At 67.0% G+C, this 55,731-nt stretch carries 53 protein-coding genes (2 of these 53 running past the window's edge); 29 read left to right on the top strand and 24 right to left on the bottom strand.

What is annotated here, in order from left to right:
* Positions 1-79: the end of a cytochrome c-550 PedF gene (pedF, locus tag ACZ5MJ_RS21680; protein WP_464225705.1), read on the top strand. The gene continues 401 nt to the left of window position 1, outside the view; only the last 79 of its 480 coding nucleotides appear in the window; its start codon lies off the left edge, out of view; it ends in the stop codon at positions 77-79.
* An 83-nt stretch (positions 80-162) separates the two neighbouring features.
* Complete coding sequence (locus ACZ5MJ_RS21675) at positions 163-1,071, top strand: substrate-binding periplasmic protein (protein WP_464225704.1); 909 nt, start codon at positions 163-165, stop codon at positions 1,069-1,071.
* Between the two features lie 51 nt (positions 1,072-1,122).
* On the opposite strand, the gene ACZ5MJ_RS21670 is transcribed toward ACZ5MJ_RS21675, so the two are convergent.
* A complete protein-coding gene (locus ACZ5MJ_RS21670; protein WP_464225702.1) occupies positions 1,123-1,995 on the bottom strand; it encodes a LysR substrate-binding domain-containing protein in 873 nt (290 codons plus the stop codon).
* Positions 1,996-2,251: 256 nt separating this feature from the next.
* On the opposite strand from ACZ5MJ_RS21670, the gene psrA reads away from it, so the two are divergent.
* The 3 genes from psrA (at position 2,252) to phnY (ending at position 6,256) form a co-directional block, all read left to right on the top strand.
* Positions 2,252-3,343 (top strand): iron-containing alcohol dehydrogenase PsrA, encoded by a 1,092-nt coding sequence (gene psrA, locus ACZ5MJ_RS21665; protein WP_464225701.1) that lies wholly within the window; start codon positions 2,252-2,254, stop codon positions 3,341-3,343.
* Between the two features lie 77 nt (positions 3,344-3,420).
* The gene (locus ACZ5MJ_RS21660) at positions 3,421-4,725 is read left to right on the top strand and encodes an MFS transporter (RefSeq protein WP_464225700.1); all 1,305 of its coding nucleotides are present in this window, start codon (positions 3,421-3,423) and stop codon (positions 4,723-4,725) included.
* Positions 4,726-4,810: 85 nt separating this feature from the next.
* Positions 4,811-6,256: a phosphonoacetaldehyde dehydrogenase gene (phnY, locus tag ACZ5MJ_RS21655; RefSeq protein WP_464225699.1), complete on the top strand. Its 1,446-nt coding sequence runs from the start codon at positions 4,811-4,813 to the stop codon at positions 6,254-6,256.
* Between the two features lie 275 nt (positions 6,257-6,531).
* On the opposite strand, the gene ACZ5MJ_RS21650 is transcribed toward phnY, so the two are convergent.
* Together ACZ5MJ_RS21650 and phnA are read right to left on the bottom strand one after the other, a co-directional pair.
* Entirely contained in the window at positions 6,532-8,223 is a 1,692-nt protein-coding gene (locus ACZ5MJ_RS21650) for a Na/Pi cotransporter family protein (protein ID WP_464225698.1), read from the bottom strand.
* A gap of 88 nt (positions 8,224-8,311) precedes the next feature.
* Entirely contained in the window at positions 8,312-9,532 is a 1,221-nt protein-coding gene (phnA, locus tag ACZ5MJ_RS21645; RefSeq protein WP_464225697.1) for a phosphonoacetate hydrolase, read from the bottom strand.
* Between the two features lie 112 nt (positions 9,533-9,644).
* On the opposite strand from phnA, the gene ACZ5MJ_RS21640 reads away from it, so the two are divergent.
* Positions 9,645-10,541, top strand: coding sequence for a LysR substrate-binding domain-containing protein (locus ACZ5MJ_RS21640; RefSeq protein ID WP_464225696.1), 897 nt, complete (start codon positions 9,645-9,647; stop codon positions 10,539-10,541).
* Between the two features lie 73 nt (positions 10,542-10,614).
* On the opposite strand, the gene ACZ5MJ_RS21635 is transcribed toward ACZ5MJ_RS21640, so the two are convergent.
* Positions 10,615-11,010, bottom strand: a complete 396-nt coding sequence (locus ACZ5MJ_RS21635) for a hypothetical protein (RefSeq protein WP_464225693.1) — start codon at positions 11,008-11,010, stop codon at positions 10,615-10,617.
* A gap of 157 nt (positions 11,011-11,167) precedes the next feature.
* Positions 11,168-11,839, bottom strand: coding sequence for a Crp/Fnr family transcriptional regulator (locus ACZ5MJ_RS21630; protein ID WP_464226567.1), 672 nt, complete (start codon positions 11,837-11,839; stop codon positions 11,168-11,170).
* A 142-nt stretch (positions 11,840-11,981) separates the two neighbouring features.
* Here ACZ5MJ_RS21630 and ACZ5MJ_RS21625 point away from each other — a divergent pair, with 142 nt between their 5' ends.
* The 3 genes from ACZ5MJ_RS21625 to ACZ5MJ_RS21615 all read left to right on the top strand — a co-directional run bounded on the left by ACZ5MJ_RS21625 (position 11,982) and on the right by ACZ5MJ_RS21615 (position 14,719).
* A complete protein-coding gene (locus ACZ5MJ_RS21625; protein ID WP_464225692.1) occupies positions 11,982-12,752 on the top strand; it encodes a class II aldolase/adducin family protein in 771 nt (256 codons plus the stop codon).
* Positions 12,753-12,754: 2 nt separating this feature from the next.
* Complete coding sequence (locus tag ACZ5MJ_RS21620) at positions 12,755-13,684, top strand: 2-hydroxyacid dehydrogenase (RefSeq protein ID WP_464225691.1); 930 nt, start codon at positions 12,755-12,757, stop codon at positions 13,682-13,684.
* Between the two features lie 144 nt (positions 13,685-13,828).
* Positions 13,829-14,719 carry a LysR substrate-binding domain-containing protein gene (locus tag ACZ5MJ_RS21615; protein ID WP_464225690.1) on the top strand — a complete coding sequence of 297 codons (891 nt, stop codon included), beginning with the start codon at positions 13,829-13,831 and terminating at the stop codon, positions 14,717-14,719.
* Between the two features lie 33 nt (positions 14,720-14,752).
* On the opposite strand, the gene ACZ5MJ_RS21610 is transcribed toward ACZ5MJ_RS21615, so the two are convergent.
* Positions 14,753-15,667: an aminotransferase class IV gene (locus tag ACZ5MJ_RS21610; RefSeq protein WP_464225689.1), complete on the bottom strand. Its 915-nt coding sequence runs from the start codon at positions 15,665-15,667 to the stop codon at positions 14,753-14,755.
* A gap of 221 nt (positions 15,668-15,888) precedes the next feature.
* On the opposite strand from ACZ5MJ_RS21610, the gene ACZ5MJ_RS21605 reads away from it, so the two are divergent.
* Positions 15,889-16,725 (top strand): universal stress protein, encoded by an 837-nt coding sequence (locus ACZ5MJ_RS21605; protein ID WP_464225688.1) that lies wholly within the window; start codon positions 15,889-15,891, stop codon positions 16,723-16,725.
* A gap of 56 nt (positions 16,726-16,781) precedes the next feature.
* On the opposite strand, the gene ACZ5MJ_RS21600 is transcribed toward ACZ5MJ_RS21605, so the two are convergent.
* From ACZ5MJ_RS21600 to ACZ5MJ_RS21590, 3 genes are all read right to left on the bottom strand, one after another.
* Positions 16,782-17,804 carry a Bug family tripartite tricarboxylate transporter substrate binding protein gene (locus ACZ5MJ_RS21600; protein ID WP_464225687.1) on the bottom strand — a complete coding sequence of 341 codons (1,023 nt, stop codon included), beginning with the start codon at positions 17,802-17,804 and terminating at the stop codon, positions 16,782-16,784.
* Between the two features lie 13 nt (positions 17,805-17,817).
* Positions 17,818-19,071: an alkyl sulfatase dimerization domain-containing protein gene (locus tag ACZ5MJ_RS21595; protein ID WP_464225686.1), complete on the bottom strand. Its 1,254-nt coding sequence runs from the start codon at positions 19,069-19,071 to the stop codon at positions 17,818-17,820.
* A gap of 221 nt (positions 19,072-19,292) precedes the next feature.
* Positions 19,293-20,225, bottom strand: coding sequence for a LysR family transcriptional regulator (locus tag ACZ5MJ_RS21590; RefSeq protein ID WP_464225685.1), 933 nt, complete (start codon positions 20,223-20,225; stop codon positions 19,293-19,295).
* Positions 20,226-20,420: 195 nt separating this feature from the next.
* Between ACZ5MJ_RS21590 and ACZ5MJ_RS21585 the strand changes: the two genes are divergently transcribed.
* The 5 genes from ACZ5MJ_RS21585 to ACZ5MJ_RS21565 all read left to right on the top strand — a co-directional run bounded on the left by ACZ5MJ_RS21585 (position 20,421) and on the right by ACZ5MJ_RS21565 (position 25,878).
* Positions 20,421-21,653, top strand: coding sequence for a CaiB/BaiF CoA transferase family protein (locus tag ACZ5MJ_RS21585; protein ID WP_464225683.1), 1,233 nt, complete (start codon positions 20,421-20,423; stop codon positions 21,651-21,653).
* A complete protein-coding gene (locus tag ACZ5MJ_RS21580) occupies positions 21,650-22,339 on the top strand; it encodes an enoyl-CoA hydratase/isomerase family protein (protein ID WP_464225682.1) in 690 nt (229 codons plus the stop codon). The genes ACZ5MJ_RS21585 and ACZ5MJ_RS21580 overlap by 4 nt, the downstream gene beginning before the upstream one ends.
* A 13-nt stretch (positions 22,340-22,352) precedes the next feature.
* On the top strand, positions 22,353-23,576 hold the full coding sequence (locus ACZ5MJ_RS21575) for an acyl-CoA dehydrogenase family protein (protein ID WP_464225681.1): 1,224 nt from the start codon (positions 22,353-22,355) through the stop codon (positions 23,574-23,576).
* A 43-nt stretch (positions 23,577-23,619) separates the two neighbouring features.
* Positions 23,620-24,765, top strand: a complete 1,146-nt coding sequence (locus ACZ5MJ_RS21570) for an acyl-CoA dehydrogenase family protein (protein WP_464225680.1) — start codon at positions 23,620-23,622, stop codon at positions 24,763-24,765.
* A 105-nt stretch (positions 24,766-24,870) separates the two neighbouring features.
* Positions 24,871-25,878, top strand: coding sequence for a Bug family tripartite tricarboxylate transporter substrate binding protein (locus ACZ5MJ_RS21565; protein WP_464225679.1), 1,008 nt, complete (start codon positions 24,871-24,873; stop codon positions 25,876-25,878).
* A gap of 88 nt (positions 25,879-25,966) precedes the next feature.
* On the opposite strand, the gene ACZ5MJ_RS21560 is transcribed toward ACZ5MJ_RS21565, so the two are convergent.
* The 4 genes from ACZ5MJ_RS21560 to sorA all read right to left on the bottom strand — a co-directional run bounded on the left by ACZ5MJ_RS21560 (position 25,967) and on the right by sorA (position 28,856).
* Positions 25,967-26,452 (bottom strand): SRPBCC family protein, encoded by a 486-nt coding sequence (locus ACZ5MJ_RS21560; protein ID WP_464225678.1) that lies wholly within the window; start codon positions 26,450-26,452, stop codon positions 25,967-25,969.
* Complete coding sequence (locus tag ACZ5MJ_RS21555) at positions 26,442-26,828, bottom strand: ArsR/SmtB family transcription factor (RefSeq protein WP_013952497.1); 387 nt, start codon at positions 26,826-26,828, stop codon at positions 26,442-26,444. The genes ACZ5MJ_RS21560 and ACZ5MJ_RS21555 overlap by 11 nt, the downstream gene beginning before the upstream one ends.
* A 101-nt stretch (positions 26,829-26,929) precedes the next feature.
* Complete coding sequence (gene sorB / locus ACZ5MJ_RS21550; RefSeq protein ID WP_464225676.1) at positions 26,930-27,583, bottom strand: SorB family sulfite dehydrogenase c-type cytochrome subunit; 654 nt, start codon at positions 27,581-27,583, stop codon at positions 26,930-26,932.
* A gap of 10 nt (positions 27,584-27,593) precedes the next feature.
* Entirely contained in the window at positions 27,594-28,856 is a 1,263-nt protein-coding gene (gene sorA, locus ACZ5MJ_RS21545; RefSeq protein WP_464225675.1) for a SorA family sulfite dehydrogenase catalytic subunit, read from the bottom strand.
* A 297-nt stretch (positions 28,857-29,153) separates the two neighbouring features.
* Between sorA and ACZ5MJ_RS21540 the strand changes: the two genes are divergently transcribed.
* From ACZ5MJ_RS21540 to ACZ5MJ_RS21530, 3 genes are read left to right on the top strand one after another with little or no spacing between them, the layout of a single operon-like run.
* The gene (locus ACZ5MJ_RS21540; RefSeq protein ID WP_464225674.1) at positions 29,154-30,503 is read left to right on the top strand and encodes a uracil-xanthine permease family protein; all 1,350 of its coding nucleotides are present in this window, start codon (positions 29,154-29,156) and stop codon (positions 30,501-30,503) included.
* A gap of 19 nt (positions 30,504-30,522) precedes the next feature.
* On the top strand, positions 30,523-31,980 hold the full coding sequence (locus ACZ5MJ_RS21535; RefSeq protein WP_464225673.1) for an amidohydrolase family protein: 1,458 nt from the start codon (positions 30,523-30,525) through the stop codon (positions 31,978-31,980).
* Between the two features lie 2 nt (positions 31,981-31,982).
* Positions 31,983-32,690 carry a sulfite exporter TauE/SafE family protein gene (locus tag ACZ5MJ_RS21530; protein ID WP_464225672.1) on the top strand — a complete coding sequence of 236 codons (708 nt, stop codon included), beginning with the start codon at positions 31,983-31,985 and terminating at the stop codon, positions 32,688-32,690.
* Here ACZ5MJ_RS21530 and ACZ5MJ_RS21525 read toward each other — a convergent pair.
* Positions 32,687-33,724: a LacI family DNA-binding transcriptional regulator gene (locus ACZ5MJ_RS21525; RefSeq protein WP_464225671.1), complete on the bottom strand. Its 1,038-nt coding sequence runs from the start codon at positions 33,722-33,724 to the stop codon at positions 32,687-32,689. The two genes, ACZ5MJ_RS21530 and ACZ5MJ_RS21525, sit on opposite strands and share 4 nt — an antisense overlap.
* A gap of 59 nt (positions 33,725-33,783) precedes the next feature.
* A complete protein-coding gene (locus tag ACZ5MJ_RS21520) occupies positions 33,784-34,719 on the bottom strand; it encodes a LysR family transcriptional regulator (RefSeq protein ID WP_464225670.1) in 936 nt (311 codons plus the stop codon).
* A 145-nt stretch (positions 34,720-34,864) separates the two neighbouring features.
* Here ACZ5MJ_RS21520 and ACZ5MJ_RS21515 point away from each other — a divergent pair, with 145 nt between their 5' ends.
* The 4 genes from ACZ5MJ_RS21515 to ACZ5MJ_RS21500 are packed head-to-tail and all read left to right on the top strand — an operon-like array spanning position 34,865 to position 39,092.
* Entirely contained in the window at positions 34,865-35,071 is a 207-nt protein-coding gene (locus ACZ5MJ_RS21515) for a DUF3311 domain-containing protein (protein WP_115013493.1), read from the top strand.
* Positions 35,072-35,085: 14 nt separating this feature from the next.
* Positions 35,086-36,468, top strand: a complete 1,383-nt coding sequence (locus ACZ5MJ_RS21510; protein WP_464225669.1) for a sodium:solute symporter family protein — start codon at positions 35,086-35,088, stop codon at positions 36,466-36,468.
* A gap of 12 nt (positions 36,469-36,480) precedes the next feature.
* Positions 36,481-38,145, top strand: coding sequence for an amidohydrolase (locus ACZ5MJ_RS21505; RefSeq protein WP_464225667.1), 1,665 nt, complete (start codon positions 36,481-36,483; stop codon positions 38,143-38,145).
* Positions 38,142-39,092: a CobW family GTP-binding protein gene (locus tag ACZ5MJ_RS21500; RefSeq protein WP_464225666.1), complete on the top strand. Its 951-nt coding sequence runs from the start codon at positions 38,142-38,144 to the stop codon at positions 39,090-39,092. The genes ACZ5MJ_RS21505 and ACZ5MJ_RS21500 overlap by 4 nt, the downstream gene beginning before the upstream one ends.
* 53 nt (positions 39,093-39,145) lie before the next feature.
* Here ACZ5MJ_RS21500 and ACZ5MJ_RS21495 read toward each other — a convergent pair whose 3' ends face one another.
* Positions 39,146-40,048: a YihY/virulence factor BrkB family protein gene (locus tag ACZ5MJ_RS21495; protein ID WP_464226566.1), complete on the bottom strand. Its 903-nt coding sequence runs from the start codon at positions 40,046-40,048 to the stop codon at positions 39,146-39,148.
* 72 nt (positions 40,049-40,120) lie between these two features.
* Between ACZ5MJ_RS21495 and ACZ5MJ_RS21490 the strand changes: the two genes are divergently transcribed.
* From ACZ5MJ_RS21490 to ACZ5MJ_RS21475, 4 genes are all read left to right on the top strand, one after another.
* A protein-coding gene (locus tag ACZ5MJ_RS21490) for an IS630 family transposase (RefSeq protein WP_464225665.1) occupies positions 40,121-41,115 on the top strand; the annotation gives its coding sequence in 2 pieces (ribosomal slippage) (positions 40,121-40,586 and positions 40,586-41,115; 996 coding nt in all).
* A gap of 306 nt (positions 41,116-41,421) precedes the next feature.
* Positions 41,422-42,786: a serine hydrolase domain-containing protein gene (locus ACZ5MJ_RS21485; RefSeq protein ID WP_464225664.1), complete on the top strand. Its 1,365-nt coding sequence runs from the start codon at positions 41,422-41,424 to the stop codon at positions 42,784-42,786.
* A 207-nt stretch (positions 42,787-42,993) separates the two neighbouring features.
* Complete coding sequence (locus ACZ5MJ_RS21480; RefSeq protein WP_464225663.1) at positions 42,994-44,106, top strand: porin; 1,113 nt, start codon at positions 42,994-42,996, stop codon at positions 44,104-44,106.
* Between the two features lie 70 nt (positions 44,107-44,176).
* Complete coding sequence (locus tag ACZ5MJ_RS21475) at positions 44,177-44,338, top strand: hypothetical protein (protein WP_464225662.1); 162 nt, start codon at positions 44,177-44,179, stop codon at positions 44,336-44,338.
* Here the strand turns inward: ACZ5MJ_RS21475 and ACZ5MJ_RS21470 are convergent.
* Positions 44,331-45,020 carry a phosphatase PAP2 family protein gene (locus tag ACZ5MJ_RS21470; RefSeq protein ID WP_464225661.1) on the bottom strand — a complete coding sequence of 230 codons (690 nt, stop codon included), beginning with the start codon at positions 45,018-45,020 and terminating at the stop codon, positions 44,331-44,333. The two genes, ACZ5MJ_RS21475 and ACZ5MJ_RS21470, sit on opposite strands and share 8 nt — an antisense overlap.
* A gap of 493 nt (positions 45,021-45,513) precedes the next feature.
* On the opposite strand from ACZ5MJ_RS21470, the gene ACZ5MJ_RS21465 reads away from it, so the two are divergent.
* Positions 45,514-45,993 (top strand): N-acetyltransferase family protein, encoded by a 480-nt coding sequence (locus ACZ5MJ_RS21465; RefSeq protein WP_464225660.1) that lies wholly within the window; start codon positions 45,514-45,516, stop codon positions 45,991-45,993.
* Between the two features lie 79 nt (positions 45,994-46,072).
* The gene (locus ACZ5MJ_RS21460; protein ID WP_464225659.1) at positions 46,073-46,597 is read left to right on the top strand and encodes an AAA family ATPase; all 525 of its coding nucleotides are present in this window, start codon (positions 46,073-46,075) and stop codon (positions 46,595-46,597) included.
* 178 nt (positions 46,598-46,775) lie between these two features.
* Here ACZ5MJ_RS21460 and ACZ5MJ_RS21455 read toward each other — a convergent pair whose 3' ends face one another.
* The 6 genes from ACZ5MJ_RS21455 to ACZ5MJ_RS21430 form a co-directional block, all read right to left on the bottom strand.
* A complete protein-coding gene (locus ACZ5MJ_RS21455) occupies positions 46,776-46,958 on the bottom strand; it encodes a DUF1484 family protein (RefSeq protein ID WP_078199594.1) in 183 nt (60 codons plus the stop codon).
* A 1,388-nt stretch (positions 46,959-48,346) separates the two neighbouring features.
* Complete coding sequence (locus tag ACZ5MJ_RS21450) at positions 48,347-49,510, bottom strand: AAA family ATPase (protein WP_432262231.1); 1,164 nt, start codon at positions 49,508-49,510, stop codon at positions 48,347-48,349.
* A gap of 133 nt (positions 49,511-49,643) precedes the next feature.
* Positions 49,644-50,744 carry a CaiB/BaiF CoA transferase family protein gene (locus ACZ5MJ_RS21445; protein WP_464225658.1) on the bottom strand — a complete coding sequence of 367 codons (1,101 nt, stop codon included), beginning with the start codon at positions 50,742-50,744 and terminating at the stop codon, positions 49,644-49,646.
* Between the two features lie 80 nt (positions 50,745-50,824).
* Entirely contained in the window at positions 50,825-51,817 is a 993-nt protein-coding gene (locus tag ACZ5MJ_RS21440) for a tripartite tricarboxylate transporter substrate binding protein (RefSeq protein WP_464225657.1), read from the bottom strand.
* A 63-nt stretch (positions 51,818-51,880) separates the two neighbouring features.
* The gene (locus tag ACZ5MJ_RS21435; protein ID WP_464225656.1) at positions 51,881-53,065 is read right to left on the bottom strand and encodes an acyl-CoA dehydrogenase family protein; all 1,185 of its coding nucleotides are present in this window, start codon (positions 53,063-53,065) and stop codon (positions 51,881-51,883) included.
* 23 nt (positions 53,066-53,088) lie between these two features.
* Positions 53,089-54,642, bottom strand: coding sequence for an AMP-binding protein (locus ACZ5MJ_RS21430; protein ID WP_464225655.1), 1,554 nt, complete (start codon positions 54,640-54,642; stop codon positions 53,089-53,091).
* Positions 54,643-54,775: 133 nt separating this feature from the next.
* Between ACZ5MJ_RS21430 and ACZ5MJ_RS21425 the strand changes: the two genes are divergently transcribed.
* Positions 54,776-55,669 carry a LysR family transcriptional regulator gene (locus tag ACZ5MJ_RS21425; RefSeq protein WP_464225654.1) on the top strand — a complete coding sequence of 298 codons (894 nt, stop codon included), beginning with the start codon at positions 54,776-54,778 and terminating at the stop codon, positions 55,667-55,669.
* Between the two features lie 21 nt (positions 55,670-55,690).
* Here the strand turns inward: ACZ5MJ_RS21425 and ACZ5MJ_RS21420 are convergent, their stop codons facing one another.
* Positions 55,691-55,731: the end of a Bug family tripartite tricarboxylate transporter substrate binding protein gene (locus ACZ5MJ_RS21420; protein WP_464225653.1), read on the bottom strand. The gene runs 964 nt beyond the window's last position; only the last 41 of its 1,005 coding nucleotides appear in the window; its start codon lies off the right edge, out of view; the stop codon is at positions 55,691-55,693.

Here is a 55,731-nt window from a genome sequence, read left to right as displayed (position 1 = left end):
CATGCCACCGTTTGACGGCGTGCTGAGCCAGGAGGCGGTGTGGGCGATCAAGACCTACCTCGAATCGCGCCACGAATGAGGCAGCGCGTCGCGGCATCACCATCCGATGGTCCAGTCCCGGCCCGCCATGGCCGGGCCCATTCCTTTTCCAGGAGAGATTCCATGCCTGCCTGCCCTGTCCGCGGCCCGAGGCTTTCCGTGTTTCCCCTGCCGGCGGCGCCGGCTCATGCCTTGCGCTGGCTGTGCGGGGCCCTGCTGGCGGGCGCCGCGCTGCTCGGCATGCAGCCGGCGCAGGCCGGCCTGGCCGAAATCCGCCAGGCTGGTACCTTGAAAGTGGCGCTGTACAAAGGCCTGGCGCCGTTTTCATCGACCACGGGGAGCCAGTACGCCGGCATCGACGTGGCCCTGGCGAAGGCGCTGGGCAAGGAACTGGGCTTGTCGGTGGCGCTGATGCCGTTCGATGCCGACGAAAACATGTCGGACGACTTGCGGGCCATGGTCTGGCGTGGCCATTACCTTGGCTACGGGCCGGCCGACGTGATGCTGCATGTGCCGGTTGACCGGGCCTTCATGCGCGAGAACGACAAGGCGCTGATCTTCGCGCCTTACTACCGCGAGACCTTCGTGCTGGTGCAGGACCGCGAGCGCGCGCCGGCCGTGCGCGGCCTGGAAGACCTCGCCGGCCAGCCGACCGGCGCGGCCGCGGGCTCGGCCGGCGCCAATGCACTGTTGTCCGGCGCGGGCGGTGCCCTGCGCGACAAGGTGAAGATCTACCCTGAGGCCGACGCGGCGCTGCAAGCGCTGTTCTCGGGCGAGATCGCCGCCGCGATGGTGACGCGCGCCCAGTACGAGAACGCGCTCAAGGCCGGCGCCCAATCCGCCGGCCGCTATGCCGCCACGGACATCAGCGCGCCGCTGCTGCCGGCGCGTGGATGGGCCGTCGGCATGGCGGTCAAGGCCGGCGAACGCGAACTGGCCGACGCGCTGGAGAAGGCTTTGAATGCGATCCGCGGCAATGGCGAACTGGCGCGCATCTTTGCCGGGTACGGGGTATCGATGCAGGCGCCATGACGACGCCGGTCCGTGCCCTTGCGGGCTCACCAGGGCGGGGCGCGGCGGTGGTCAGCCGCCGCCCAGCGCGACAGCGAACAGCGCCGCAATCAGCGGCCGCTCCTTGCGCACCTCCAGGCAGCACAGCGAATAATCGATCGACAACAGCGGCTCGTCGACCGGCACCACCTGCAGGCCCGGCAGCGGAATGCATTCGATCTGCGTGACGAAGCTGATGCCCATGCCGTTGGCCACCGCATGCAGGATGGCCTCGCGGCTGTTGATCTCCATCACGCAGTTCAGCGCGACGCCGTGCTGCGCACAGGCGTGTTCCACGCGGTGGCGCGTCTTCGAGCCGGGCTCGCGCAGGATCACGGCGTCGCCGGCGACCTCCTGCATCGTGACCGACGCCCGGCTGGCCAGCGGATGGCCGGCCGGCATCACGGCAACGATGCGCTCCTTGCGGTAGGGCGTGATGTGCAGGCCCTCGACCGGATCGGGCTCGGCCAGGATGCCGACGTCGATATCGAAATCCTGCAGCCCGCGCAGCACCGAGACTTCCGATCCGATGGTGACCGTCAGCTCCAGCGAGGCATGCGCGGAGCGGAAGCTGCGCGCCAGCCCCAGCGCGATCGGCGGTGACACCGCGCCCACGCGCACCAGCCCGGTCTTGAGCTTGTGCGCGCTCTGCAGGAACTGCATGGCCTCTTCTTCCTGCCCGAACAGTCCCTGGGTAATGGCATAGAGCCGCTCGCCGGTGTCGGTCAGGCGTACGGTGCGGCCCGCGCGCAGGAACAGCTCCACACCGAAGCGCGTTTCCAGCGCCTTGACCTGGTCGGTCACGGTCGGCTGCCCGATATGCAGGTATTGCGCCGCGGCGGTGAAGCCGCCCGTCCGGGCGACCGCATGGAAGCAGCGGATCGACTTGTAGTACTGGTGGAACATGGGGTCTCGATGGGGGCTGGCCGCCGTTCCGCGCGGGCTTGTGCGGCGTGTGCGGCGAGTCTCCCACAGACGCGTGCCGATGCGTACAGGGTTTCCCCGAGGCCGGCAGCGACCCGGCGATCTATCGGTTTTGGCGCACTCCGCTGTCAAAGATGCGATTGGACCGGGGGTTTGGTGTCTCCCACACTTCAGGCAACAAGGAACGCGGCCCACGCCGCCGCCCAGGCTACCCCAGAAAGAAGTGAGGAGACCCCCCATGACCCATGCTTACCACAACCCCGTGTCGATTCATTGCGGGGCTGGCAGCCTTGACCAGCTCCCGGCCTTGCTGCACGGCCGGCGCGTCGTCGTCGTGACCTTCCCCGAAGCGCGCGCGCTGGGACTGGTGGCGCGGCTTGAAGCCCTGCTGGGCGCAGACCTGGTCGGGCTGATTGAAGACGTGCAGCCGAACCCCGATGTCGCCCAGTTGTCCGGCCTCTATAACCGCTTCTGGGAACACGCCGACGCCTGCGACGCCATCGTTGCGGTCGGCGGCGGCAGCGCCATCGATACCGCCAAGGCGCTGATGGTCGGGACCCGGACGGGGCGCTTCGATTCGCTGATCAGCCTGCTGGCGACGGGCAAGGCATTCACGCCCGCGCAGGTCAAGCCGCTGATTGCGGTGCCGACCACGGCGGGCACGGGCAGCGAAGTCACGCCCTGGGCCACCATCTGGGATGCCGCGAACCAGAAGAAGTATTCGCTCCATCTGCAGGCAACCTGGCCCGAAGCGGCCATCGTGGATGCGGAACTGATGATGTCAGTGCCGCGCGGCACCACGATCTCGACCGGGCTTGACGCCCTGTCTCACGCGCTGGAATCGATCTGGAACGTCAACGCCAACCCGATTTCCGACACCTTCGCCATTTCGGCGGTGGAGGACATTTTCGACACCTTGCCGGAACTGGTGCGCAACCTGGACGACATCGCCTTGCGTGAGCGCATGGCGCTGGCTGCCCTCAAGGCCGGGTTGGCGTTCTCCAATACCAAGACGGCACTTGCGCACTCCATCTCCTACGAAATGACGCTGCGCCATGGCCTTGCGCACGGCATCGCGTGCTCGTTCACGCTGCCGATGGTGCTTGAGAAGGCCTGGGCACGCCGGCCCGACCGCGACCGCACGCTGCAACGGCTGTTCGGGCCGGTGCTGGACCACGGGCAGCAGCGGCTGCGCGCCTTCCTGCAGGGCCTGGGCGTGAAGACCGAGTTTGCCGACTACGGCGTCACCGACGACGAGGCCGGCGCCATGATCGCGCGTGCGCTGGACGGCGCGCGGGGCAAGAACTTCATCGGCGCTGTTTCTGCCTAGCTGCACCATCCCGGCCGGCGGTACAGCCGGCCAACATGAGCCCGCAATACGGGCCGACAATACAAGAGGAGACAAAGATGGAAACTGCCGATCGCATCCAGGCAGGGGCGTTCGTCGCCCCGGCCGAGCAATCGTTCCGGCGGGCCCAGTGGCGCATGCTGCTGGCCGCGATGTTCTGCTACTTCTTCTTCTACACGGGGCGGCAGACCTTTGGTTTCGCCATTCCCGGCATCCAGCGGGAATTCGGGCTTTCCAAGGAGGTGCTGGGCTGGGCCTCCACCTGCCTGCTGTGGTGCTATGCGGTCGGGCAGGCCATCAACGGCAACCTGGGCGACAAGTTCGGCGGCCGCCGCGTGATGACCGCAGGCGCGATCCTGTCATGCGCAGCCAACTGGGTGGTCAGTTTTGCCGTGGGCTTCAAGACCCTGGCGATTCCATGGGGCATCAACGGCTACTTCCAGGCGCTCGGCTGGGCGCCTGGCAGCCGGCTGCTGTCGAACTGGTGGGGTGCCGGCGAACGCGGCAAGGTCTATGGCTTCTATGTGTTTGCGGCCGGCTGCGCCTCGGTGCTGTCGTTCATCACCTCGATCGTGGTCGTGAACATCCTGCACCTGGACTGGCGCTGGATCTTCCGCCTGCCGGTGCTGCTGATGCTGGTGGGGGGCATCACCTTCTTCCTGATCGTGCGAGAACGCCCGGAAGACCTTGGCTTCAGGTCGCCCGACACCGGCGTGGCCAAGGGCGAAGATGCGGGTCACACCGCGGCTGCCGCCACCGACGCGCAGGAAAGCTCATGGTCGCGCTACAAGGCGGTGCTCAGCAACCCGCGCCTGCTGATCGCGGGCCTGTCGATCGGCTTCCAGAATGCCGCCCGCTATGGCCTGATCGTCTGGGTCCCGGTGCACTTCCTGGGCAAGGACTGGACGCATGCCGACACGCTGATCGACCCGGCCTGGATCTCGGTGGCGCTGCCGGTGGGCATGGCGTTCGGCGCGCTGACCAACGGCTGGATCTCCGACCGCCTGTTCGGCTCCAGCCGCAGCAAGGCCATCATGCTGTACATGGTCCTGGGGGCGGTGGCGTCGATGGTCATGTACAAGCTGCCCACGGGCATGGGCGCCATCGTCGCGCTGTTCCTTGCCGGCTTCTTCGTCTACGGCCCGGCCTCGTCGTTCTGGGCGCTGTGCCCGGACCTGGTGGGCGCCAGGCGGGCCGGCACCGCCACCGGCATCCTGAACTTCTTCTCCTACCTGCTCGCCGGCCTGGGCGAGCCCCTGATCGGCCGCATGCTGGATCACTCGGGCAATACCTCGCTGGTGTTCCCGATCGTGGCAACCAGCTGCATCATCAGCGCCGTGATCGCGGCATTCATCCGCCGCTGAGCAAGCCGGGCCGGCAAGGCGCCGGCCCGGCTGCGACGGCTGCCCCTTCTTTCACACACTGCTCAAGACCCGCGAGGGCAAGACCATGACCGCATTGCAAGCCATCCCCGAGATCCGCCACGAAGCCCTGCGCATTGCCGGGGAAAAGATCTACCGCGAAGACGTGATCGAGGTGACCTATCCGTACACGGGCGAAGTCATCGCCACCGTGCCGAAGGCCACGCTCGACGACGTGCGCCGCGCCTATCGTATCGCGCGCGACTATCAGCCCACGCTGACGCGCTATGAACGCTACAAGATCCTGATGCGCGCCGGCGAGATCATCGCCTCGCGCCTGGATGAGATCTCGCGCACCATCACGCTGGAATCCGGGCTGTGCCGCAAGGATTCGCTATACGAGGTGGGCCGTGCGTCAGACGTGCTGCTGTTCGCCGCCAACCAGGCGCTGGTCGACGACGGCCAGGTGTTCTCGTGCGATCTGACCCACCACGGCAAGAGCCGCAAGGTCTATACGCTGCGCGAGCCGCTGCTGGGCGTGATCACCGCGATTACGCCGTTCAACCACCCGCTCAACCAGGTGATCCACAAGGTGGCGCCGTCAGTCGCCACCAACAACCGCATGGTGCTCAAGCCCAGCGAGAAGACGCCGCTGGCGGCCTGCCTGCTGGCCGATATCCTGTATGAGGCCGGGCTGCCGCCTCAGATGCTGTCGGTCATCACCGGCGATCCGCGCGAGATTGCCGACGAGATGCTGACGCATCCGGAAGTGGACCTGGTGACCTTTACCGGCGGCGTGGCGATCGGCAAGTACATCGCCGCCACCGCCACCTACAAGCGCCAGGTGCTGGAGCTGGGCGGCAACGATCCCATCATCGTGATGGAAGACGCGGATCTGGAAGAGGCGGCGACGCTGGCCGCCAGCGGCTCGTACAAGAACTCCGGGCAGCGCTGCACGGCGATCAAGCGCATGCTGGTGCATGAGTCGGTGGCGGACCGGTTTGTCGAGTTGCTGGTGGCGAAGACTGAAGCACTCAGCTATGGCGATCCGATGGATCCGAAGGTGGATATGGGGACGGTCATCGATGAAGCGGCCGCGATTCAGTTCGAGACGGTGGTCAATGAGGCGATTGCAGCGGGGGCTACGCTGCGCTACGGCAATATCCGGCGTGGTGCGCTGTATTCGCCGACGGTGCTCGACCATGTTGATCCCGGCATGACGGTGGCGAAGCATGAGACTTTTGGGCCTGTGTCGCCGGTGATTCGATTCAAGGATATTGAGGATGCGATCCGCATCTCGAATGGCACTGCTTATGGGCTGTCGTCGTCGGTCTGTACCAATCGGCTGGACTACATTACGCGCTTTGTGCGGGAGTTGAAGGTTGGTAGTGTCAATGTGCGGGAGGTGCCGGGGTATCGGCTGGAGCTGACGCCGTTTGGCGGGATCAAGGATTCTGGGTTGGGGTATAAGGAAGGGGTGTTGGAGGCGATGAAGAGTTTTACTAATACCAAGACGTATTCGTTGCCCTGGTAGGGGGGCGATGTCGTGCGGGTGGTTGTCGTGCTTGGGGGGCTTTTTTGCTCGTTGGGTTGCTTGGGTATGTCGGTCGGGTTCCCTGTTGTCGTAGGCTTTACCGCCTGGTTCCGCCCTGCTGGGCGGAACCAGGCCGTAAAACCTACGACAACATTAAACCCGTCCTACATACTCAAGCAAGCCAACGAGCATGAGGCCAGCCGGTCCCCCCCCGCCAAGAACCCCAAACCGGCGACATAGCGACAATCCAATCCGCCTTCCCCCTGCTTACACCATCACGAACCAAGCAAGCGTTCCTGCGCATGCGGCGCGCCGGGGATGTCGTCGGCCAGGAACGGCGTGTCTTCAGCAAGCGCAATGCGCAGGGCACCAGGCATCCCCGCCGGCGCCGCGCAAAGCAGCGCATTCATCTGCGAAAGCTCACGCAGGATATCCAGATGCAAGGCGCTGGTCTCCACGCTGGCGGTGCGGCGCTGCGCCACGCGCGCAATATGGCGGGCGGTGAAGCGCTCGGCGCGCGCCTGGAAGTCGCTGGCGCAATCGAGCAGCAATGCCGAGGCCGCGCGGTCGCTGGCGACAAAGAGCGACATCCTGGTACGCAGGTTGGCCACCAGCATGTCGCAAAGCTCCAGCAGTTCCGCGCTGCCTTCATCCGAGAAGCGGAAGTTGCGGCTGAGCTTGCGCTGGTCCAGGTCGACCAGGATCCGTTCAACAATATCGCCCACATACTCCAGGTTGATATTGACCAGCATGATCTCGTCCCAGCGCGCGACATCCTCGCCGTCGAGGCTGCCGGCATCGACGTCGGTCAGGTACATCTTGACGGAGGAATAGAGTTCGTCGATGCGGTCGTCCAGCGCCCGGCAGCGGGCGTTCATGGCGCGGTCGTTGCCGACGATGGAGAGCTTCATGCCGTTCAGCATCTCTTCGATGACGTCGCCGATGCGCACGACTTCGCGCGTGGCGTTGCCCAGGGCGACGGACGGGTGCCGCAGGTCGCCCTGGCTCAGGTAGCGCGCGCCACCGGGCGCTGGGTCCTGGTGTGCATCGGGCAGCCATCGCGTGCAAAGAGACGCTACCGGGTTGACGAACCAGATCAGCGTAGCGGCCAGGGCCAGGTTGAACACCATGTGGAAGTCGATGGCCATGGTCCCGGCACTACTGCCCAGGCGAGCCAGCAGCGAGGGCATGGCATCCAGCAGCGGCAGGAATGCCAGTATCCCCACGAAGCGGAAGATCAGGTTCGCCAGCGATACCCGCCGGGCAGCTGGCGCGCTGCCGGAATTGGCCAGGCAGGCAATCAGGCCACTGCCAAGGTTGGCGCCAAGCACCAGCGGCAAGGCGGTGGCGGGGCCGATAACACCGCCCATGGCCAGCGTTGCGGTCAGCAATACCGCGGCCAGGCTGGAGTAGGCGAGCAGCGTCACGAGGGCGCCGATCACCAGGGCCAGCAATGCGTCATTGCCAAGCGAGGTGAAGATGGCGCGCACGATCTCCGCGTGCAGCAGCGGTGCGGCGTAAAGGCGGATCAGCTGCAAGGCCAGCGTGATCAGCCCCAGTCCCACCATGACTTCGCCAGTCTGCCCGCGCAGGCTGGCCTTGCCGGACAGGCGCAGGCCGATGCCGATGACCAGCAGCAGCGGCGAGAGCCACGAGATGTCGACCGACAGCAGGCGCGCCATCAGGCTGGTGCCGACGTCGGCGCCGAGCACGATCGGCAGTGCCGCCGGCAACGACACCAGGCCGCCTGCCACGAATGCGCTCGTCATCAGCGCCGTGGCGCTGCTGCTCTGGATCAGGGCGGTCACGCCAAGCCCGGCCAGGAACCCGCGCGCGGGGCTGGCCGTGCCCGCGGCCAGCGCCAGCCGCAAGCGCGGCCCCAATACCTCCAGCATGCCGTGGCGCGTTACGTGCGCGCCCCAGATCAGTAGTGCGACCCCGGACATCAGGGAAAGCAGGATTTGCATGGTGCCGCTCCCTGGTGGTGGCCGTCTTCGCGGCCACCTTTATCGGATTGCTGATGGAGCGTGCCAGCCTGGCCGGCACGTACCGGCTCTAATCCGCGTGGTTCAGCGCCAGCCGCAGGATGTCGAAGTTGCGCAGCCGCTGGCCCGCCGGAGCGCTGACCTTCCGGTTGAACAGCAGAGGCACCTTCTGCTCGGACAGGCCGCCGTGCGAGCGCAGCGGGGCATCCAGGCCGCTCAGGTCATGGCGTGCCGGCGTGGTGCCGAGCACGGTCAGGCGTTCGCTGACCACCACCAGGTCGCCGATGCGGTCGGGCGGCAGTTCGAAGCGTTCGCTGGCGGCGCGCTTGTCCAGCACCAGCTCGATGCCGGGCAGCGCGGCGATGGCCGCATGCACGGCGCGCTGGTCGGTGCCGGCGGGCAGGTACACGGTCGCGTAGGAGCCCAGCGCGCCATGGTGGGCCACGTAGGGGTCGGTGATGGGCAGCAGCACGCGGGTGGCACCGGTGCCGAAGCGCTCGTCCAGCACCTGCTGCAGGAACAGGATGTTGGCCTTGCCCAGCGAATCGGTCTTGGCATTCATGCCATGGTCGGCGGTGACGCCGATGACCGCGCCCAGCGCGTCCAGGCGCTGCAGGTAGCTGTCGATCATGGCGTAGAAGGCATTCGCCTGCGGCGTGCCCGGCGCGTGCTTGTGCTGGATGTAGTCGGTGGTGGACAGGTACATCAGGTCCGGCCGCACGGTCTCCAGCAAGGCCACGCCGGCGGCGAACACAAACTCGGACAGGTCGGCGCTGTAGACCGAGGGCAGCGGCATGCCGACCTTGCGCAGCACGTCGTCAATGCCGTTTTCCTCGATGGTGGCCTGGTCCGCTTTCTCCGCCGAAAAGCAGATGCCCTTGAGGCCGTGGCCCAGCAGCGCGCGCAACTTGTCCTTGGCGGTGACCACCGCCACCGAGGCGCCGGCCTGTGCTGCCGCGGCCAGCACGGTGGGCGCGCGCAGGTAGCGGGCGTCATTCATCAGCACCTCGGCGCCGGCTTCGGTGTCGTAGAAGAAGTTGCCGCAGATGCCGTGCACCGACGGCGGCACGCCGGTCACGATCGACAGGTTGTTGGGGTTGGTGAACGACGGGACCACGCAGTCGCCGGTCAGCACGGTACCGCGTTTGGCCAGGCTGGCGAAGAAGGGGGTGGCGCCCGCCTGCACGGCAAGGTTGATGTACTCCTGCTCGCAGCCATCGATGCAGACAATGACGGTGGGACGGGCGGGAAGCTGGTAAGGGTGGCCGTTGACCTGGATCTGGGTGCTCATGGCGTCTCTTGGGGAGGATTTGTCGATGGGATTTGCCCGAGACCCATGCTAAGTTAGGCGATAAACTCTCACAATCGAGTTTATTTTCCAGATCCTGTCAGGAAATCTCACAATGCCGCACAAGTTGCCTCCGCTCAACGCTTTGCGCATCTTCGAGGTTGCGGCCCGCGCCGGCAGCTATTCGGCGGCCGCGCGCGAGCTTCACCTGACCCATGGCGCGGTCAGCCGGCAGATCGAGATCCTGGAGCAATGGCTGGGGCAGCCGTTGTTTATCCGCCAGGGCCAGCGCATGGTGCCCACGGTCCACGCGCAGGCGTTCGCGCGCGAGATCAGCACGGCGTTCGACCAGATCAGCGCCTCGTCCGAGCGCTATGGCCGCATCGCCACGCGCAAGGTGGTGCGCGTCAATGCGCCGGCAACCTTTGCCATGCGCTGGCTGATTCCGCGACTGGATGATTTCCGGCGCCAGCAGCCCGAGGTCGACGTGCGTGTGTCGACCGCCTTCAGCAACGAGGCGGGATTCAATGGCACCTTTGATGTGGCGATACGGCGCACCCTGGAGCGCGGCGAGCAGTTCGAGTCAGTGCCGATCTTTTCGGAGTACCAGACGGTGATTGCCAGTCCGGCGATGCTGGAGCAGGTGCCGTTGCAAGGCGTCGAGGACCTGGTGGATGGCGTCTTCCTCTATACGGAAACCCGGCCGGGCAGTTGGGAATCGTGGCTGCAGCAGGCGGGACATGCGTCGCTGCTGCCGGTGCGCACGCTGCGCTTCGACCATTTCTTCGTCACGCTGCAGGCCGTGGCGGACAGCCTGGGCTTTGCCATCGGCACCTTTCCAACGCTGGAAGCAGACCGCGCGGGCGGGCGCATCGCGACGCCGTTCGCCGCCATCCGCGCACCGGGCAATACCTACCATGCGCTGGTGCCGCGCGATGCCGACAAGCCGCTGCATCTGCGTGCCTTCCTGGAATGGCTGCAGCAGCAGGGAGAGACGGCCGCGCAGAACTGAAGCGGGGCGCGGCCGGGAAGTGAGGTGAGTGTGGCGCGCGGCCCGCGCGATGCGGGCCTGCGTTGACGGGCGCTCAGGCGCCGTCGAGGAACGGGTTGCGTCGGCCCAGGCGCGTGCCCAGTGCATCGGGCGCCAGGCTCGCGCTGGCGGGGTCCATGGCCGAGGCGGGGTTGCTGGCCATGGTCGGGTCGGCGGCTGCCGGCGCCATGCCCGGCTGGGCCGCTTGTACAGGCGCCTGGGCATAGCTGCCGCCCGCTGCGGGTGCCATCTGGGCCGAGGGCGCTGCTGACGGCATGGCTTGCACTGGCTGTGCGGATTGCGCCGGCTGAGTGGATGGCATCGGCTGCATCGGCTGCGTCATCGGCATGGGCTGGCCCGGCTGCAGGGGCTGAGCCTGCTGGGCAAACAGCGGGCAGGACGCGATCATCGCGCCAGCCATGACCAGGGATTTCGCCAGATGTTGCTTCATTCGTGTACCTCCTAGAACGCCTACAGGCAAGGGAGAGACCACTGTAGCGCCGAGGCACCTGACATTCTGTTTGATTTTGCAACGGTCGTTAACCACCCTTGCCATCGGGGCCGGTGCAGGTTAGTTGCGCGCGCGGCCTGCAGACCGCGCGCGGCTGTCAACGTCTGGCCAGGCGCTTGAGCGCCGCCGGATCGAGCAGTTCGATCTGCCGGTACTCGCGGCGGATCAGGCCTGCGTCCTCCCACGCCTGCAGGTACTTGGCCACGGTCTGGCGCGAGCGGTTGACCATATCGCCAAGGTCCTCCGCGCTGATGCGCACGACGTGGTCGGTGCGGTCGGCCAGTTCCAGCAGCCGTGCCGCCATGCGTGCGTCGATGGGTGCCTGCGCCGCGCTTTGCGCATGGTCGAACGCCACGCGCAGGCGCGCGCAGATCTGCTGCACGATCAGTTGCATGCCTTCCGGATGCGCGGCCAGGATGCGGTGGAAATCGCGCTGGCTCAGCACCATCAGTTCGGTGTTGCCGACGGCGAAGGCGTCGTGCGTGCGCGGCTTGCCGTCCAGCAGCGAGATCTCGCCGAACCAGCGCCCGCGCCCGATCACCGAGTACACCGACTCGCGCCCGCCGGTGCTGACCCGGCTCATGCGCACACGTCCGGACAGCACCATGCAGAAGTAGGTGGGCGGGTCGCCGCGCGCGAAGATCATCTCGCCGTCGCCAAAGCGCTGGCGGCGTGCGGCATTCGACACGGCATCGAGCACGCCCGGCGGCGCGTTGCGCAGCCAGCCGCTGGCCAGCACGCTGCGCGGCAGCGTGCGCACTGGTTCCACCGCTTTCAAGGCACTCTTCACCTGACCCTTCACATCGCTCTCCTGCAGGAGCCGAGATTGTCCAATACTTAACAGACTTTGGCGCGGTGCGCCCGGAGAATACATCGGATCAATGACTCACATGCCCCCGGGAGGTACGCATATGGCGCAAATCCAGCTTGTCGAATCCGTAAAGGACCGCGTCTCCGACGCCGAATGGCAGATGCGGGTGGACCTGGCGGCCGCGTACCGCCTGGTCGCCCACTTTGGCTGGGACGACCTGATCTTCACCCATATCTCGGCACGCGTGCCCGATGCGCCGGACCAGTTCCTGATCAATCCGTACGGGATGATGTTCGACGAGATCACGGCATCGAGCCTGGTGAAGGTCGACCACGAAGGGCAGCCCGTGCTGGAAACGCCGTATGACGTCAACCCGGCCGGCTTCATCATCCACAGCGCAGTGCACGAGGCTCGCCCCGAAGTCGGCTGCGTGATGCACACGCATACCTCGCACGGTGTCGCCGTGTCCGCGCAGCAGGCGGGCCTGCTGCCGGTCTCGCAGCAATCGATGTTCGCGCTGACCGGGCTGGCGTATCACGACTACGAAGGCGTGGCGCTGCGCGACGACGAGAAGGCGCGGCTGGTGACCGACCTGGGCCGCTGCAAGCAGATGATCCTGCGCAACCACGGGCTGCTCACGTGCGGGCGCACGGTATCCGATGCCTTCCTGACCATGTACACGCTGGAGTCGGCCTGCCGCATCCAGATCCTGGCGCAAAGCGGCGGCACGCCGCTGACCATGGTGCCCGAGGCTGCCGGCGCCAACATGGGCCAGCAGGCGCGCCAGGCCACCAAGGGCAAGGGCTCCAGCCTGGCATGGCCGGGCCTGCTGCGCCGCCTCGACCGCATCAACCCCGACTACCGCAACTGACCATGGCCATCCTCGTTCACCTGCCGTCGTTCATGGCGGTCCCCATCACCGCGGCGCTGCGCGAAGCCGCGCCGGACATCACCGTGTGGAACGGCCGCGAAGCCGCCGTCGCGGAAGATGTCGAAGCCATCATCGCCTGGGGCCTGAAGCCGGGCGTGCTGCCGGCCTACCCGAAGCTGCGGCTGGTCTGCGCCGCCACCGCGGGCGTCGACAAGCTGCTGGCCGCGCCCGACCTGCCCGACAACATGCCGGTGACGCGCATCGTCGATCCCGGGCAGCAGGCCGGCATCGCCCGCTTTGTGCTGGCGATGGCGCTGCGCCATACCCGTGCGCTCGGCCTGTACGCCGAACAGCAGCGCCGCGGCGAATGGAAGCGCCATCCGGGGCGCGATCTCTCGCGCTGCCGCGTGGGCGTGCTCGGGCTGGGCGAGATCGGCAGCGAGGTGGCGCGCATGTTTGCCGCCATCGGCTACCCGGTCAGCGGCTGGAGCCGCAGCGCCAAGCACCTGCCCGGCGTGACGGACTTTACCGGCGACGACGGCCTGGAGGCGATGCTGGCGCAAAGCGACATCCTGGTCTGCACGCTGCCGCTGACGCCGAGCACCGAGGGCATGCTGAACCGGCAGACGCTGTCGCGGCTGCCCAAGGGCGCTTTCTTCATCAATGTCGGCCGTGGCGAGCATGTGGTCGAGCCCGACCTGGTCGCACTGATCGACGAAGGGCACCTTGCCGGCGCGGCGCTGGATGTCTTTGCCAAGGAGCCGCCGTCGGCGGACGACCCGGTCTGGAACCATCCGCGCATCGAGGCCACGCCGCATATCGCGGCGGATCCTTCGTACCCGCTGGTTGCACAGCAGTGCATCGAGAACCTGCGGCGCGCGCGCGACGGGCGTGCACTGCTGAACCAGGTGGACCGGCAAGCGGGGTATTGATCGCCCTGTGGGCATGGCTGGTGACCTGCGATAAGATGCGGTTGCCTGCCAAGCCCAGGGCCAGCGGCGGAGCCAGGCAAAGTACCGCATCCAGTCACGCTTTGCCCCCGCGTTGCCCCCCTTATGCCGACCGATTCCTTGCGCTTGCCCCCGTTGACGGCCTTGAAGTGCTTCTATGTGCTGGGCAAGGCCGGCAGCCTGCGCCGTGCGGCGGCGGAGCTGAATGTCACGCATACTGCCGTGGTCCGGCAGATCCGGCAGCTTGAATCGTGGCTGGGGGCGGCACTGGTCGAAACCAGCGCCAGCGGCACCGTACTGAATCCGCAGGGCGTGCGCTTCCACAAGACGGTATGCCAGGCGTTCGAACTGATCTCTGACGCCACCGCCGAGATCCGTCCTCCGGGCCAGACCGAAGAGCTTCGTGTCTGCGCGCCGCCGGGCTTTGCGACGTTCTGGGTGCTCCCCCGGCTGCATGAGATCCAGCGCCGCATGCCCAGCGTGGCCTTCGACATCATCCCGATGGAGGCCCGCAAGTTCGACAAGAACAGTTTCGATATCGAGATTTCCTACGGGTTTCGCGATGATCCCGAACTCGTGAACATGGCGCTGGTTCGTCCCCGACTGATGGCGCTTGCATCGCCGGCCTGGATCAGGGCGCATCCGCAAGTGAAGACGGCAAAGGACCTGCTGGCGCAGACCCTGGTCCACGAGCGCTTCACCGATGTCTGGCGCAGCTGGTTCGAAGCGCTGGGATTCCACGTGGGAACGCTGCAGGGGCCGCGCCTGGGCGCGCTCACCACGGTGCTCGAGGCCGTGCACCTGGACCAGGGGCCCGGCCTCTTTGCCGATATCTTTGCCGATGAGCGGCTGACCCGCGGCGTGCTGCAACAGGTGGTGCCGGACATGCCGCGCGCGGGCACCTATGTGCTGGTCGTACGCAAGGACCGCGCCGACGAGCCCGCCATCCGCCGCTTCAGCGACTGGCTGATCGGCACGCTGAAGGCCGCGCGCGACGCCGATGACCTTGCGGTGTAGGGCCGCGGCCCTTGCCGGCAAGCTGCCCGGCTGTCAGGCGTAGGCGTGATACCCGACCGGCTCGTGGAAGCGCGGGTTGCGATGGGCATCCCAGTAGGCTTGCCGCAGCCGCTTGTAGACCGGGCTTTCCTCGGCCAGCGGCAGGGTCTTGTCGTTGATCTGCCGCACCCGGATGACGCCGCCGCCCGAAGAGGTGATGAAGGCCTCCTCGGAGCCTTCCAGTTCCGCGCGCCGCAGCGGGCCCACGGTGAACGGGATGCCCAGTTCGGTGCACAGTTCCAGCACCGTGGCGCGGGTGATGCCCGGCAGGCAGCCGTGGTCCGGGGTCCAGACATGCTCGTTCCAGACCGAGAAGATATTGAAGCCAGCGCCTTCGGTCACATAGCCATCGGCATCGCAAAGGACGACGGAATCGAAGCCTTCGTCATGCGCCTGAAACAGCCCGGTGGTCAGGTCGTTCCACTGGTAGTTCTTGACGGTGGGGTCGACGCTGGCATCCGGCACACGCGGCACATCCGCGATCAGCAGGCTGGCACCGCGCTCCTGGACTTCCTTGGGCACCACGTCCACCCACGGGATCGCATAGGTGACCAGATGGTTCTGGCAATCCTCCGGACGCCTTGAGCCATGGATGCGCGGGCGTCCCCGCAGTGCCACCATGGCCACGTAGGCATCCCGAAGCCCGGACAGGGCCGCCACCTCATGCAGGTTGCAGCGGATCTCGCAGTTCGTCATGCCCACGTCCATGCGCCGCATCGCCATCGAACGCCTGAAGCGGTCCAGGTGCGCCTGCAGCCTGAAGAAGGCGCCGTTCACCACGTGCACCACGTCATACACCGCGTCGGAGCGCGTCAGGCCCCAGTCCAGTACTGAGATGCGTGCGTCGCCGATCGGCACGAAGGCGCCGTCGACATAGGCGGCGCCGCGGGAGAAGTCTTGTGTAGTCATGATCCGCCTGCTGGGGGGAGGGGGAAGAGAAAGGTGTCACCAGCGGTAGCGGGCTTGGAACGCAGTCTAGGTTTGGGTTTGCGGGCGGGGGAGTCCAGAAAATGATTCCACCGTGGAAACCTGAGGTTTCCACTGGCGCGATCGGCAAGTCAGTCCGCCGTGCCCGCAGGTCCCCGGCAGCGCCCTAGACTGAAAGCAGACGATTCGGACGCGAGGGCATCATGGCGTACGACAGCATCCTGGTTCATCTCGATGGCAACCGGCAGGCCATGCAGCGCCTGCAGATCGCGGCACGCCTTGCCACCGCCAGCCAGTGTCCGCTGATCGGCCTGCTGGCCGGGCGCGTGCCTGATCCCAATTGGTTCTACCTCATGAACAATGCCCAGCGCTGCCTGGCCGAAGATCAGGAGCGGCGCCGGCTGCGGCGCGAGAGCATGCGCTGTGCCTTCGCGGCGGCCACGCAGGACCTGCCGGTGGCATGCGACTGGCGCACGGTGGATCGCGACCCGGTCACGCTGGCGCTGCGCGAGGCGCGCGAGGCCGGCCTGGTCGTTTCCGGCCAGTACGATGCCGACAATGCCGAGGGGCCCGTCGCGCGGCAATTGCTGGAAGCGCTGCTGCTCGAAAGCGGACGGCCGACGCTGGTGGTGCCGTGCGCCGGTGTTTTCCCCTCGGTCGGCGCACGCGTGCTGGTGGCATGGAACGGCAGCCGCGAGGCGGCGCGTGCCGTGCACGATGCCTTGCCGCTGATGGCCGGTGCGCGGGCGTGCATCCTCAGCGCCGGCAACGGGGCAAGGGAGCCCCGCGCCGATGCCACGCCGGTTGACCACGCGGTGCGCCTGCTGGAGCGGCGGCGTGTGTCGGCCGAGGTGATGCACGGCCCGGGCGGGGCCGACCTGGCCGTCGGCGAGCTGATCCTGTCGCGTGCGTCGGACTTTGGCGCGGACCTGATCGTGATGGGGGCCTACGGCCACGGGCGCCTGCGCGAACTGGTGCTCGGCGGCGTGACCAGGGTGGTGCTGGAGTCGATGACGGTGCCGGTGCTGTTCTCGCACTGAATACGGACCGGCGCGGGCACGAGGCAAGGGGGTGACCGCTGCGCCCCTGGTGGTCTTCAGTCGACTGTGATGTGGTTGGCCTGGATCACCTTGCCCCACACGCCCACGTCGGCGTGCACGGTCTGCGCGAACTGCTCGGCGCTCCTGGCCGGCGCCATGCCCATGTTCAGCTGCAGGAAGCGCTCGCGCATGGGCGCGTCGGCCAGCAGGCGATTCACCTCCGCATTGAGCCGATGCACGATGGCGGGGCTGGTGCCCGCCGGCGCGAACAGGCCATACCAGCTGTCGGTATCGAACGGGTAGCCCTGCTCGGTCATGGTCGGCACGTCCGGCGTGACCGGCGCGCGGCGCGTGCCGCTGATGGCCAGCGCGCGCAGCTTGCCGGCGCGCACCAGTGGCAGCGACGACGAGGTATCGACAAAGGCCGCCTTTACCACGCCGCCCTGCATGTCAGTCAGGATCTGCGCCACGCCCTTGTACGGCACGTGGCGCAGCTTCATGCCGGTCTGCATCTTGAGGGCTTCCATGGTCAGGTGGCCGCCCGAGCCGATGCCCCACGAGCCGTAGTCGTATGCATCCGGGTGCTTGAGCATGTAGGCGACAAATTCCTTGAGCGTGCGCGCCGGGAAGTCCGGCGTCACCACCAGGAAATTGCCGCCCGCGCCGATCTGCGCCACCGGCACCAGGTCGCGCAGGCCGTCATAGGGCATCTTCGGCTGCAGGGTCTGGTTGATCACCACCGTGGCGGCGTAGGTGAACAGCAGCGTGTAGCCATCGGGGCTGGCTTTGGCCACGGCGTCGTTGCCGATGATGCCGGTGGCACCCGGCTTGTTGTCGACCACGATGGTTTGGCCCAGCGCCTTGCCGAGCGTCTGGGCCAGTGTGCGCGCGAACAGGTCGGTGCCGCCGCCGGGCGGGGCCGGCACCACCAGGCGGATGGGCCTGGCGGGCCAGGCGTTGCTGGCATACAGCGGGCCGGCCGCTGCGCCGAGACCGAGTGCGGCAAGCCCGCGCAGCACATCGCGGCGGCGCGCATTGCCAGGCAGTTCCGTCGTCACCGGATGGGTTGCTCGTGGCATGGGGTCTCCCTGATTAATGCATGCCGAAGTTGTCCGCCGTGTCGTCTTCCAGCGCGTCGGCGGCCGCGCCATACAGGCTGCGCGATACATAGCTGCGGATCTGCGCGGCGCGCTGGCGCAGCCAGGCGGCCTTGAGCTGGCGGGCCTCGCGCACGGTGGGCGTCTCATCCGGCGCGAGCGCCAGCACGTCGATCACGTGCAGCGCCAGCTGCGTGTCGCCGCGCGCGGCCAGGGCCTGGGCGTGGCGGATCAGGGCGGCGTGGTCGGCCACGGCCGCGGCGATCTCGGCGGCCGCCTGCTGCTGCGGCGCCGGATGCAGCGTGGTGGCATTGCGGTCCCACCAGCCATTCTCCGAGCGGTAGATGTCGCGCGCGATGTAGCTGGGGTCGCCATACGTCGGCCGCATCCAGGGCTGGTCGAACAGCTCCGCCGGCGGCTTGAGCGCGGCCAGCACCTGTCGTTCATTGCAGCCCGCGTTCATCAGCCGTACCACCTCGGCACGCAGCCAGCGCAGGGCTTTGGCAGTCTGGCACAGCACGCGCCGGCATTCCTCCTCGCCTTGCAGCGTGGCGCCGAACTCGCGCACCACGGTGCGCGGCTGCAGCCCGGCCAGGCGTTCCAGCGTGTCGGCCCAGCGCACGGTGTCGCGCATGGTGCGGAAGGGGGTGCCGATGTTCGGGATCGAATCGATGACCGCGGGTCCGCCATACAGCAGGCGCCGGCCCGGCAGCCAGACGGCCACGGCGTCGTCGGTCTCGGACGGTGCCCACAGGATTTCCGCGCGGCGCTCGCCCCGGCCCAGCGTCAGGCCGTCGGCGAAGGTTTCGGTGGGTTCGATATGGATCAGCTTGCCCGCCAGCGCGCCGGCCGGCTGGCGGAACTGGATCTCCGCCATACGCTCCTGCATGCGCCGGGTCTCGCGGTAGCGCGCTTGCCGCGCCAGCACGTTGACGTGGGCCAGCACCCGCGGCGCGGGCTCGCCGCGCGCGGCGGCGTGGTCCAGCCATTGCTGCAGGCCGGCGTTGTAGCCCATATGCCCGTGGCTGTAGCAGATGGCCAGCACCGGCAGCCCGGTCTGCGTGCGCAGCGCCTCGATCATGCCGCGCGTGACGTGCCCGCCGGGGCCGCTGTCGACCACCAGCAGGCCTTCGCCCACGTCGGCGACAAAGCTTTGTCCTTGTCCGTGCAGCAACCACACGCCGTCGCCGGCGCTGTCGATCCCCGTGCCGGTGACCAGCGCAGCCGGCCGTTCTTCGATGTCCTGCATGCCTGCCTCCCTGCGATCCAGTTCGTCTCCAGCGCCACTGTCACGCAAGAAGGCGCTGCGCAGGGATTGGGGAAAATCCCGCCGGGATGCGGCGCGCCGGCCGCAAACCGAGCGCCGGTGCGGCACGGCAGGGCTTCGGGAATTTCAGGTGTAAACCACTGGTTAGCACCTTGTCAGCGCAGGGAGTTCCCGGCCGGTGCGCGCTGCTGTAGCCCTGTGCCTTAGCCCTGGCGGCGCAGCGGGCTGTCGGCCATGTTGGACAGGTAGTGCACTTCGCGCCTCAGCAGCGTGGCGAACTGCGCGGCCACTGGTGTCATCGGCGAATCGGCACGGTAGATCAGGCTGACCGTATGGCTGGGCAGCTTGTCTTCGATCGCCAGCGGCACCAGGCCGCTGGCGGCCAGCCGGCCGGCCACCATCTGGCGCGGCAGCACGCATAGCAGGTGGCGGTCCTGCAGCAGCGACTGGATGATGCCGATGGTGTCGCAGCGCACCGCCACGCGAGGCAGCGGCAGGTCGTGCGCGCGGAAGGCGTCGAGGATGGCAGCGCCCGGCCCATGCATGCGCTGGCCGGTCAGGACCCAGTCCGAGCCGACCAGCTCACGCAGGCGGCGGGCGTTGCGCAGCGGATGCTCGCGGTGCGCCACCACCACCGAATCATTGTTGTAGAGCGGCTCGCAGGTGAATTCGCGCTCGACGCCCTCATCCGGGACCGGGCTGATCGCCATGTCCATCACCCCTGCGCGCAGGTCGTCCAGGTAGGTCGGGTAGACCCCGCTGTCGATGCACACCAGCACATCGGGGTGCTGGGCCCGGAAGCGCGTGAGCACGGCCGGCAGCAGCAAGTGGGCCGGTCCGCCGGTGGCGCCCACGCGCACCACGCCGTTGCGCGCGCCCAGCATCTGGGCCATCTCGTCGCTGGCCTTGCGCGCCTCGGTGGCAATCAGCCGCGCGCGTTGCAGGAAGGCTTCCCCGAAGCGCGACAGGACCACGCCGCGGGTGGTGCGTGTCAGCAGCGGCACATGCAGTTCTTCTTCCAGCTGGCGGATGCTCTTGGTCAGTGCCGGCGGCGACACTTCGCGCACGCGGGCGCCGGCGCGGATGCTGCCGTGCTCGGCAACGGCGATGAAGTCCTGCAGTTGGCTCAGACGCATGGATTGCTCCACTCAGACGACGTATTGGCCGCAGCATAGCGGTATTCCGGGCACCTCGGGATAACCCGAGAGTGGTAACCGACGGTTTACGCGAGCGCGGTTTTGGCATCTGTCGTGATGCACCGTGCTACCCCATGATCGACTCACATCGTCTCAACCCGCCGGCCGCGCCGGCACCTACGAGGAGTGGATCGCATGGCGAACCGGCAAGACCTGCCGCTGGCAGGCATACGCGTGGCGGAGTTCGGGCAGTTCATCGCGGCGCCGGGTGCGGCCATGATGCTGGCCGACCTGGGCGCCGACGTGGTCAAGGTCGAGGCCTTGCGCGGCGACAGCGCGCGGCGCTTTGACGGCACCAGCCCGCAGAGCCCGATGTACCTGGCCTACAACCGCGGCAAGCGCGGCATCGCGCTGGACCTGCGCACGCCCGGCGGGCTGGACGCCGCGCGGCGGCTGGCGCTGGCCAGCGACGTGGTGCTGCACAACACCCGCGCGGGCGTGATGGAAGCGCTGGGGCTGGACGCCGCCACGCTGCGCGCGGCGCGCCCTGACCTGGTCTATGCCTCCGTCAGCGGCTTCGGCACGCGCGGGCCGTCGCGCACGCGCCCCGGCCTGGACATTGCCGCCCAGGCCGAGAGCGGCATGATGTCCGTCACCGGCGAGGCCGGCGGGCAGCCGTTGAAGGCGGGCTTCGCGCTGATCGACGCGGCCACCGCGCTTGCGACCGGCAACGCCATCCTGGCGGCGCTGTTCCGGCGCGAACGCACCGGCGCCGGCGAGACCATCGAGACTTCGCTGCTGTCGGTCGGCGTGCAGATGCAGGCCCAGCTGTGGGCCGAGTACCAGTGCTCCGGCGCGCTGCCGGTGCGCAGCGGCAACAGCCAGCCCAAGGCTGCGCCGGCTGCGGATGTGATCGCGGTGGCGGACGGGCATATCGTGCTGTCGGCCTATCTGGACGAACACTGGACGCGCCTGTGCGAAGCCATCGGCCAGCCGGCGCTGGCGCACGACGCGCGCTTTGCCTGCAATGCGCTGCGGGTGCGGAACCGCCCGGCGCTGCTGGCCATCCTGCACGAGGCCATGCGCCACCTGAGCGGCGACGCCGCCCGCGCGCTGCTGGAGCGCCACCAGGTCGTGGTGGGGGTGGTGCGTGACTACCACCAGGTCAAGGCGAGTCCGGACGTTCGCGCCAACGGTATCCTGCGGCCCGTCGCTGACGGCGAGGGCGGCCAGCTGGACCTGCCCGGGCTGCCGTTCACCATGGCCAGCCTGCCGGCAGGCGGCACGCCCGCGGTGCCGCGGCTCGGCCAGCATACGGCCGAAGTGCTGGCCCAGCTTGGCTACAGCGAAGCAGAGATCGACGCCATGGCCCGCGCCGGCGCGATCGGCGTCGAGTCCATCGAGCAAGACCAGCAGGAGCCGGCATGAACGCGCCCCAGTCCCCCGTGCTCCTGCAGCGCCATGCCGGCTGGGCCGAGCTGGTGCTGAACCGCCCGGCCCGTCGCAATGCCGTCGACATGTCGCTGGCACGCGCGCTGGGCGACGCCATCGAGACCCTGGCCGCCGACGACAGCGTGCGCGCCGTGCTGCTGCGCGGCGCCGACGGTGCCTTCTGTTCCGGCCTGGACTTGCAGGCGCTGCAGGCGGAGCCCGGCGGTCTGGCCGCGTTTGCGCCGGTCTGGGAGCGCGTCCACCTGGGCCTGCTGCATAGCCGCAAGGCATGGATCGTGGCGCTGGAGCGCCATGCCATCAACGGTGGCGCGGCGCTGGCGCTGGCTGGCGACCTGCTGGTTTGCGGCGCCGGTGCCTTCCTGCAGATCGGCGAGGTCCGCCTGGGCATGGCCGCGCCACGCAATGCCGACTGGCTGGCGCTGCGCCATGCCGAAGCCGTGGCCGCGCGCCTGTGCCTGCTTGGCGACCGCGTGCCCGCGCCCGAGTTGCTGCGGCTGGGCATTGCCACCGAACTGGTCGACGACGCCGAGGTGCTGGACCGCGCGCGCGGCCTGGCCGCCACCATCGGCGGCTTTCCGGCCGACGGCGTGGCCGCGATCAAGGGCGGCATGCGCGCCGCGACGATGCGCAGGGCATCCGGTGCGCGCGACAAGGACTCCTGAGGACAGACATTCCATGACAGATTCCATCACCACCGACGACGACGCGTCGCTGCAGGATTTCCGCCGCGAGGTGCGCGAGTTCGTCGCCCGGTCTCTGCCCCATGCCGTGCGCGAGAAAGTCCGTCTCGGACTGGAAGTCAGCAAGCAGGAACTGGTCGACTGGCAGCACCGGCTGGCCGAGCGCGGCTGGCTGGCGCCGCACTGGCCGCCTGCATGGCAGGGCTGCAACTGGAGCGCCGAGCGCCGCGCCGCATTCCAGGAAGAGCTGGTGCTGGCGCATGCGCCCGAGAGCGGTGGCATCACCTTCGAGATGATCGGCCCGATCCTGATCCGCTATGGCACGCCGGCGCAGCAGCAGTATTTCCTGCCGCGCATCCTGAGCCAGGAGCACTGGTGGTGCCAGGGCTATTCCGAGCCCAACTCCGGCTCCGACCTGGCCTCGCTGAAGACGCGCGCGGTGCGCAAGACGCGGCCGGACGGCACCGAAGTCTACGTGGTCAGCGGCAGCAAGATCTGGACGTCCTACGCGCAGTACGCCGACTGGATTTTCTGCCTGGTGCGCACCGATACCGAGGCGCGCGCGCAGCAGGGCATCAGCTTCCTGCTGATCGACATGCGCAGCCCCGGCGTCAGCGTGCGGCCGCTGGTGGGCATCCATGGCTGGCACCTGTTCAACCAGGTGTTTCTCGATGAGGTGGAAGTGCCGGTGGAGAACCTCGTCGGCGAAGAGAACGCTGGCTGGACCATCGCCAAATCCCTGCTCGAGCATGAGCGGCTGAACCTGGCGCGCGTGGCCGAGAACCGCCGCCGCCTGGCCAAGGTGCGCGCCATCGGCGAGGAACTGGAGGAGGGCGGCCAGCCGCTGTCGCAGCGCCCGTGGTTTGCGCGCCGGCTGCGCGCGCTGGAGGTGCGGCTCGAAGCGCTGGCGGCAACCGTGCTGCGTTTTCGCAAGCGGGCGCGCACCGGGGAGACGCTGGGGCCCGAAACCGGCATGCTCAAGCTGCTGGGCAGCCGGCTGATCCAGGACATCGAGAACCTGGCGGTCGATGCGCTGGGGCCGGACACCCTGGCTTACGACCGCGCCGCGCACTTTGAGCCCGCCGTGCCGCAACCGGGCCAGTCGGCATACGCCGCGGCGGCATCGGCGCGCCGCTTTGTCACCCGCGGCTTCACCATCGCCGGCGGCTCCAGCGAAATCCAGCACGAGTTGCTGGCCAAGCAGGTGCTGGGCCTTTAGTGCCGTCAACCGTGCCCGCAACCCAGGACAAGGAACGAAATACATGAGCGATTCAACGGACGATCGCCGCATGCTGCAGGAAAGCGTGCGGCGCTATGTCGAGCGCGGCTACGGCTTTGAACAGCGCCGCGCGGCGCTGGCCGAGCCCGATGGCTTTTCGCGCAGGCACTGGCAGGCATTTGCCGAAATGGGCTGGCTGGCCGTGGGCCTGCCCGAAGCCTGCGGCGGCCTGGGCGACAGCGCGGACCAGGCCCTGCTGGCCGAGGAACTGGGCCGTGCCCAGCCCGCCGAGCCCTGGCTGGCCAATGCCGCGCTGTGCGCGCCGCTGCTGGCAGCCTGCGGCGATCCCGCCCATGCCGCCACCGCGGCGGCGATGGCCGAAGGTGGCGCCCTGCTGGCACTGGCCGCATGGGAAACGCAGGGGCGCTATGACGCCTTCGATATCAGCACCACTGCGCAACAGCATGAGCCGGGTCAATGGACGCTGGATGGCCGCAAGACCCTGGTGCTGGGCGGCGGCAGCGCCGGCGTGCTGCTCGTGCTGGCGCGCACCAGCGGCCTGCGCCGCGACCGCAACGGCCTGACGCTGTTCGCGGTCCCGGCCGGCACGCGCGGCGTCAGCGTCGACGCGCTGCCGACCTACGACGGCCGCCAGACCGCCAGCGTGACGCTGCGCCGCGCCACCGTGCCGGACAGCGCGCGCGTCGGCCCGGTGGATGGTGCCTGGCCGCTGGTGGAAGCCGCCATCGACCAGGCCACGGTGATGGCCTGCGCCGAAGCCGTGGGCACCATGTCGCGCGCGTTCGACCTGACCCGCGACTACCTGGTGACGCGCGAGCAGTTTGGCCGCCCGCTGACCGCCAACCAGGTGATCCGGCACCGGCTGGTGGATCTCTATGTCAGCGTCGAGCAGGCGCGCGCCATCACCGAGCTGGCTGCCCAGGCCCTGCCTGGCGATCCGGAGGCGCGCATGCGCGCGGTGTCGCATGCCAAGGCCTTTGTCTCGGACGCCGGGCGCGCGCTCGGCGAAGACGTGGTGCAGCTGCACGGTGCCGTGGGCATGACCGAAGAGATGGAAATCGGGCACTGCTACAAGCGCCTGGCCGCCCACGCCAATCTGTTCGGCGATGCCGACTGGCACTACGAACGGCTGGCGGCACTCGATCACGCGGCGCAGGCGCAAGCCTGAGCCGGTTCAGCCAGGGTGCCCGGGCCGCTGCCCGGCGCGCCCGCCCATGACCGGCCGGCAACGTACCGGCATGCGCGGCCAATGCGCCGCAACGGAGACAGCAATATGAGCAGCCAGCACACTGGCGCCCGCAGGGCCTGTATCACGCGCGCAGCAGCCCTGGCCGCGGCGCTGGCCCTGGCGGGCGCGGCAAGCGCGCACGCCGAATCGCCTTACCCCAACCGGGCTATCCGCATGGTGCTGCCCTCGGGCGCGGGCACCGTCACCGACCAGACCGCACGGCTGGTGGCCGAGCGCCTGACCGCGGCGCTCAAGCAGCCGGTGGTGGTCGACAACCGCCCCGGCGCCAACGGCATCATCGCCAACGAGACCGTGGCGCGCGCCGCGCCCGACGGCTACACGCTGCTGTTCACCTACGCCGCGACGATGACCGTGAACCCGTGGACCACGCCGTCGCTGCAGTACGACCCGCTCAAGGACTTCACGCCCATTGCGCGCCCCAGCGAACCCATCGGCAACCTGCTGGCAGTCAGCGCCAGCGTGCCGGTGCACAGCCTGCAGGAGCTGATTGCCTACGCCAAGGCCAGCAAGACGGAGCTGGCGTACTGCTCTTGGGGCGTGGGCTCGGGCGGCCACCTAGCCATGGAATACCTGAAGGCCAGGACTGGCATCCAGCTACGCCACATCCCCTACAAGACCGCCACCCAGTGCAGCAACGACCTGGCCGCGGGCCATGTCACCATCGGCATCACCGACGCGATCTCGTCGATCCCGCACCTGATGTCCGGCCGCATCCGCGGCATAGCGGTGTCCGGGCCGGAGCGGCTGCTGACGGCCCCGGACGTGCCGACCATGTCGCAGCAGGGCGTGCCCTTCCGGCAAGCCAGCTGGGTCGCGATCTTCGGCCCCAGGGGCATGCCCGCGCCGATCGTCAACCGGCTGAATGCCGAGGTGAACCGTATCCTGCAGACGCCGGCAGACCGCGAGAAATTTACCGCGATGAACTTGCAGCCGGCCGCGCCGTCGAGCCCGGCTGACCTGGGCAAGCTGGTCAGCGCCGACCTGGCAGCGTGGGGCGAGGTGGTGAAGGTGGCGGGGCTGCAGGGGAAGTAGGGCAGGTCAGCGTGAGGTCGCGGCATGGGATCAGAAAAACATGGCGCCGGGCGGATGGCCATCCGCCCGGCGCCTGCGTGCCGCAGCCTTATTTCAACTGCTGCGCAAACTCTTCCAACTGCGTAATGCAGGTACCCCAGCCTTCATGGAACCCCAGCTCCTCATGCTGCTTGCGCGTGGCCTCATCCGGATGCATCACGCGCGCAATGTAGCGGGTACCGTCGCCTTCATCAGCCATGGTGATGACCGCGGTCATCGACAGCCACGGCTTGGCAGGCCGATATCCGGCCACCAGCGCCGAAGTGGAGACGATCTTCTCCATCGGCACGATCTCGAGGAAGCATCCCGGGTTGTCGCTGGTGCCGCCGTCCGGGCCTTTCATGAGGGTATGGAAGGCGCCGCCCGGGCGCATGTCGAAGGCCAGGACCTCGGTGGTCCAGGGTTTGGGGCACCACCATTCCTTGAGCAGCCTGGGGTCGCTCCATGCGCGCCAGACCTTGGCGCGCGGGGCCTTGAGCAGGCGCGAGATGACCAGGTCCTGGTTTTCAGGGCTGGCGGCGTTTTCATTCGGCATCTGACTGTTCCTCCTGGTGTAGGGCTTCGACAAAGGCGGCCAGGCGGTCGGTACGGGCCTCCCACATGGCGCGCTGATCGGCCAGCCATTGCTGCGCGTCTGACAGCGGTTGCGGTACCAGTTCGCAAGTGCGCACGCGCCCCGTCTTGCGCGAGCGGATCAGGCCGCTGCGCTCCAGCACCTGCAGGTGCTTCATGAACGAGGGCAGTGCCATCGTGAACGGTGCCGCCAGCGCCGAGACCGTTTCCGGCCCGCGGCCGAGCACGCTGACGATGGCGCGGCGGGTCGGGTCCGCCAGCGCGTAGAACACGTCGGAAAGCGGGGAAATATCGACAGCCTGGGACACGTCTGCAAACTCGGCACAATGGTTAGCCATGTGGCTAAGTATAAGGAGTTGGCTGGAAACCGCAAGGCCAGAATGCAAGGCGCCCCGGGATCAGCCGGGGCGCCTTGCATGGACGGGAGCGGAGTGGGGGACTATTGCTGCCGCACGTATTCCGCCAACGCCTTGACTTCGTCCGGCTTCAGTCCGGCAAAGGGCGGCATCGGCACCGATCCCCACTTGCCGGTGCTGCCGCCCCGAATGCTGGCTTCCAGCTTGGCCTGCGCCTGCGCGTCGTCCTTATAGCGGGTGGCGACTTCGTGATAGGCCGGGCCCACCACCTTCTGCGTCACGCTATGGCAGCTCAGGCAGGCGTTCTTGGCCAGCAAGCCTTGTACATCCACGCTCCCAGTCGCAGCGGGGGCAGGAGCCGCCGCCGCAGGCTGGCCCGCCTTCTGTGCGATCGCAACGATCTCCGGATCCTTGATCTTCGCGCAGCCGTAGGCCACCGCCAGGTAGGCGCCCAGTTGCTCGATCTCGGCATCGTCGATCGGCGCACCATAGGCGCTCTTCATCTTCTTCATCTCGGCGGTCCACTGCGTCAGGCTCATGCCGGGCGGCTGGTAGGAGACGTAGTCGGCAGAATGGCAGATCGCGCATTTCTGCATGGCGATGCCGTAGCCCGGCAGCTTCGCGGGTTTGAGCTTGACGGTTTCCGGCGGCAGCTTGATGTCTTGCGGCGCTGCGGATGCGCTACCCGCGCCCAGCAAGGCCAGCGCGAGCAGCATGGAGGGAATGGATCGATGCATGGCGCGCTCCTCAGGCAATGGTGACCGGCGTGGATTCAATGACATTGCGGCGATAGCCGGCCGGGTTCCAGTTGGCCTTGGCGGGCTGCACCTCGCCCTGGTTGCTGGTGGCACGCACCATCAGCACCGCCGGGCCCTTGCGCGCGAACTTCACCGGCAGTTGCCAGGGGCGGAACGAGAAGCGGCCCAGGTCCTGCCCGAGCGTGGCGGCCTGCCAGCTCTGCCCGCCGTCCACCGAGACCTCGACGCCGCGGATGCCGGAGCCGCCATCGAAGGCAATGCCCTTGAGCTCCACCGTGCGTCCGGCGGGCAGCACGCCGCCCGTGCCCACGCTGGTGATAAAGCTGCGCACCGCCAGCGTCGAGATCGGCCGCGTCTTGGCCGCCGGCGTGCCGGGCGCCACGCACTGGCAGTCGTTGTCCGGCACGCGGTAGCCAGTGGTCATGAAGAAGGCATCATGGCCTTCGAAGGGGTGGTCCAGCACCTCGATCTCGAATACGTGCTTGACCCAGTAGGTGCCGAAGTAGCCCGGCACCACCAGCTTGAGCGGGTAGCCGTTGAGCAGGGGCAGGTCTTCGCCGTTCATGCTCCAGGCCAGCATCGGCTCGCCGTTCATGGCATGCGCGATATCCAGCGACTTGCGGTAGTCCGGTGTGCTCGGCAGCACCGGCGTATCGAGCCCGTTGAACGTGACTACCTTGGCCCCGGCCTTGATGCCCGCCTGTTCCAGCACCTTGCGCAGCGGCACGCCAGTCCAGCGCGCATTGCCCATTGCACCGTTGGCCAGCTGCGCGCCAAACACACGCGGTTCGGAGAAGCCGCGGCTGTTGCCTGAACACTGGTTCACGGCGACGATCTCCACCGGTTCGGCCAGCTGCTTCAGTTCATCGAGCGACAGCTTCAGCGGCTTGTCGACATGGCCGCCGACCGACAGGCGGAACGTGGCGAGGTCCACCGACAGCGGAATGTTGGCCAGGTGGTAGCGCACGAAGAAGGCGTCGTTGGCGGTGATCGGCCCCTCATTGAATGCGGAGAAGGGCGTTTCAAGGTGGGGCGGCCGGGTGCTGACGCGCACCAGCGGGCGCTTGCCCGGATAGCGCACCAGCGGGCGGGGGCCGTCGGCCAGCGTGACGCCGTCGCTGACGCGCGCGGCCAGCGCGCCGAGCGGCGAGGCGCTGAGCGCGAGCAGGCCCGCACCCTGGACAAAGCGGCGCCGTGCCGGTTGTGGCCGGGCGTGGTCGGCAGATTCCGCCGGACTGTTCTTGTCTCGCATGGGGCGTCTCCTTCAGGCGTGTTGTGTGGCGCAAGGCGCTATGGCGCGTACTTTGAGGCCCCTGCGTCAACTTGTGAAACGTGTTTTGCCGCTAGCACTTATCGATTCAATCAATATAGGGGAAGACCGCAGGCGGTGCGCAGAGAAACTGCTTGCATCGCGAATACCGATTCCCTACACTTACAAAAACGTTTTTGTTAGCGGAAATCGATAACATCTGCGGCGAATTGCGCACAGACGCAGCAAGTGGTTTTTACGCCACGGCACAACGCCCACTCACCAAACGAGGAGCAAAGCATGTCCCACCCCGCCCCCGCGCCGGTGGATGAACGGCTGCCATGGCGGCGCCTGTTTGTCTTCGGGCTTCAACACGTACTGGTCATGGCCGCGTCGCCGATCGCGTCGGTCTTCCTGATGAGCAAGGCGCTGAACTTCTCGCCCGCGCTGGCGGTGCAGCTGCTCAGCGCCACCTTTGTGGTCTGCGGCCTCGGCACGCTGCTGCAGTCGCTGGGCAAGCGCGGCCTTGGTGCCCGGCTGCCGTTCGTGATGCTGCCGGGCGGCGCGCCGATCGTGCTGTTTATCCTGATCGCACAGCAGACCGATGTGCAGACCGCGGCCGGCGCGGTGATCCTGACTGGTGTCTTCTACTTCTGCGTACTGCCGGTGTTCCGGCGCTGCCTGCGCTATTTCCCGCCGGTAGTGGTGGGGACGATGCTGTTGCTGGTGGCGATCAACCTGGCGCAGGTGTCGGGCAAGCTGGTTGCCGGCCATCCGGCCGCAGGCAGCACGGTGGAACCGCTCAACCTGCTGCTGGCGTTTGCCACCATTGCCTGCACGGTGGCGGCATCGCGCCTGCTGTCGGGCATGCTGGCGCAGCTGGCGATCCTGCTCGGGCTCCTGGGCGGTGCGCTGGTGGCGGGGCTGGCCGGCGCGTTCCAGCCTGGCCAGGTGTCGATGTCGCCGATGCTGGCGCTGCCCACGCCGTTCCCGTTCGGCTGGCCGCATTTCGATGTGGTGGCCGCGATCCCGCTGATGGTGTTTGCCGTGATCTCGATGGTGGAGGCCACCGGCCAGACGCTGGCGATCAGCGATGCCGTGGGCCGGCCGGTGGACCAGCAGCGCGACGTGCCACGCACTATCCGCGCCGATGCGCTGGCATCGTTGCTGGGCGGGATGTTCGGCACCTCGCTGATCATCACCAGCGGCGAGAACATCGGCATCGTGCGTGCCACCGGCGTGCGTTCGCGCTTTGTCACGGCGATGTCTGGCGCGATCCTGGTGGTGTTCGGGCTGCTGGTGCCGGTGTCGTCGCTGATCAGCGCGATCCCCGAGGCGGTGGTCGGCGGCACCGGGCTGGTGGTGTTCTGCATCGTCGGCACCATGGGCATCGACATGCTGCGCAAGGTGGACCTGCGCGACCACGCCAATATGTACGTGGTGGCCGTGGCGCTGGCCGTGGGCCTGCTGCCGATCCTGGTGCCCGGCATCTATGGCGGCCTGCCCGGCAACTTGCGCATCCTGGTGGGCAATGGCGTGGCCATGGGCGCCATCACCGCGGCGCTGCTCAACTTCCTGTTTTTCCATACCGGTCTGCGGGCCGCGGCAGCGAGGCCCGTAGGCCGCGACGATGCCGCCGCCACGCATTGACCCTGCTTTCTGAATCGCAATGACTGAACGTAATGCATCGATGCCGGCCTGGCCCGGCGACCTGAACCCGGCGATACGGCCGGACAGCTTCGAACACCCGCGCATCCTGCTGCCGGAATGGACCCTGCTGCGCCAGGGCGCGGTACGCGGGCACGCGGTGGTGGTGGAGGACGGCCGCTTTACGGCCGTCGGCACGGCCGAGGAAGTCGCCGCGCGCTTCCCGGACCTGGAAACCCTGCCGCTGCCGCGCATGCTGCTGATGCCGGGCATGATCGACACGCACCATCACCTGACGCAGTCGTTCGGCAAGTCGCTGGTGTTCGGCGAGCCGTCGGAGATCTTCCGGCGCGTGTGGGTGCCGCTGGAAGGCAGCCTGAAGGCGGAGCACCTGTACCTGTCGTCCAAGCTGGCGGCGCTGGAAGCGCTGCGCGGTGGCTTTACCACCGTGGTCGATGCCGGCACGCGCAGCGATGCCGGGCTGGATGCGGTCGCGCGCGCGGCCACCGATGCCGGCGTGCGCTGCGTGCTGGGCCTGATCTGCAACGACAAGCCCGGCGCGGAAACGCTCGACGCCGCGCCGATCCTGCGCCGCGCCGCCGCGCACCTGGGCAAGTACGCCAGCGATCCGCTGGTGGCACCGTCGCTGGCGATCTCGATCCCCGAGGTGGCCTCTGACGCGATGCTGCACCACGTCTACCAGCTGTGCGCCGAGTCCGGCCGCATCTTCCAGACGCATGCCAACGAGCACCTGGTGGCGGTGGAGCGTTCGCTCAATGCGTGCGGGCGCCGTCCGATCGAACATCTCGCCGCAGTCGGCGCACTGGGCCCGGCGGCGCTGCTGGCGCATGCCACGCTGGTGACGCCGCAGGAGATCCGCCTGCTGGCCGACACCGGCACGGCAGTGGCCTACAACCCCGTGGCCAGCGCCTGGAAGGGCAACGCCGTGGCGCCGGCAGAGACCATGGCCACCTTCGGCGTGCGCCTGGGCCTGGGCACCGACGGCACCCGCAGCGACGGCTTTCGCCTGCTGGACTATGCCGAGGCCGCGCAGCGCTTTGCCTTTGGCATCGGCGTGGGCGATTCCTCGTGCGGCGCGGGCTGGCGCTGGGTCGACATGGCCACGCACGACGCGGCCGATGTGGCGGGCCTGGGCGCGCTCACCGGCGAGATCGCCGCCGGCAAGCGCGCCGACTTCCTGCTGGTCGACCTGGACGTGCCGGAACTGACGCCGTCGTGGGACCTGACCTGGGAGCTGGTGCGCCTGGCCAACCGCGACCAGATCCGCGCGGTCTTTGTCGATGGCAGCCTGCGCCTGTGGCAGGGCTGGCCCACGGACTGGGACGCCCGCGCGCTGATGCGGTCCATTCACGCCATGGCCGAGGACACCATCGCCAACGCCCCGATCCGCAAGCTGCACGACGCCGCGGACGTACACCGCGCACTGCAGGCCCGTCATGTCGGCAGGGAGGCATCCTGACCATGGACATGACGTTGTTCAGCGTCGGCGTGGCGGTCTTTACCGGCGCGCTGATCCAGGGTGCGACCGGCATGGGCTTCGCGCTGATCGTGGTGCCGGTGCTGGCGCTGGCCGCGCCGGCGATGCTGCCCGGTGCGCTGCTGCTGGCGATGCTGCCGCTCAATGCCTACGTGGCCTGGCGCGAACGCCATGCCATCGATCTGCGCGGGGCCGGCTGGATCAGCGCCGGTAGGCTGGCCGGCACCTTCGGCGGGCTGTGGGTGCTGGTGGCGATGCCGATGGCGTGGCTCAACGCGCTGGTCGGCGGCAGCACGATCGCCGCGGCGGTGGTGTCATTGCTGGCGCCGGCCTTTACGCCGGGGCGGCTGACCTTTGCCTCCACCGGCCTGATCACCGGCGTGACCGAGACCGCCACGGGCGTGGGCGGTCCGCCGCTGGCGCTGGCTTACCAGCATGCGCCCGTGGCCACGCTGCGCGCCACCGTGGCGCTGTGCTTCCTGGTCGGTGAAACGATCTCGCTGGCGGTGCTGGCGCTGAGCAACCGGCTTGGCATGGAGCAGGTGCTCTATGCGATCGGGCTGCTGCCGGTGCTGATTGTCGGCATGGTGGCCAGCCACCTGGTGCACAAGCGCATCAACCAGCGCATGTTGCGCATCGGCGTGCTGGTGTTCGCGCTGGTCTCCGGTGCGGTAGTGCTGCTGCGCGGCTAGGCGTCTGGCGTGGACGAGGCCCGCACCACCAGTTCCGGCGCGGGGCCGGTGATCACGTTGCGGCTGCGGTCGCCGGACAGGTGCGCGAACAGCAGTTCCACCGCCAGCGATGCCACGCGTTCCAGGTGCAGGTTGACCGCGGTGATGGGCGGCTGCGCGCTGCGGGCGCGGATGCCGTCGTAGCGCGTTGCCACCAGGACATCGTCAGGCACGCGCTTGCCCAACCCTTGCAGGTGGGCCATGGCGCCCACCGCAAACGCATCCACCGGCGCGCACAGCGCGTCGAGCGCCGGCATCTGCGCCAGCAATCGCGCGCAGGCTTCGGCGCCGGCGGCTTCGCCGTGTTCCTCGGCCGCCTTGACGATATGGCAGGGCAGGCCCATCACCTGCGTAAACTCGCGGTATGCGCGCTCGGTTTCCACGTACGACTGCCGCGGCGCCGCGCCGATCATCAGGCCGATCTGCCGGCGGCCGTGCCCGTGCAAATGCTCCAGCAGCAACTGCGCGGTCAGGGCCGATTGCAGGTCCACGCATGGCACCGGCGTGTCGGACTGCGGCTCGCGCCCGATCGACACGATGCTGACGCCGCGCTCGCGCAGCCGCGCGATATGCGGATCTCCCGCGATCGGCTCGATCACGATCGCGCCATCGATATCCAGCGTATCGAGCAGCCCCCCGGCGCCTTCCAGGGGGGGCACCAGCACCACGCCCAGGCCGCGCCCCATTGCTGCTTCGGCGGCAATCGCCGCCACCTCCATCATGAATCCCAGCCGCGACGTGCCGCCCGCCACCGCAAACGGCATCGACGACAGCAGTGCGATGCAATTGGCCCGGCCCGACTGCAGCCGCTGCGCGCGCACGCTGGGCCGGTAGCCCAGTTCGGCGGCAACGCGCTTGACGCGCGCGCGGGTGGCCGGGTCGAGCACGCCGCGGTCGTTCAGCGCGTGCGACACCGTGGTCAGCGACACGCCGGCGGCGCGGGCGACGTCGTGGATGGTGATGCGGCGAGGGCGGTCTGGCGTGGATTCGGTCATGCGGGACGTGGGCGATGGTTCAGGGCGGAGCATACAACAGCAGCCGCTGTGCAACAGGTTCAGCGGCGTTCGTTGGCACCGCCGGCCTCGGACGACAGCTCCTTCCAGTGTTCGCGCGTGAAGCCGTAGAGCACCTCCAGCGCCGGCGACAGCGAGCGCGCCGCCATGCGTGCAATGCCATAGCGGCCGCAGCGGCGCGGATCAGGCGGCATCGGCACTTCGGCCATCAGCCCGGCGGCGCGTTCCTGCCGCGTGATCGACAGCACGCCGAACAGCAGCGTGTCGCTGGCCAGCGTTACGCTGCGCAGCATGTCGAGGTTGTCGCAATGCAGGGTGAAGAGCTTGTCGGGCGCGGCGCCTGGCCCCCATAGCTCCGCCAGCTGGCGGCTGACGATGGTGCTGAGCGTGGTGGTCGCCACCGGGTAGGCGCGGATGGTCTCGATATCGATGCCGTGCTCGCGCAGGATCGGATGCCCGGCGCGGCATACCAGGCCCGCGGGCAGTTCGCCCAGTGGTTCCACCTCGATGTCGTCGGCCGCGCGCAGCACATAGGCGTCGCCGACGATGGCGTCGATGGTCTCGTTGCGCAGGGCGTCCAGCAGGACACTGGTGGCACCGGTCTCGGTGCGCACCTTGATGCGCGGGTGGGCCTGCGCCATGTGGATCAGGAACGGCGTCAGCAGCAGCGCCGCCGGCGCCGGCGCCACCCCGATTGTCAGCGAGCCTTCCTCGCCGCCGCGCAGCAAGTCCAGGTCGCGCCGCAGCTGGCGCTCTTCCAGGCGCATGCGGCGCGCGCGGTCGGCCACCAGTTCGCCGAACACCGTCAGGCGCGCGCGCCGTGCGCCGCGGTCAAAAAGTGGCGCCTTCAGTTCGTCCTCCAGCGCGCGGATGCTGCGGCTCAGCGCCGGCTGCGTCAGATGTACGGCACGGGCCGCTTCGGAAAACGTTCCGTGCTCGACCACGGCGAGCAGGTGCAGAAGTTTCTGTGTGTCCATGCGGAAAACCATGCGTGTTGGTTATGGGAGCGGTTCAACATTTGCATTTGAATCATACCTCCGCGCTCCCTATGATGAGCGCAACACAAGAGCGGACCCCAACGAGGGATACCGCCAACCGTTTATCGGAAACTGGAGACAAGACATGCTCAAGCTGTTTATCGGCCTAGGCCTGCCGTATATCGGCGTCATCGGGATGCTGCCCTGGGTGGCGTCGGTCGATCGCTTCGTGCTCGGCGTGCCCTTTATCTACGCCTGGATCTTTGCGTGGTTCGTGCTGACCTCCGCCTGCATGCTGGCGTGCTGGCTGCTGTTCGACCGCCATGCCGCTGACGCGGCGCACGAAGCCTGAACCGGGAGCCAGTCATGACTACAGCGGTATTCCTGGGCTTTATTGTTTTCTCGCTCTACCTCGCCATCCGCTCCAAAAAAGGCCGCGGCGCGCAGAGCATGCATGATTTCTTCGTGGCGTCGCGGCAGTTCGGCGCCTTCCTGGTGTTCTTCCTGGCGGCTGGCGAGATCTACAGTATCGGCACCATGGTCGGCTTTCCGGGCGGCATCTATGCCAAGGGACCGACCTATGGCGTCTGGTTCCTCGGCTATATCCTGCTGGCCTATCCGCTCGGCTACTTCCTGGGGCCGAAGATCTGGCAGGCCGGGTCGCGCTACAACGCCATCACGCTGCCCGACCTGTTCAAGGGCCACTATGGCAGCCGCGCGCTTGAACTGATCGTGGCAGGCTCGTCGATCCTGTTCCTGCTGCCCTGGGGCCAGCTGCAGTTCACCGGGCTGGTGGCGGCGCTCAAGGGGCTGGGCTGGGAGTTCGACCCGGTGTACCTGGTGATGATCTCGGCCGCGCTGGCCTTTACCTACATCGCCATCTCCGGCGTGCGTGCATCGGCCTATATCGCCATCCTCAAGGACATCCTGATGGTGGTGGCGATCGTCGCCACCGGCGTTGCGGTGGGCTGGAAGGCGGGCGTGGGCGACGTGTTCCATGCCGCCAGCCTGCACGTCAGCAACCAGATGAACGACACCCAGCTGCGCTTCTCGATGAGCACCATGCTGTTCCAGGCGCTGGGCTTCTACGTGATGCCGTTCGCGGTGCAGAACTTCTTCACGGCCAGGAGCGCCAACACCATCCGGCGCACGCAGGTGGCCATGCCGCTGTACATGCTGATGTATCCGTTCCTGGTGCTGGCGTCGTACTACGCCATCAGCCAGAACCTGCAGCTCGCATCGCCCAACGAGGCCTTCTTCGCGGCCGCGGTGCGGCTGCTGCCGGGCTGGCTGCTGGGCCTGGTGGCTGCCGGCGCGGCGTTGTCCGGCCTGCTGGTGCTGGCCGGCATCTGCCTGGCGATCGGGCCCATCGTCACGCGCAACCTGCTGCCGGGCATGCCCGAGGCGCGCCAGAAGCGGGGCGCCAAGGTGGTGATCGTGATCTACCTGGTGCTGTCCATCGCCATGACGCTGGCCACGCCCAACCTGATGCTGACGCTGATCAACACCACCTACTACGGCGTGACGCAGTTCTTCCCTGGCGTGCTGGTGATCCTGTTCTCGCTGAAGGTGCGGCCGCTGGCGATTGCGCTCGGCATCGTCGCCGGCCAGGCCTTGGCGATCGTGCTGTATGTGCAGCAGGCCGATTTCGGCGGCATCAACCTTGGGCTGATCAGCCTGGGCGTGAACCTGCTGGTGACCGCGCTGGTGAACTACGCCCCCCGCCTGGCGCGCGTGCAGGCAGCCTGAATGACCGGACTCATGCAATTCATGACACAAGACGACACGGCGCGCACACAGGTATTCGTGGCGCGCAAGATCCTGACGATGGAAGCCGGGCGGCCGGAGGCGACCCACGTCGCGGTGCGCGACGGCCAGATCCTTGCCGTGGGCGACGCGGCCGAGATGGCCAGCTGGCCGGATGCGGTGCAGGTCGACACCTTCCGCGACAAGGTGCTGATGCCCGGACTGGTGGAGGGCCACTGCCACCTGATGGAAGGCGCGATGTGGGATGCGGTCTATGTCGGCTACTTCGACCGCCGTGACCCGGACGGCAAGCTGTGGCGCGGCCTGCGCACGCTGGAGCAGGTGATCGCCCGCCTGGCGAGCGCGCAAAGCCAGATGCATGACGCGGATACGCCGCTGCTGGCCTGGGGCTTTGACCCGATCTACTTCGGTGCCAGCCGGCTGTCGGTGCGAGAGCTGGATCGCGTGTCGGCCACGCGGCCCATCGTGGTGATGCATGCCAGCGTGCATCTGATGAACGTCAATTCGGCCATGCTGGCGCAGGCGGGCATCGACGAGGACACCGATATCGACGGCGTGCACAAGGACGCGCAGGGCTTGCCCACCGGCGAGCTGCAGGAGTTCGCGGCGATGTTCCCGGTGCAGCGCGTGCTTGGCAGTGGCCTGTCGCTGGCGGCGGCCGAAAACGCCGAGGCGGTGCGCCGCTTCGGCCGCGTGGCGCAACTGGCTGGCGTGACCACGGCGACCGACCTGGTCAACGACCTGTCGCCCAGGGGGCTGGCAACGCTGCAGTCGGTCACTGCCGAGCCCGGCTTTCCGCTGCGCATCGTTCCGGCGTTCTCGCCGCAGCGCAATGCGCAGGGCGGCCCGGCCCGCGTGCAGGCCGCCGCGGCGGCGGGCACCGGCAAGCTGCACTTCGGCCCGGTCAAGTTCATCGTCGACGGCTCGATCCAGGGCTTTACCGCGCGCTTGCGCGCGCCGGGGTATGCCGGCGGTCAGGCCAACGGCCTGTGGCTGATCCCGCCCGAGCAGCTGCTCGACGCCTTCACGCCGTTCCACCTGGCCGGCCTGCCGTTGCATATCCACACCAATGGCGACGAGGCGACCGAGGTGGTGCTGGACGCGCTCGAAGCCATGCTGTCACGCCACCCGCGCGCCGACCATCGCCATACGCTGCAGCATTGCCAGCTGGCCGACCAGGCGCAACTGGCGCGCGCGGCGCGGCTGGGCCTGTGCATCAACTTCTTTTCGAACCACCTGTACTACTGGGGCGATGCGCATGCCGGCCAGACCGTGGGACCGGCGTGGGCCGCGCGCATGAACCCGGCAGGCACGGCGCGGCGGCTGGGCATTCCGTTCGCAATCCATTCCGACGCGCCGATCACGCCGCTGAACCCGCTGTTCACGGCGTGGTGCGCGGTGCAGCGCCAGACGGCTTCCGGCCGCGTGCTGGGCGAAGCGGAGCGTCTGTCCGTCGCCGACGCGCTTTACGCCATCACCATGGGCGCGGCCTATACGCTGAAGCTCGATCACCGCATCGGCAGCATCGCGCCCGGCAAGCTGGCTGATTTTGCCGTGCTGGAAGACGACCCGACCGCCGTGGCGCCCGAGTGCCTGAAGGACGTGCGCGTCTGGGGCACGGTGCTGGGCGGGCGCGAGTTTCCGGCGCCGGCCCGATGAACGCGCGGCCTCCGATTCCGCTGGTGGTTGTCGGCGGCTACCTCGGCGCCGGCAAGACCACCTTGCTCAACCGCCTGCTGGCCAACGCGCAAGGGCGCCGCATCGCGGTGCTGGTCAATGATTTCGGCGAGATCAATATCGATGCCGCGCTGATCCGCGCGCGCAGCGACGACGTGATCCAGCTGGAGAACGGCTGCATCTGCTGCTCGATCGGCGGCCGGCTGGCCGAGGCGCTGGTCGCCATTGCGGCGCGGGAGCAGCGACCAGACCTGCTGGTGATCGAGGCCAGCGGTGTATCCGACCCGCAGCGCATTGCCCAGGTCGGCCTGCTGGATCCGGCCTTCCGGCTCAATGCGGTGCTGGTCGCGCTGGACGTGACCGGCATGCACGACAGCCTGCGCGATCCGCTGGTCGGCGACATGGTGCGGCGGCAAGTCACCGGCGCATCAGCGGTGGTGCTGACCAAGGCCGATCTGGCCCAGGCCGACGCGGCGGCGCAGGCCGCGGCCACGGCGGGCGCGCTGGCACCGCGCGCGGCGGTCCTGATCGCGCAATCGGGCGAGCTGCCTTTGTCTGTCTTTGTCGATGCGGCCGTGCCGCCAGCGCGGGGAACCGCGACGTTGCTGAGCGGCGCGGGCTGGCAGCGCTTTCCGGATGCCACGCACGCAGACATCCGCAGCGTCGCCTACCAGACCCCGCGCAGCTTCGACAAGGCGCGCTTGCGGCAGGCGCTGGCGACGCTGCCGGTGCGCCTGCTCCGAGCCAAGGGACTGGTCCGCTTCGCTGCCGACCCGCGGCTGCATGAGGTGCATCTCGTTGGCGGCAGGATACGGCTGCGGCCGGCGGAGCCAGCCGAATCGCCTGGCTCGGCGCTGGTCTTCATCGGTGCCTTCGATGCCGCGGCGGAACCTGCCATCCGTGCTGGCATGGAGGCCGCGCTGGCCTGAGCCGCGCTGCCAGACCGCCGATTCTGCAATGCGGTGTCCCCCGGACCAGCGCCTCAGGTATGCAACTCGCCCGGCGATCCGTGAGGGCCTGGCGGCCTGCCCCAGTCGCCGCGCTCGAACTCGGCAATCACCTGGGCCCCAAGCAGCAGCAAGGTCGCGGCAATCTCCAGGCTCAGCAGCACCACGATCGCCGTGGTGAGCGAGCCATAGACCCGGCTGACTTGCGACAGCGTGGTGAAGTACCACACCAGCACATGGCGCGAGATCTCCCACAGCACCGCCGCCATCAACGCCCCGCACAGTGCATGCCACAGCGACAGCCTGCCAACCGGCATCACCATGTAGATCGACATGAGCATCAGCACTTCGCCAATGAAGCCGAGCAGGTAGAGCAGGCCGGTCGAGAGCCGGCCCAGGGACCAGTCGTGGCCCAGCACTTCCACATGCCGTTCGCCGATGGCCAGCAGGCTGCCTGACACCACCGTGACCAGCAGCAGGCCCACGCTCAGTACCACGATGTAGCAGTACGGCAGCAGCGCCGAGACCAGGAAATGCCGGCGCCGGATCGCCACGCGGTGCTCGAAGATGAACGACATGGCGTTCTCCAGCACGGTGAAGGCGAGCGAGCTGAAGAACAGCATGGTGCCAAGCAGCACCCAGCCGATCGTGCCACGGTTGCGCAGAAAGGCGGCCAGCTCGGTGATCAGCGCCCTGGACTGCCCCGGCACCACCCACTCAAGGTAGCGGGCGAGCGTGGACAGCAGCAGGTCTGGTTCGATCACGTGCGACAGGGCGATCACCATCAGGATCAGCAGCGGCACGATCGACAGCAGCGCGTAGTAGGCCACCGCACCGGCCAGCAGCAGCCCCTGGTTGGCGCGGAACTGCCTGAGCGTATGCCAGGCAAAGCGTCCCGGATTGCGGAGCAGGTCGCGGACGCGGGCGTCTATTGAGATTTACAAAAAACATGACAACGGATTCAGGGCTGGCGCGTTTCATCTCTAACGGGTTGATTGGAGATACGCGCCGTGTCGAAGAAGCCGTTAGACGATGCAACGAAGAAGCGCTTGCGAGCTGGTCGGATGCTGTTGGCTGGCAAGCGACCAGCCGAGGTGGCATTGGCCGTGGGGGTAGCCCGACAAACGGTGTACACGTGGAAAGCTCTGCTCGATGAAGGCGGAATTGATGCGCTACGGGCTGTGCCAGGTCGAGGCCGCCCAGCCAAGCTCGAGCCGGAGCAATTGGCCGAATTGCGCGGGGCGTTGCTGCAAAGCCCGACTGCGCATGGCTTTGGGACCGAGCTATGGACACTCAAGCGCGTCGGCTCGCTCATCAAGCGGACGTATGGCGTCGAGTTCAGCCAAACGCAGATCTGGCGCATTCTTGGGGCGTTGGGTTTCAGCGCGCAAAAGCCAGATCGTCGCGCGATCGAGCGAGACGAAGACGCGGTGCGCCACTGGAAGCGCCACACTTGGCCTGCGCTTAAAAAAAAGCCCAGCGCGAAGGCCGATTGATTGTCTTTATCGACGAGACTGGCATCAGCGAGCGGCCCACGCGTGTGCGCACCTGGGCGCCGAAGGGGCAAACACCCATCATCCAGTTTCATTTCAACTGGAACCATGTGTCGGCGATCGCCGGCCTGAGTCGCACCAACTACCTGTTTCGGCTGTACGAAGGCAGCGTCAAGAAAGAACAGGTGGTCGAGTTTCTTAAGGCGCTCAAAGCGCATCTGAAGCAGCCGTTGCTGATCATCTGGGATGGGGCCAGGCCCCATCGCGCCGCAATGGTCCGCGAATATCTGGATTCTCTCGAGGGACATATTCATATGACCTTCCTGCCACCGTACTGCCCTGAGCTCAACCCAGTTGAGTACCTGTGGGCATGGCTCAAGCGTCACGCGATTGCGAACTTCTGCCCCGACAACCTCAACGAGTTGCATACCGTCGCCCGCAACAAGCTCAAAAGCGCTCAACACCGGCCTTCGATCATCGCCGCGTGCTGGGTTCAGGCAACGTTGTGGTGATGTCATGATTTACGGAAAGATCAATAGAAGCTGCATGGCGAACGTTGGCGGGGAGGGGGTTCGCCATTATGCGGCTTGCGGCGCCAGTGTGGTGGAACGGTGTCAATCGCTGCGCTGCACATTTCCGGCACCTGCTGCCATCGCCCGACATTCCACCGGGTTATGCCTCCATTCCGAATAGATCATTGTGATCATGTCCCGCGGCCTGCAACATGGCGCCTGCGGCCTGCGCCACGCGGGCCTGCATTTCATGCACATAAGGCGGCGCACCGTGCGTGCAGCCGCTTCGACAAGAATGGAGACAGCATGCAAGGGCAAACGGCGTCGCGCGGGACGGGATTCAGGCGCAGTCTGGTGTGGTTGGCGGTGGCGCTGCTGGTGACGCCGATGAGCGTGTCGCTGGCGCAGGGCGCCGGCCAGCCCTCGGCCGTTGCCGAGGACGAGGTCATGCAGGGCTTTCCGCCGCCGGCCGACAAGCAAGTCAGCCGCGGCAACGGCCTGCGCCCGCCATATATGCGCTGGGCGTTCCGGCATGCGCGCGAGATGTCGTTCACGGCGGGTATCCGGCACGCCAGCCAGCCGCTGGCCCTGGCGGGTCAGCCCGGTACCGGGCTGGACGGCACCACGTTTGCCATCGCGGGAAACACCATCCGGCTGGCCGACTACCTGCGCGATACCCATACCGATGGCTTTATCGTGCTGCACCAGGGCAAAGTCGTCTATGAGCGCTACTTCGCCGGCTTTGATCCCCACCAGCCGCATATCTGGGCCTCGATGACAAAGTCGGTCACCGGTCTGCTGGCCGCCATGCTGGTAGAGGAGGGCAAGCTCGATCCGCAGGCCCGGCTGGCGCAGTATGTGCCGGAGCTGGCCGGCAACCCGTTCGGCGAGGCTACGGTGCAGCAGAACCTGGACATGGAGGTGCCGGTCGGCTACCCCGAGGCGCTCCCGCCGGACCTGGGGCTGTTCGGGGCGGTGGGGATCGTGCCGCGCAAGGCGGATGCGCCCGACACCATCTATGACTTCCTCAAGGTCGTCCATGCCACCGGCGGAGGCGATGCGGGCGGCGGGGGCGGCGTCTGGTACTACCAGAACGGCTCGCCGGAAGCGGTGGCATGGGCGCTGCGGCGCATTACCGGCAAGAGCTGGGCGCAACTGGTGACTGAGCGGCTGTGGTCGCGTTTTGCCGACGATGATGCCTACACCCAGGTGGACCGCCAGGGCACGGAAATGGCGAGCGGCGGCATGAACTCCACGCTGCGTGACGCCGCCCGCTTTGCCGAGGCCGTGCGTCGGGCGGCGGCCGGCGATGCTTCGGGCGGGATCTCGCCGGCGGCGGTGCGTATCGCGTTGCAGCCCGCCGGCAACCAGGCCCGCTTTGCGCGCGGCAACGCCATTCCGGGCCGCGACGGCTATGGCTATCGCCACTACTGGTTCCAGCGCAACGACGGCGACGGCAGCATCGAGGCCAGCGGACGCTTCGGGCAGAAGATCTATATCAACCCGGCCAAGGGGCTGACCGTGGTGAAGTTCTCCGCCAGCCCCGACGGTGCCGCGCGTGCAACCAGCGCTGCCGGGGTGCGCAAGCGCGACGATCCGGCGCGCGCGCTCGAATCCGCCGAGGCCATGGTGGCCGCGGCGCTCGCGATCCATCGCGCGGTCAGCCGCTGACCCACGCCGGGCAGGGCCCGGCAACGCCTCCCGACTCACTTCCCACGCACGCCGCCAGGGCGTGCCGAGGACTGCTGCGCGCCTGCGGCCGCGCAACGCCGGACCGTTGCCGTCCGGCGTGTCCGGCACTGCTTGTGCCGCCCGCAATCCAGCCATCGGCAGCTTTGCCGTGGCGATGACCAACCACAACGAAACAGGATGGAGACCATGAGGATCAGGCTTGAGAGGCTGATGCTGCCGGCGGCGCTGGGCATGCTGGCCGGCACCGCGCAGGCGGACGTGACGCTGTATGGCGTGGCCGATGCCAATATCGAATACGTCAACCACTTGTCGGCGACGCTGCCGACGCAGGCGGGCTTTCCGGGCCCGGGGCATAGCCGCGTGGCGCTGAGCTCCGGCGGCTTGTCCGGCTCGCGCTGGGGCCTGCGCGGCACCGAGGACCTGGGCGACAGCCTCAAGGCGGTGTTCGTGCTGGAGAGCGGCTTCGGCATCGACGATGGCCGCCTGACGCAATCCGGCCGGCTGTTCGGCCGCCAGGCTTTTGTCGGCCTGCAGAGCGAGCGCGCCGGCCGCCTGACCTTCGGGCGCCAGTACACGTCGATCTTCGATGCCTTCTCCAACTTCTCGCCCAGTGGCTATTCGACCCAGTATGAGCCGATCGCGGCGCAGCTGGGCCTGGACTTCCGCTCGGACAACAACGTCAAGTACGCAGGGACGTTCGGCGGGGTGACCGCCTTCGGCAACTATTCGTTCGGCAACGGCGTGTTCGGCGCCGGCGAGGTCGCGGGGCAATCGCGCCGGGATACGGGATATGGCGCCGGCCTCAACTACTTTGCCGGTGGCTTCGGCGCGGCGCTGGCGTTCAACCGCTACAACCCGACGCTGGCGACGGGCGGCGCCATCGGCAACTTCCGCAAGGCCGGCGCCGCGCTCAGCTATCGCACCGGTCCGGTCAAGCTGATGGGCGGCTATCGCTGGGGGCTCAACAAGTCGGCCGATGGCGCGACCATCGTGCGTGACGATTACTACTGGGCCGGCATCAACTACCGCGCCACCGCCAACCTGGACCTGACGCTTGCGTACTACTACGACGACGTCAAGGCGCTTGCCGGCAGCAATGTTAAGAACCCCTGGCAGGTGAGTTTTATCGCCGACTACAGCCTGTCAAAGCGTACCGATGTCTATCTGACCACGGCCTATGTCCAGCACGCCGGCATCAACTTCGATACCTCGGCGGTGAGCTTTGCCAACGGGTATTTCCTTGGCAGCGGGCATCGCAGCATGACGGCGGTGGCGGTGGGGATGCGGCACCGGTTCTGAGCGGTGGGGAACGGGCCGCCCCGTTTTGCCGGGGCGGCCCGCAAACCATCGGTTGACGGCGGCCCGGCGCTTGCTGGAGACGACTGACAAGGGTATCGACCTGATCGCGGAGCTGGTCGGGTCTGGATCCGCCGTTTTCTTCCGGCAGCACTTCACCCAGGCATTCGCCGTTTCTCCGTCTGCTTACCGCAAGCAGTTCGGCACCGCGGTGCCGCCGGACAGGTTCAGCTGACCTTCAGCAGGGAGGAGGCCACCGCGCGGATCTCCTCGAAATTGGTGACCAGCCCAAAGCTCAGCACGAACATGCCGGCATGGAACACACCCTGGTGCCGTCTGGAGAAATTCAGGATAGGTGTGGCGATCAGCTTGCGGTACCGCGTCTGAGTCAGCAACAGGCAAATGGATACACCGAGTATGGCCCCGCCCAGCACGTCGGTCGGAAAATGCAGTCCGACAAAAACACGTGCCATGCAGATAACCAGGACGGTATACGCCAGTGCCAGCATGCCAATTCCCCTGGACGCGACCATCACGCCGGTTGCCACGGCGCACCACAACATCGCGTGGTCGCTCGGGAATGAACTCCAGGTTCGCATGCCGTCGTCCGAGGCGAGGAGAAAGCGCAGTCCTACATCGGGGTTGGCCAGGGGACGGACACGGAATGGCAGCCAGGAAGCCAGGAAGCGCCCCAGCACCAACGCGCAAAAACCAGCGACGATCGCTGTGACCACGATTTCACGATCGCGCTGCTTGTCCTCGCCGTCGCGGAACCAGATCCACCACAACAAGGCAATCATGGGCACGCCGCGCAGCATATAGAACTGGGTCATGGCCAGCACTGCGCGGTCCAAGAGAGGCCAGCGGAAAGAAAACTGGTTCAGGAAGTGAATGATGGCGCCGTCGAATTCGTTCATCCCCAGCCTTTCTTGTAAGAGGATAGTGATCGGCAGTCACTTATCCACGTTCGGCGAGTATAGATTCGGATCATGCCTTGCCCAATGTGAAATATGTCATTTTGGTTAATTGGCGCACATATGTTGCAGCGCATCGAACAAAGGGCAGGTGGGCCACTCGCAATTTTGACGTTCTGCGAAGGCGGCATGTGCGCGTTCGTGACGGAATGCGGGGGAAGTGACCCGCGCGGTGCCCCGGGGCCTGGACCCGTTATGGGCGTTGCTGGACGCCACGCCGGAAGGGCAAGGACGGGTATCCGGAACGGGACTATGCCTGAAGTATCATTCTGGCTGACAAGCAAGTTTCGCTCGGTAGGCCTGCCAGTCATGGACTGCCACATCGCCGGAACCGATGCGCCCCCGGCAACGCTGCAAGCAAAGCGACGGCAGGGACGAAGCCTGCCGCCGCATTCTCCAGAGCGCCACGGACCTTCACCAAGGAAAGAAAAAAATAATGCAAGCGATCGATCCAGCCGCTGAACCAGTGAAAATCCGGGCCGTCGAGCCGGACGACTTCCCTGCCTGGAAAGTTCTCTGGGACGGCTATAACGCGTTCTACGGTCGGCACGGTGTCACCGCCTTGCCGGCGGAAATCACGCTCACGACCTGGTCACGTTTTTTCGACGCCTATGAGCCGGTGCACGCGTTAGTTGCGGAACAAGGCGGCGAGTTGATTGGGCTGGTGCATTTTCTCCTGCATCGAAGCACCATCCAAATCAATCCGAGCTGCTATTTGCAGGATCTGTTCACTGCCGAGGGTGCAAGGGGAAAGGGCGTCGCGCGTCGACTCATAGAGCAGGTCTATGCGCGCGCGAAGGCACTGGGCGTGCAGAGAGTGTACTGGCAGACTCACGAGACAAATACGACCGCCATGCGCCTTTACGATACCGTTGCGGAGAAATCCGGATTCGTCGTGTACCGCAAGCAGCTTTGAACGGCGGCGATTATGGAGGTCAGGGCTTCCCGCGTGTGGCAGTCTTTCCCCCTGTACAGAAACCCTCTCTGCGCAGCCCATGTACATCCTGATTACAGGCGCGGCCGGCTCTGGTACTTCGACCTTGGCTGCAGCCTATGCCGATGCCACGCAGTCTAAGGCCCTTGAAACGGATGACTACTTCTGGCGCCGCACGGATCCGCCATACCAGGAGAAGTACAAGGAGGACGAACGCCGCGCCGCGTTGCTGAGGGATCTGCGAGCTTGTCCGGATGCTGTCGTTGCTGGGGCGCTGATCGATTGGGGTGCGGAGCTCGAGGACGCTTTCGATCTCATCGTCTTTCTCTATCTTCCGACTGAGCTCCGATTGGCCCGCCTCAAACTACGGGAGGAGCGCCGCTTCGGCAAAGCCGATCCGGAGTTCCTTGCATGGGCAGCGCAATACGACGAGGGCACGGCGGAAGGCCGCAGTCTTGCACGGCACCGGCACTGGCTAATGAGCCGGAAATGTCCGGTGTATTACCTGGAAGGTGACTACTCGGTGGAAGAGAGGCTGCGGAGGCTTCTTGTGGCACGTCAGTCCATTGCGGTGGTAGCTCGATGAGCAGGCACTGGCGCCAACGACAGCAGATTCAAGTGATGTTTCGATCGCACATTCGCCAGACGGTGTCTGGCAAATTCGGTGAGCGGGCGATTTGCTGGACGCCCGGCGAATCCAATTTAACGTCCATGAGGGCTGCGAGACCAGACGGTGCCGAAGCACCGTCAGGCCAGCGCACTGGCTATGCCGCGAGCGGGCCAGCCGCCATCAAGGCATCCAGCTTTGCTTTCACCATTTCAAGCAGGCAGAGCGCGCTGAAGCACGCATCCGAGCGCACGCTTTGCTGCTCCAGCAGTACGAGTACGCCTTCAATGCCGGCGCGCACTTCATGCAGGCACGCGTTGGTTTCGATTGCATCGACCATTACTGACTCCTTACCAGGTTAATGCGCGCCACTCATTTGAAGGTGAGGGTGGCGGGCCAGACAGCGAGGGTGGAAACCCGGTCAGAACAGGGAAGAACCTGGCCAGCCTTGCAGCTGCCTCGCTCGGCCCGCCATAGAACCAAACATGTTCGTGCGAGCACAGGCGTTGCCGTTTGAAAGCGCAACGCCTGTCCCTGTTCCGACCTTCGGGTTTCCACGCCCGGTCATCGGCGATCCGATGACGCAGTCAGTATTTCCTGCCGGAGTCATGCAGGCGATAAGAGAAGTCGCATTCGGAAGGGGCGGGCGAAGCTTGCCGGAACGCAGGTGGGTGGGGAATCGCTGAGTATTGAAATGCGAGGTGGTCGCTGTATGGCAGGTTGCCATGCTTGACGGGCGTGGGCTGTTTCGCCGGCGTAGCTGGCGGGCCTCCTGCTTGTTGGCTTGCTTGGGGTATGTCGGTCGGGTTCAATGTTGTCGTAGGTTTTACGGCCTGGTTCCGCCCTGCTGGGCGGGTCACTTTTTGTCCGAGCGCCAAAAAGTAACCAAAAAACGCGTCGCCTCTGGCGGCTGGCCACCAATTCCACGGCGGGGGGGCTTCGAGCGGTGGTGATTTCCGTTCAATGGGATTGGTGGTTCGACCCTGCTACGCACCCTGTCTGTGCCTGCTTCCACGGACTATTGGACGAACCCGACTTTAGGCGGTTGGCAGCCTGCTAACCAAGTCGTCGGTCGGACGCCTTCGGCTGCGCTGCGCGCACGTCCTAACGCGGCAGAACCAGTGGCCACGTCCTGATTTTTTCCTTTGGCCCGGCATCATCCGCGACAACGCCGTGCGAGCGCAGCGACGCACTCCGTGCCCGAGCCCCCGACCTACGATACTGAGTGCGCGCAGCGCAGCCGTAGGCGTCCTACCGATAACCTCGTTAGCAGGTTGCCAACAGCCTAAAGTCGGGTTCGTCCAATAGTCCCTGGACGCAAGGCACATCCCGGGAGCGTAGCAGGGTCGAACCACCAACCCCACCGAACGGAAATCACCGCCGCAGGAACCACCCACACCGAGGAATTGGTGGCCAGCCGCCAGAGGCGACGCGTTTTTTGGTTACTTTTTGTCGCTCGGACAAAAAGTGACCCGCCCAGCAGGGCGGAACCAGGCCGTAAAACCTACGACAACATCGAACCCGACCGACACACCCAAGCAAGCCAACCAGCAGCAAACCTGCCGGCTACGCCGACGAAACAGCCCCAGCCAACACAGTACACCGCGAAAGGCCGCACCGAGTTGGAGGAAGGGCGGAGAGGCCCCAGCGCCTGCGCGGTGGGGTCGACAACATGTACAAAGGGAACCTTCAGCACTGACTCAATCTCGAGCGCCACCCGGTGCAGCACTACAGCTTCCCTTCGATCGACTTGCGTTCCATCCAGATTTCCTGCACGAACGGATCCGTGACGCCATAGATGCCATGCCCTTTGCGCATGATCAAGTTCGTCGCCATCAGTTCATTGACCACCGGCTGAGCCTCCTCGATACGGACTTCTCGTCCGATTGCTGCGGAGTACGCGGCGGCGGCTTCTGCGGAGAACAATCCGCGGGCGTCTCCGTCAGACAAGGCAATGCGATTGAAGATCGCGGTGGCTAACCCACCCAACTGTTCGAGCTTCATCAGTTCCAGATCCGCGGCGGTCGATCGGAGCGTGTTGGCGATGACAGGGAGGTGTTCATCCGGATCACTGCCCGGGGGCAGGTGAAAATGCAATTGCCGTAACGCCTTGATCATCTCTTCCGGACGGCTCCCCAACGTATGGAATGCCTGGACTGCTACCTCCCGTGAAGGAAGGGAACTGAACCCCTCTGCCAATAGGCGGCCCAGCAGGTACGCGACATAGTCTTCGCCCAGTACAGGGTAAGAGACCGAGGTGGCGCCAGCGAAAGCCTGATTGCGGCGTGCCGTGAGCTCGCCCACCAGCGCCCGGTGCGAGCCAGTGCCTACGAAGAGAAAGTACCCTGGCGTGCCGGGGCGCGGGTTTATGGCGTCGCGCGCGGCCTTGAGCGCCAACAGCATCCGGTTACCCTCGTCGGACGTAATGGCGTGCTGCACCTCGTCTACGATCAGCACGACGTTGGTTTTTGCCTTGTCGACCACCTCCGCCAGCACCTGTGCCAGCGTGGCTCCTCCGGGCTCGCCTACGCTGTCCAGCTTGAATCCGAATTTGAAGCCCAAGGCGCCGACGTCAGCGCCGGATACCCGCTTGAGGTGCTTGAGTGCATTGGAGCCAGGCCGCTCCAACTCGGTCAATGTCCTTTTCACCGCTGCCAGAATGAGTGCGGCGGGGCTGCGCTGGGTGTCGCTCCAGAGGTCGACATAGATCACGATCGCGCCGTCCGCCTCAAGAGCCGGAACGAGGTCATTGATCAAGAACGTCGTCTTGCCGGTGCGCCGCAGTCCGGACAAGAACAGGCCGGAGCGCAAACCTTCATCCAAGACCCCGGGGTGCAACAATTGCCGGGCCATCTGGTCGGCCAGTGCTGGGCGGCGATAGATGTTTGTCATGATGCACTTATTGTGAATTATTGGATTTCAATAATTATAGCCAAACAATAATTCGCAATAAACCATGTGCGTGGAAGGCGTCCATCCCGTTTGAGCGACGCAAAAGTATCTTCCTGACGGATGTACTCTGCCGTTACTCCGGGTTGTGCTCGCCCACTTGCGCCACAAAATCCTCTCCCTCCGGCAAGCCCAGCGAGAACTTCACCGGAAAATTCACAGCAATCCCGCTTTCCTCAGGCAGCGGCCGCACCACCGCCCGCGCCTGCACATGCGCATCCTCAAACAACGCGCCAGCCCCCAGCACCGGCGAGAACGGAATATCCAGCGGCCCGAAGAACTCCTCCCAATCGGCCAGGTCGCGCGTGCGGAACACCCCTGCCATCAAATCATTGACCTCCACCTTGTGCCCATACCGCCCGGCCCGCGTGGCAAAGCGCGGATCGCGCAAGGCCGGGAATTCTTCGCCCAGCGCCTCGCACAGGTTGACCCAGAACTTGTTCTCCAGGATGCCCATCGCCAGATGCCGGCCATCGCGCGTTTCAAAGAGATCGTTCTCCGGCATCACGGTAGGCGATGCCTGCGGCGATGCCTCATGCCCGCGCGCTGCCCACGCGCCATGGGCCGTCCACGACAGGATCGCGTCATGGATCGAGACATCCAGATGCTGCCCCTGCCCGTTCTGCCGCGCGCTCATGATCGCCACGGCAAGCGACAGTGCCGCGTAGCCGGAGGCGGCATAGTCCGATACCCGCACGCGTGGGCGCGAGACCGTGTCGTGCACCTGCACCGGCGTCGCCCAGTAGCCGGCCAGCGCCAGGTAGTTCAGGTCATGGCCGGCATGGCTGGCGTAGGGGCCAGTCTGACCGAAGCCGGACACCGAGCACAGCACGATGGCGGGATTGACCGCCGCCAGCGCTTCATAGCCCAGCCCGAGCCGCGCCATCACGCCGGGGCGGAAGCCTTCGACCACGGCGTCGGCATTGCGGACCAGTTCGAGAAAGGCGTCGCGGCCGGCATCGGTCTTCAGGTCCAGTGCGATCGAACGCTTGCCACGGTTGAACTGGGCAAACACCGTCGGGCCAAGCTGCCGTGCGGTATCGCCGGTGCCGGGCTGTTCGACCTTGATGACATCGGCGCCCAGTTGCCGCAGCAGGCTGCATGCGTGCGGGCCCGGCAGCAACTGGCTGATGTCGATGATGGTGACGTCCTTGAGGCAGGACCATTCTGGCTTCATGTCGGGCCTTTGCGGGAAGACAGCGAGGGAGAACGCCGCACGCGCGGGAAGGTGGCGTGCGGCGGGGGCGGGCAGGAGGCTCAGCCCAGGTCGCCGACCATGCCGATCGCCTGCATCAGCTCGCCGTAGCGGGTGTTGTCGCTGGCGACCATGGTGCCGAACTGCGCAGGCGAGGTGCTGCGGCGCAGCTCGCCGGCATTGGCCTTGAGCTGAGCGTCGAACACGCCTGCCGCCTGCAAGGCGCTGACTGCAGCGTGGAACTTCTGCGTTAGTTCGGCCGGGAAATTGGCCGGTGCGAACAGGCCGCTCCAGTTGTCGATGACAAAGCCCGGGGGCAGGGCTTCGGCCATGGTCGGCACGTCGGGGAAGAAGGGCGAACGGGCGGCGGCGGTGACGGCGAGCACCCTGACCTGGTTATTGCGCACGTACTGCGTCGCGGTGCCGAGCACCGGCATGCCGAACTGGGTTTGCCCGCCCATCATGGCGGTGATGATTTCCGGCGCGCCCTTGTAGGGAATATGCACGGCTTCGCAGCCGGTCTGATGCAGCATGGTTTCCACCGCAAGATGGGCGATGCTGCCCTTGCCACCGGAGCCGTAGTTGAACTTGCCTGGCGCCTTCTTCATCGCGGCGATCAGTTCGGCAGCGGTCTTGTAGGGCGACGAGACCGGCACCACCAGCGCGGACGGTCCGCCGGACAGCGCGGTGATCGGCGTGAAGTCATGCGCCGGGTCGTACGGCATCTTGCGGTACATATGCACGTTGATTACGTGCGTATTGGCCAGGATGCCCAAGGTATAGCCATCGGGCGCGGCACGGCGCAGCGCGCTGGCGCCGATGATGCCGCCGGCGCCGGGCATGTTCTCGACCACCAGCGGCTGGCCGAGTTTCTTGCCCAGCTCCGCCGACAGCGTGCGGGCCACGTTGTCGGGCGTGCTGCCGGCGATAAACGGAACGATCAGCCGGATCGGGCGGTTGGGGTAGCTGGATGATGCGATGGCGGCGCGGGCCGGCAGCAGCAGGCTGCCCAGCGCGGCGGCGCCGGCGGTGGCAAGCCAGTTTCGGCGGTTCATGCGTGGTCTCCGAGGTCTTGTCGTATGGTCCTGATGCCGGCGGCGATCGTGCCGCCGGCACGGTCAGGCCTTCTGCTGCTGCAGCGGTTCGAGGATGGCGCGCGCAATGGTGTTGCGCTGGATCTCGCTGGTGCCGGTGAAGATGCGGAACATGCGCAGCTTGCGGAAGGTCTGCTCCACCGGGTGGCCGCGCGTGACCCCGACATTGCCGTGGATCTGCACGGCCTTGTCCGCCACCTCGAAGCAGCGCTCCGAGACAAAGAGCTTGCACGCTGCGGCCTTCATGCGCAGGTCGGCGCCGGCATCGGCCAGCGCGGCGGTATGCGTAATCATGCTTTCGCAGGCCCACAGCGCGGCGGCCATGTCGGCCAGCATGTGCTGGATCGCCTGGAAACGCGCGATCGGCCCGCCGAACTGGCGGCGCCGGCCGGCATATTCCACCGACGACTCATACGCCCTGGTGGCCAGCCCCAGCATGGTGGGGCAGTGCAGCAGGCGGTTCACGTTGATGCGCGACATGCCCAGCTTGAAGCCGTTGCCTTCGCCGCCAAAGATATTGGCGCGCGGCACGCGCACGTTCTCGAAGCGGATGTCGCCGTCGATATGCTGGCCCGACATCGGCACGTATTCATTGGTCACGGTCACGCCCGGCAGGTCCAGGTCGACCAGCACTGCGGTGATGGCCGGGGGCGTGGTGGTGGCGTCGGTCACGCACATGACGATGGCAAAGTCAGCGAACGGCGCGCCGCTGATGTAGTGCTTGCCGCCGTTGATGACCAACTCATCGCCATCGGCCACGGCCGAGGTCCTGATGCTTTGCGCGTCGGAGCCGGAATGCGTTTCCGTGAGCGCGAAGCAGGTCGATTTCTCGCCGCGGATCACGGGCTCGAAGTAGCGCTTGAGCTGGTCCGGCGTGGCGTACTTGAGCATATTGCCCACGCGCGGCGGGCCGCCCAGGTCGCCCAGCACATGCGCGGCCAGCGTGGCGCCGCTGGCGGCCAGGTCGGCCTTGAGCGCGCATTGTTCCTGGATATTCAGGCCCTTGCCGCCCAGCGATGTCGGCAGGCAGGCGGCGTAGAAGCCCAGCTCGCTGGACCGGCGCCAGACATTGCGCAGGGTCTCGCGCGGCCACGGGTCTTCGGCGCCCAGGCCGAGCTCTTGTTCCAGCGGGCGCAATTCTTCGTCGATAAATCTGCGGATGCCGGCGCGGGTTTCCAGCAGTACGGGATTGGTCAGATGATCGAACATGGCGGTTTCCTTCAGCTCAGTTCTCAATTCACGCGGCGCCCGACGCCTTGCCAGTAGCGTTCGCGCACGATCTTGCGGGCCAGCTTGCCGCTGGCGTTCTTGGGCAGCTCGGCGACAAAATCCACCGAGCGCGGCGACTTGTAGTCGGCAATGCGCTCGCGGCAGTGCGCGATCAGCTGCTGCGCGGTGGCCTCACGCCCGGGGCGCAGCGTGACCACGGCCTTGACGCTTTCGCCCCAGGTGTCGTCCGGCACGCTGATGACGCAGGCTTCGAGCACATCGGGGTGCTGGTACAGCGTCGCTTCGACTTCAGTCGGATAAACGTTGAAGCCGCCGGAGATGATCATGTCCTTCTTGCGGTCGACCAGGTACAGGTAGCCGGCCTCGTCCACGCGCGCCATGTCGCCGGTGTGCAGCCAGCCGTCGATGACGGTCTCGCGCGTCAGTTCGGGCTCGTTAAAGTAGCCGTGGAACACGTCTTCGCCGCGGATCACCAGTTCGCCGATCTCGCCCACGGCGACTTCGTTGCCTTGCTCGTCGACCACGCGCACTTCGGTCTCGCCCAGGGCGCGGCCGCACGAGGCCAGGCGTTCGGGGTGGTTGGCGATGGCGTCGGCATGGTCGATGGTGGACAGGCGCGTGACGCCGGAAGTCGATTCGCTGGCGCCATAGCCTTGCGACAGGATCGGGCCGATGCGCTCCCAGGCCTCGCGGATGCGCGCCGGCGCCATCGGGGCGGCGCCGTAGGCCAGGGTCTTCAGGCTGGACAGGTCGGCCTGCGCCAGTGTGGGTTCGGCCAGCAGCATGTTGATCATGGCCGGGACCATGAAGACATGGGTGATGCGCAGGCGCGCCACCTCGGCCAGGAAGTGCGCGGGCTCGAATTTCTCGAACAGCACCAGCGTGGCGCCCAGGTACAGGTAGGGCTGCATCAGCATACCGGAGGCGTGCGTGACCGGGCCGATCAGTGCCAGCCGGTCGCCGGGGCGGGCGGGGCGGTCCATGCCGGTCACCATCTTGCGCAGCGCCGCCATGCGGTTGCCGTAGCTCTGCATGGCAGCCTTGATCTTGCCGGTGGAGCCCGACGAAAAATGCAGCACGGCCAGGTCGTCGGCCGCCGGGGCGATCTCCGGCAGCGTGGTGCCGGCGTTGGCCAGCAGTGCTTCATATTCGACATAGCCCGCCGGGGCATCGCCGATGGTGATAAAGGTCTCGATGCTGCCGAAGCCCGCCGTGGTGCGCGCATAGCCGGTGTAGCCGGGGCCGGCGATCAGCACGCGCGGGGTGCAGTTCTCGACCACGTCGCTGGCCTCGGCCGCGGTGAAGCGCGGGTTGAGCGCCGCCTTGACCAGCCCGGACTTGTACAGCGCGCACTCCAGCTCGACCAGCTCGGGCCGGTTGCGCGACTGCACCGCGACGCGGTCGCCGGGCCGCAGGCCCAGTGCCAGCAGCGCATTGGCCAGGCGCGTGGAGCGTTCGTCCAGCTGGCGATAGGTCACCACCCGGTCCTGGTAGAGGATGGCGGGCTGGTCGCCCCAGTAGCGCGCGGCGCGGCGCAGGAAATACGCGAAACCCATGCTGTCTCCGTTGATGCTTGATGATTCTGGCGAGCGTTTTAGCGTGTGCTCATGCGCCGTAGTCTGTAAGATGGCAGGCATCACCACAATGACGCATTGGCTATAAAGTCATAACCATCAGGAATGTGAGGCAATGGAGACGCGGGATATCGAATACATCCTCGCCGTGGCGGCGCATGGCGGCATCGGCCGGGCGGCCGATGCGCTGGGCATCAGCCAGCCGGCGCTGACCAAGGCGGTGCAGCGGGTGGAGACGCAGGCCGGGCTGCCGCTGTTCGAGCGCACCGCCAACGGCATGACCGCCACCTATGCGGGCACGCGCTTCCTGGAGCGCGCACGGCGCATCCAGCTGGAATACGAGGACGGCATCAAGGAGATGCTGGGCATCCGCACTGGCGAGCAGGGCGTCCTGCGCGTGGGCTATTCGCCGTCAATCCCGGGTGGCGTGATCCTGGGCGCTTGCCGGCAACTGATGCGCGAGCGGCCCGTGGCACGGCTGCGGCTGCGGCGCCGGCTGGCGCGGGACCTGCTGGACCTGCTGGCGGCCGGGGACCTGGACGTCGCCGTGGCGCCGACACCGTCCGGCGCGCTGGCGACCGCCTTTGCGGTGCAGCCGCTCTTTGACGACCGGCTGGTGGTGGTGGCTGACGAGGGTCACGCCTTGCTGCGGCGGCGCAAGCTGCGCCTGGTGGATCTGGCGGACCAGGAGTGGCTGCTGCCCGAAGGGCATATCACGCTGCGCCAGCAGGTGGACGCGGCGTTCCGCCAACACGGCCTGCCGGAGATCAAGCCGCGCATCGAGATCGACTTTGGCAGCACCTCGCTGTTCGCGCTGATGCAGGGCACGCAGATGCTGAGCATCGCCAATGAAGGCGGCGATGCCATGCAGCACGGCCTGCGTGCGCTGCCGCTGGGCGTGGAAGAACTGGACCTGCGCCGCAACATCGGCGTGATCTCGCGCGAGGGCGCCTACCTGTCGCCGCTGGCGCAGCGCCTGACGGTGCTGCTGCGCGAGCACAGCCGCTGAGCCGGCGCCGGCGGGATTCGGCTACTGCAGCGGGATCTTTGCCACCGCCGCCAGCCGCTTCC

The organism is Cupriavidus sp. LA-1 (assembly GCF_055385985.1).
The sequence above is the reverse complement of the archived record's forward strand: the minus strand, read 5'-3'. Positions and strand labels throughout refer to the sequence as shown.

Coding starts and splice junctions, on each gene's coding strand:
- ACZ5MJ_RS21675 (WP_464225704.1), top strand. CDS start 163: ATGCCTGCCTGCCCTGTCCGCGGCCCGAGGCTTTCCGTGTTTCCCCTG.
- ACZ5MJ_RS21670 (WP_464225702.1), bottom strand. CDS start 1,995: ATGTTCCACCAGTACTACAAGTCGATCCGCTGCTTCCATGCGGTCGCC.
- psrA (WP_464225701.1), top strand. CDS start 2,252: ATGACCCATGCTTACCACAACCCCGTGTCGATTCATTGCGGGGCTGGC.
- ACZ5MJ_RS21660 (WP_464225700.1), top strand. CDS start 3,421: ATGGAAACTGCCGATCGCATCCAGGCAGGGGCGTTCGTCGCCCCGGCC.
- phnY (WP_464225699.1), top strand. CDS start 4,811: ATGACCGCATTGCAAGCCATCCCCGAGATCCGCCACGAAGCCCTGCGC.
- ACZ5MJ_RS21650 (WP_464225698.1), bottom strand. CDS start 8,223: ATGCAAATCCTGCTTTCCCTGATGTCCGGGGTCGCACTACTGATCTGG.
- phnA (WP_464225697.1), bottom strand. CDS start 9,532: ATGAGCACCCAGATCCAGGTCAACGGCCACCCTTACCAGCTTCCCGCC.
- ACZ5MJ_RS21640 (WP_464225696.1), top strand. CDS start 9,645: ATGCCGCACAAGTTGCCTCCGCTCAACGCTTTGCGCATCTTCGAGGTT.
- ACZ5MJ_RS21635 (WP_464225693.1), bottom strand. CDS start 11,010: ATGAAGCAACATCTGGCGAAATCCCTGGTCATGGCTGGCGCGATGATC.
- ACZ5MJ_RS21625 (WP_464225692.1), top strand. CDS start 11,982: ATGGCGCAAATCCAGCTTGTCGAATCCGTAAAGGACCGCGTCTCCGAC.
- ACZ5MJ_RS21620 (WP_464225691.1), top strand. CDS start 12,755: ATGGCCATCCTCGTTCACCTGCCGTCGTTCATGGCGGTCCCCATCACC.
- ACZ5MJ_RS21610 (WP_464225689.1), bottom strand. CDS start 15,667: ATGACTACACAAGACTTCTCCCGCGGCGCCGCCTATGTCGACGGCGCC.
- ACZ5MJ_RS21605 (WP_464225688.1), top strand. CDS start 15,889: ATGGCGTACGACAGCATCCTGGTTCATCTCGATGGCAACCGGCAGGCC.
- ACZ5MJ_RS21600 (WP_464225687.1), bottom strand. CDS start 17,804: ATGCCACGAGCAACCCATCCGGTGACGACGGAACTGCCTGGCAATGCG.
- ACZ5MJ_RS21595 (WP_464225686.1), bottom strand. CDS start 19,071: ATGCAGGACATCGAAGAACGGCCGGCTGCGCTGGTCACCGGCACGGGG.
- ACZ5MJ_RS21590 (WP_464225685.1), bottom strand. CDS start 20,225: ATGCGTCTGAGCCAACTGCAGGACTTCATCGCCGTTGCCGAGCACGGC.
- ACZ5MJ_RS21585 (WP_464225683.1), top strand. CDS start 20,421: ATGGCGAACCGGCAAGACCTGCCGCTGGCAGGCATACGCGTGGCGGAG.
- ACZ5MJ_RS21580 (WP_464225682.1), top strand. CDS start 21,650: ATGAACGCGCCCCAGTCCCCCGTGCTCCTGCAGCGCCATGCCGGCTGG.
- ACZ5MJ_RS21575 (WP_464225681.1), top strand. CDS start 22,353: ATGACAGATTCCATCACCACCGACGACGACGCGTCGCTGCAGGATTTC.
- ACZ5MJ_RS21570 (WP_464225680.1), top strand. CDS start 23,620: ATGAGCGATTCAACGGACGATCGCCGCATGCTGCAGGAAAGCGTGCGG.
- ACZ5MJ_RS21565 (WP_464225679.1), top strand. CDS start 24,871: ATGAGCAGCCAGCACACTGGCGCCCGCAGGGCCTGTATCACGCGCGCA.
- ACZ5MJ_RS21560 (WP_464225678.1), bottom strand. CDS start 26,452: ATGCCGAATGAAAACGCCGCCAGCCCTGAAAACCAGGACCTGGTCATC.
- ACZ5MJ_RS21555 (WP_013952497.1), bottom strand. CDS start 26,828: ATGGCTAACCATTGTGCCGAGTTTGCAGACGTGTCCCAGGCTGTCGAT.
- sorB (WP_464225676.1), bottom strand. CDS start 27,583: ATGCATCGATCCATTCCCTCCATGCTGCTCGCGCTGGCCTTGCTGGGC.
- sorA (WP_464225675.1), bottom strand. CDS start 28,856: ATGCGAGACAAGAACAGTCCGGCGGAATCTGCCGACCACGCCCGGCCA.
- ACZ5MJ_RS21540 (WP_464225674.1), top strand. CDS start 29,154: ATGTCCCACCCCGCCCCCGCGCCGGTGGATGAACGGCTGCCATGGCGG.
- ACZ5MJ_RS21535 (WP_464225673.1), top strand. CDS start 30,523: ATGACTGAACGTAATGCATCGATGCCGGCCTGGCCCGGCGACCTGAAC.
- ACZ5MJ_RS21530 (WP_464225672.1), top strand. CDS start 31,983: ATGGACATGACGTTGTTCAGCGTCGGCGTGGCGGTCTTTACCGGCGCG.
- ACZ5MJ_RS21525 (WP_464225671.1), bottom strand. CDS start 33,724: ATGACCGAATCCACGCCAGACCGCCCTCGCCGCATCACCATCCACGAC.
- ACZ5MJ_RS21520 (WP_464225670.1), bottom strand. CDS start 34,719: ATGGACACACAGAAACTTCTGCACCTGCTCGCCGTGGTCGAGCACGGA.
- ACZ5MJ_RS21515 (WP_115013493.1), top strand. CDS start 34,865: ATGCTCAAGCTGTTTATCGGCCTAGGCCTGCCGTATATCGGCGTCATC.
- ACZ5MJ_RS21510 (WP_464225669.1), top strand. CDS start 35,086: ATGACTACAGCGGTATTCCTGGGCTTTATTGTTTTCTCGCTCTACCTC.
- ACZ5MJ_RS21505 (WP_464225667.1), top strand. CDS start 36,481: ATGCAATTCATGACACAAGACGACACGGCGCGCACACAGGTATTCGTG.
- ACZ5MJ_RS21500 (WP_464225666.1), top strand. CDS start 38,142: ATGAACGCGCGGCCTCCGATTCCGCTGGTGGTTGTCGGCGGCTACCTC.
- ACZ5MJ_RS21485 (WP_464225664.1), top strand. CDS start 41,422: ATGCAAGGGCAAACGGCGTCGCGCGGGACGGGATTCAGGCGCAGTCTG.
- ACZ5MJ_RS21480 (WP_464225663.1), top strand. CDS start 42,994: ATGAGGATCAGGCTTGAGAGGCTGATGCTGCCGGCGGCGCTGGGCATG.
- ACZ5MJ_RS21470 (WP_464225661.1), bottom strand. CDS start 45,020: ATGAACGAATTCGACGGCGCCATCATTCACTTCCTGAACCAGTTTTCT.
- ACZ5MJ_RS21465 (WP_464225660.1), top strand. CDS start 45,514: ATGCAAGCGATCGATCCAGCCGCTGAACCAGTGAAAATCCGGGCCGTC.
- ACZ5MJ_RS21460 (WP_464225659.1), top strand. CDS start 46,073: ATGTACATCCTGATTACAGGCGCGGCCGGCTCTGGTACTTCGACCTTG.
- ACZ5MJ_RS21455 (WP_078199594.1), bottom strand. CDS start 46,958: ATGGTCGATGCAATCGAAACCAACGCGTGCCTGCATGAAGTGCGCGCC.
- ACZ5MJ_RS21450 (WP_432262231.1), bottom strand. CDS start 49,510: ATGACAAACATCTATCGCCGCCCAGCACTGGCCGACCAGATGGCCCGG.
- ACZ5MJ_RS21445 (WP_464225658.1), bottom strand. CDS start 50,744: ATGAAGCCAGAATGGTCCTGCCTCAAGGACGTCACCATCATCGACATC.
- ACZ5MJ_RS21440 (WP_464225657.1), bottom strand. CDS start 51,817: ATGAACCGCCGAAACTGGCTTGCCACCGCCGGCGCCGCCGCGCTGGGC.
- ACZ5MJ_RS21435 (WP_464225656.1), bottom strand. CDS start 53,065: ATGTTCGATCATCTGACCAATCCCGTACTGCTGGAAACCCGCGCCGGC.
- ACZ5MJ_RS21430 (WP_464225655.1), bottom strand. CDS start 54,642: ATGGGTTTCGCGTATTTCCTGCGCCGCGCCGCGCGCTACTGGGGCGAC.
- ACZ5MJ_RS21425 (WP_464225654.1), top strand. CDS start 54,776: ATGGAGACGCGGGATATCGAATACATCCTCGCCGTGGCGGCGCATGGC.